The sequence below is a fragment of the Shewanella sp. 1CM18E genome (assembly GCF_023161665.1).
GTDB lineage: Bacteria > Pseudomonadota > Gammaproteobacteria > Enterobacterales > Shewanellaceae > Shewanella.
The window spans coordinates 1-57,671 of record NZ_JALNTW010000020.1 but is presented as its reverse complement, the minus strand read 5'-3'; the positions used below and the strand labels follow the sequence as shown (position 1 = coordinate 57,671).

Below are 57,671 nucleotides of genomic sequence, written 5' to 3'. Positions count from 1 at the left end.
GGTGTGACTCGTATTCAAAAAGAAAACAACATTTTACGGGAACAGCAGCAAAAGTTGGCTATGCAACGTGATAGCGTACCTGTTGTTAGCCAAGGTTCAATTGTTGGATTGATTGAAAGCTTAGCCCAGTCTTTAAATATCAAAGCTGAAACAGCCCAGTTAGGCCTAGTTGTATTCTTATCGATTCTATTAGACTTTTTTGCAGCCTTCTTTGTTGGTTTAATTGGTGAGGAAAATCGCTTTAGACAACGATTTAAAGCACAATCACAGCAGCTTGAGCCAATCACCCTTGATGCATATCGTCGTTTACATAGCGACGACTCAGACTTTATTCCACACTTTGAGCCAAAGCAATTGCCAGAAGCTGAGCCAAAGTCAATGTATGAGCAAGTAATTGATGTATTGGCTGAAAAGCGTGTTAACTGTACTAAACGTGCTGTTAGCCAATATTTAAATATTTCAACTGAAGAGGTTGATGAAATTTTTGCAAAAATGTTCGCCGCCGGTGTCGTGAGTAAAAAGCCAAACAACCACTATCAGTGGCATGGTGTGCAAGCGGAAATCAACGCGGAGGCAGAGCCTGCCTAAGTCGTTTACCACTTAATTAACGATACGAAAAAGGAAGCTAATGAATTTAGCTTCCTTTTTTTATGCTTCTTTGTCTTAAAAGTAAGCGCTACAACTAAATTGATATTTGAATAAATTCCCTAAAGCCCTTAGGATCTGGGCATCGTAAATATCAACAAGATCCCAGTTAATGCCAGCTAATCAGACAAAACATCAAGACCCGTTAACACTTTACTTTATTTATGACTCTCATTGCCCTTGGAGTTATGCCGCCACACCTGTTGTTGCTGAGCTGATTAACGCTTTTGACTTTTCAGATCTACATTTATTGCACTGTGCTCACTTTAATGGCTCAGATGCACCGAAACAGGCGCAAATAGAGCAGGTTAGTGCATTAAGCAATATAGAGTTTGGTGATAGTTATTTGGCACAGAGTAAGAAGAAAGCGTCTTCTGTTAAAGTTGCTAACTTCATGTCTTGGGTACAATCAAAACAAGCAGATAAAGAGTTTGAGTTGTTGCAAGCGATACAAAAGCAACACTTTGTTGACGCGAATCCTTTTGAGACTCGTGATAATTTCGACAAGCTCATTAATCAATACAAGCTTTCACCATCAAACAAAGTATTTAAAGATGCACTAAGCCATGAAGCCGAAAGTGTATTAGCAGGTATTGCTGAGATAGGTGAAGCAATTGGAACCAATGCATTCCCAGTATTAGTAATGACATCTGGCGATCAAGCAATCTTTATCGATCACTCGGAGCACCTAGCCGCTCCAGAGGGCGTTGTAGCTGCAGTACGTGAAGAACTCGCTGCGTTAGCATAACTCGGTAGCTCTTGTGCTAGAAGTGCTACTTGGTTAGGCTCTAGTAGTAAAAGCCCTTGTATTAAAATCGCTTTAAGCAAAGGCGTTTGTAGCGTAGGTGATGGGAATAACCTTGGGATTATTCAAGGTTATTCTGCTGTGAAATATTTTGATCGGTAAGACTGGTGATTATTGCTAGTTGTTATAGCAAAGCCTGACTAACGCAATGTAAAACATCACCAAACAAAACCACTTCAAAACTAATAGACTCTCTAGCATACAGTTACTCCTCAGTTACCATTAATCCCACTTTGTCATTGTTCAAGGCTAAGTAAAAATTTAGGCTAACAGCCTTTAGCCGAACGTATCGCAAACTAGTTTTGGGGTTAATCTTATACTGATTGGTATAACTCAATAGCGACTCTAAAATGCCAGTGTATAACCCTTATTAACTAGCCAAATATTCATGTCTTTTCAGACAGGTTTAGTATAGCAAATAAAGGTTAATCTGAGCTGAATTTAATTGATATCTAATCAAAAAATATTAAGAGTTTTTCTTCGCATAAACATGGATATAGCGACCTAAGGAAAGGAATGGTTCCTGACGACAAAGTTTTTGCTCCATTGCCACTATTTCATCAAAACTAAAATGTCCCATATCATGATTTTGCATATAGTCATGGAAAGTGCGCACGCCCGTTTTACCTAAGATCTCAAAACCGGCTTGCTGCAAGCATTGATAGACTAATTCAGGCTTAATGCCTTGCTGGGGTTGCAGTTTAAACCTTTTTCGATGCGGCATACCTTGCTCAATATGTTTAAGATTGCCACAAATAAGATTCTTAAATAGCAGGCCGTTATAGTTGTAAAACATAACTGAAATAATCCCGCCCGGTTTGACCTGCTCACATAAGGATGTCAATGCCGGAATAGGTTCTGCTAGCCACTCCATTACCGCATGAAACAAAACCAAGTCGACAGGCTGGTTTAGGTGATCTGAAACATACTGCACTGGACTATGAATAAATCGATATCGTTCAAGCAAGTTATTATCAGTAATATCCTCCTTGGCTAACGACAACATTTCGCTCGACAAATCACACAAGTTGACATTGTGGCCTAAAGCCGCAATTTTTTGTGAAAGCTGTGCCAAGCCACCACCAGCATCAAGCACACTAAAAGTAGGTTTAGCCTTTAACTCTCGCAGTGCTGGCTCTTGATGTGGCAGCTCTTGCTGACTGCCAACGGCGAGCTCTTGCAAAATAAGCTCAATATCTTGCCAAACGACAGTCTGCCTTATTTCACCTTTTGCAGTGCCGTAAATACTTGCTGCAAACTTATGTGCTAAATCGTCAAAATTTCTATCTTGTTTCACTGCAGTCTTCTTTGGTTATATATTGGCTATTGCTTTTCCCGGCTGTGCCTCACTTAGAAAGCCACCGGTTAAAGAGTACTAAAATATGCGGCCGCGGATTTTCTCACAGCAAGCTGTAAATTTAAATCACCTAGTGCGCAAATAACGACAACGGATTAGAACCAATTAACGATGAATCTATTTTTTACTTTGTTTGACAGTAAATCCAGGGGAGCTTATGCTGGCTCGCGTGAATTAGTATGCAATTAATTGAATGAAAGTTAAAAATATCTCGAGGTTATACTTTTCTGTAGTCATTTTGGGTGCATTTCTACTCAACGGTAGACTTGTTACGTTTTGGCGGCCAAGATTACTTTTACTCGCGCTCAAACGGCTCTAAGCAAAAAATTTGGTTATTGGGGTTAATATAAAAAACATCCTTTGAACCATACAATTGGCAACACTAGCGGGTCTAGCGTTGATCCATTAAAGCCAATACCTAAAAACTTACAAAAACTGCTACTAGCTACAGATAAACAATGATGCATAAAGGATTAACCACTCATGAGCGTAAACATTAATTTAGTCGTTGAAGTCAGCAAGCAGGTAAACGAGCAAGAGGTCGTTGCACTTTATAAAGCCAATGCGTGGTCATCAGCAGAGGTTCCTGAAAAACTGCTCGCAGCACTATTAAATTCAGACACATTGGTCACCGCAAGGGTGGATGGCAAGTTAGTCGGTTTAGGTAATGCGATTTCTGACGGGCATCTAGTGGTTTATTACCCACATCTGTTGATTCATCCAGATTTTCAGCGTCAAGGTATAGGCCGTCAAGTGATGGAATTAATGCAAGCTCATTACCATGGTTTTCACCAGCAGATGCTAACCGCCGATGGTGACTCTACGGCTTTTTATCAATCATTAGGATTTGAGCGAGCGGGGCAAACCGTACCTATGTGGGTTTACTCAGGCGATGAGCATTAGCCTAAGAGTATGAAGTAGCCAAATTCATCGTGTATAAATTGATAACTAGGCATTTTGCACAGCTTCTAGTGATAAGCGTCTAATGACACGCATCAAATAACAAATATCTAGTAACCAGCCAATAAAAAAAGGTCCATTAAGTGGTATCGACCATTTACGCAGATGCGCGGTTTAGTCAAACAACTCAATGGACCTTTAATGCTTATACAATCACTAACATCATCAGTGAAGCGGATATAAGCACAAAAGTTAACGCAATTAGCGGCGGAAAGTGACGTCTTCAGTCTCAGCTAAGTGAATTTGTGTTTGCGCTATTTGGGTTTGGGCTAACACTTTACCCTGGCGCACAGAGTAACGTACTGGTACTTGACGACGAACCGCATCGAAACCGTTTTCAGCTGGCAATACCAATAGGTTGCCAGGCTTGCCAAGTTCAATACCGTAGTTGTCTTGAATATTTAAAGTACGAGCAGACTTATTAGTGATTAGCTCTAAAGAGTTGTTGATTTGATCGTAACCCATGATTTGGCAAACATGTAAGCCCATGTGCAATACCTGCAGCATATTAGCTGTGCCAAGCGGATACCAAGGATCAAAAATGTCATCGTGACCAAAGCACACATTAATGTCAGCAGCTAGCATCTCTTTAACGCGAGTGATACCACGGCGCTTAGGGTAATCATCAAAACGACCTTGAAGATGGATATTCACTAGCGGATTTGCCACAAAGTTAATACCTGACATACCAAGCAAACGGAACAATCGCGAGGCGTAAGCACCATTGTATGAATGCATTGCTGTAGTGTGACTCGCCGTTACGCGCTCTCCCATATTGTATTTATGGGCGAGGGCAGCTACGGTTTCAACAAAGCGTGACTGCTCATCATCAATTTCATCACAATGTACGTCAATCAAACGGTCATACTTGCGCGCAAGCTCAAACACATAATGCAGCGACTCGACACCGTATTCGCGGGTAAATTCAAAGTGTGGGATGGCACCAATCACATCAGCGCCTAGTTGTACTGCTTCTTCAAGTAACTCTTTACCATTTGGGTAAGATAAAATACCTTCTTGTGGGAATGCCACAATCTGAATATCGACCCAATCTTTCATCTCTTCTTTAACTTCAAGCATGGCTTTTAGTGCAATAAGAGTTGGATCCGACACGTCAACATGAGTACGAACGTGTTGAATACCATTAGCTATTTGCCATTTAAGAGTTTGTTTTGCGCGAGCCTTAACATCTTCGATAGACAACATAGACTTACGCTCGGCCCAGCGCTCAATACCTTCGAATAAGGTGCCTGAAATATTCCAGCTCGGCTCGCCCGCGGTTTGCGTCGTGTCTAAGTGAACGTGTGGCTCACAAAATGGAGCAACCGCCATTCCGCCTTCACCGTCAATAACCTGGGTTGAAGCATCGTATTGCAGCGCTTCAATCATAGGACTAATCGCTTTGAACTTGCCGTCTTCAATCAACAATTGTTGCAGGCCTTCGTGACCTTTAAGCGTCACATTTTTAATCAACATACTTGCTGATGACATGGTGTTTTCCTTATGCATTGGTTGCATTGTTACAATCTGATTTAACTGGCTGTTGCCCAGTCACACGTTATAGTACTTCATCAATCAATAAGTAGCTGATTGCACCAGCTAATACCGCATTGATTGGTACTATGCCCGGTAATAAGTGACCTGCAAGCACGCCAATCATCACACCGCTAATTGCCGCCCAATTAACAGTTGAGAATTTAGCGCTAGTAAAGTCTTTATATTTTTCACGGTTACGCAAGTAATCCGCAATGATGATCCCGCCGATAGGAGGAATGGCGGCTGACAAAAAGGTCAACCAGCCAACGAAGTTATTATATAACCATAGTGCACATAAGGTGCCGATAATGCCGTTAAAAATAGACAGGTACTTACTTGGTAAGCCGGTAATATTTGAAAAACCAAGACCAGAGGCATAAAGCGCATTGTCGTTAGTGGTCCAAATATTAAGACCTAAGATGATAATCGCTGGGATTAATAAGCCCTGAGCAATCATTACTTCCGAGATATCCGCTTGGCCTGTTGCCGCTGCACCTGCTGCGCCAAAGACAAACATTAAAGAGTTGCCAATAAAGAAAGCGAACATAGTGACAAACACTGCGGTTTTAGGGTTCTTACCAAAGCGTACAAAGTCTGCGGTTAAAGTACCGGCTGAAATGAACGAGCCGACAACTAACACTAGCGCGGTATTAAAATCGATAGGGTTTTCTGGTTCAACCGCCATTAAGCCTTGCATGCCGCCCATAGTGTCAACGGCTTGAATAACAGAGAAACCACCAAAAAGCGCAATTGCAGGAACAGCAATGGCTGATAGGATCATAATGGCGCCAATGCCGAAGTAAACAGTGAAGGTCATGAGTAGACCAGAGATGATAATGAGGAGATTTGTATCGATGCCAGTAGCTTTTTGAACCGGAATAGCAAACATTGCCACGCCAACTCCAAACCAACCAACTTGAGTGCCACCAAGAAGTAGCGAGGGTAACCAAGAACCTTTTAAACCGAAAGAGTAACGAGCGAGGAGGTGAGTTGAAAGCCCTGTTTGAGCGCCAATATAACCGAGAAACGAAGTGTAAATACCGAGAATTAAATTACCAATGAGAACCGCAAGAACAAAATCATTAAAAGAGAGACCAGTACCGAGTGTGCCACCTGTCCACATACTCGCTGAAAAAAAGGTCAGTCCCAACATCACCATCGTTAGGGATAAAACACCTTTACGTGCCGAAATAGGCACCGGGCTTAAACTGTAATTATTATCGCTTGCCATTTATTGTCCTTGGATTAAATAAAGAAAATACACGGCTTACCTGACAACGCACAAACACCAGCAATACTGGGCTACAGCAGTTACTCGTCAGGCAAACGGCGCGTAGTTTAGTCATAAACAAAAACGAGTCAAGCTATTAAACATGCTAATTTACTAAATAAAGATGTACGTAAGTATCACGTAAATACTAAGCTGCATTTACGTTGCCATCATAGTGCAGTAACTGTTGATGGTAAGGCTAGTTTGTAAGTTGGAAAGCCGAAACAATCAAACTACGCCACAGATGTTGCAATAAGTATCAAGGCTCAAATTACTAGTTCTAATTTATGCTTCAGCCCCGTTAGCTCAAAATTCAAGCCATTTTTACCCGATAAAATGCAGCTTAAACACGCAGCGAGATACCATAAACAGCTTGCTTACGTTATATTGAAAACAACAGACATACCTTCAGATAATCTAAGACTACGCTATGCAACAAGATGCTTTAAAAGAACATATTCAGCTTTGGTTAAATAGGCCCATTGAGACTGGCGCAGTACGCGAGTTACTTAACGCATCGGTGGCCATGGCATCTGATATCGGCAATATAAGACCAGAAAATCAAGATCGGGTTGTCTGTGTACAAGTTCAAGTTTCAGCATCTAAGTCATTTATTATAGGTGTATTGTGTGACGGCATGGGCGGAATGGCGTCTGGTGCTAACTGCGCAAGCCTAAGTATCGCCACATTTTTAAGTAGCTGTATCAAAAACCAATTAATGCCTATTGACCAGCGGTTAATTACTGCTGTCGAAGACGCCAATAATGACGTTTACACTCTTTATAACGGTAATGGCGGCGCAACGTTATCAGCGTTTATTTTTGATAGCGATGGCCAGTTTGAAGCGATCAATGTGGGCGATAGCCGTATTTATGCCAATTTAGCCCATGGAATTAAACAGTATTCAAAGGATGATACTTTTGCAGGGCAAAATGCTGATGCTGCTGGCGTGCATTTAAGCAAAGGCTTATTGCAATTTGTGGGTGTTGGGCCTGACATAAAACCACAATTGGTTACGTTTCCTAAGATCCGCCAAATCAAACGCCTTATTTTAACCTCTGACGGTGCTCATTACATTGAAGACAGCACCTTTAAGCAAATTCTGAATCAACGAACATCAGCAGCCGAGCTGTGCAAAAGAATGATTGATGTCTCTAAATGGTGCGGTGGCTTTGATAATACCTCGATTCTAATCGCTAATGATGTATTAAAGATATTCGCCAATACTGAAGAAACAGCCATCCCGATAGGCACAGTTAAACTAACCGATGCATTTGGTGAAGCTGAATTAATACTCGCTATTGCAATTTAATCTCTAAACTCTTTTATTCGCAGTAGTATTTGTATTCAAAGTAGATGTAAAAAGCTTAAAATTCATAACTTAAAAAATATTGAGCAATATATTTTAAGTTATGATATCTTCTGCCGCCGCAAAAATACTGATTTCTCGCCTTCATATTTTCTTATTTTTGGTACATAAATTTCAGCTTCTAATACATTGCACTAATTCATCGATGTAAGGTTCAATGGCGACATGCTAAATTAAACTTACTAACAGGTTAACCGTATAGTCTAAAAATAAATCAATGTGGGGCTAGTGTAAAAGTAGTTTTGTTTTTGTAAAAACTATGAATATCTTGAAAGGGTAACATGAATAAAAAACTTGTAGTAATCGTAGCAGTAGCAAGCATCTCAATTACTTCTATAGCATCAGGTTCAATACTTGAAAGCGCAATAAAACCCGGTAAACAGTTGAGTCAAGAACCATCAAAAACTCCTGAGGCTGCCCAGACAAAAAATGTGTGCCTGCGATATTGGGCGGTAAATATAGATGGTAAAAAATGTGTAAGGGGGGAGGTAATAAGTAAATGAAAAACTTAATTATACTCACAATAATTTTCACGTCACTCTCGGGTTGCTCTGCATTTAATGAAGGTTGGAATCGTGGATTAATGCAGTCAGAAATGGAATCCTGCGATCTTTTACCTACCAATAAGCTAGTAGAAAAATGTAAGGTTGATATTTATACTAAGTATAATCCAGATTCTAGCTTAGAAAATCCAGTTGAAGAAGCAAAGCCTAAATTGATGACTAATGGGTTACTAAAATGGCCAGATGGAACGACTGAAAGAATATATTTCTCTCCTTCACACAGAGCTGTAACAATTTTTATTAATGAAGACACAGTAATCTTAACCATTAATGAATCAACAATTGGTGCGGACTGTTTGGAATATGTTGCAACTATAAACTCTAATAATCTATCACTTAAGTTTTGTTATGGTTCTGAAGTATTATTTTATAGCTCTAATGGGGTTAAAGCGTCCGGTGAATATATAACAGACTCAGGTTTTAACATTAGTCCCAAAAAAGCTAAAAGCTCAACTCAAAATAGAATTAGTGGAAAAGCTGAGGCTATGTACAACTCGACCCTTGCTTGGGATACAGGTGTTACAGAGCGAGCTTTTGTCTCACCATCGAACAGGACTATATCACATTATATTGAGGAATCAGGGCAAAACCTCGTATTTACCGTTGATGAAGCTACGATTGGCAATGACTGTCCTAGATATCACGCAAAAATCCTGAAAAACAATAACTTAGTTAATATCGAAGCTTTCGTTTGTTTTGGTTCCGAAGTATCTTCTTATGCAATAACCGCAGCAGGTGAACGTATCGCTTTATCAGCAGGAGTTATAATTAAGGATGATAAGTCTTCAGTTATACCTAAATCGACATCAGAGCTTGAACAAGAGAGAAATAAAATAGCCACGCAAAAGGCTAAAGTCCTTGCCGATAATGAGCTTGAAAAAGAGCATAAATATCGAAGAGTAGAAGCCGAAACAAAAGCTATCGAGGCACACGGAAGTAAAGAAAGTGAAAAAATTGATGCCGTTAACGATGCAATAAGAAGCGTCGGTAAAGGCTTTGAAAATCACGGAATAAAATAATATATATCGAATACAATGCAATATAGGCGCAGTTATTTATTATAAGCTGCGCCTTTTTTATAAAACACCATATTTAACATAATATACATTGTACGCATAACTATGGCACAGTATCTGAATCATCGATAAGTGGATATGCTGACTTGTTTTCTGAACAATTAACGCTTTATCGATTATTACCAAACTCGCCACTAGCTTGGTAAATATCCAGTCGCTGCGCTTCATTGAGTTAGTTGCTTATCAATCCTAACAAACACTTTAACCTTGTTGCTAAGTGTTTTGTTGCTCAACATTATATATGGTAACTGTCATTCAAATTGAGAATCTGAGTCACCGGAGTTTGGTTACGTACATCGATACAAAGCTTTCATTAACGCTATCGAAGTTTTATCTAGGTTTAAATATGCAATTCTGAGCTAAGCAAATATCCGTGGCGTATTCAGTTGCACGTAGAATTTTTGATGGTACGAATTTAAGTCTTCAAGCTGGTACCATCCTAAAATGATGCGACTTAATGGCGAACTCTGTTTTACAGGCAGACTTGACCTGATAACTCAAGTTCACAGTGATTAGTTAACTTAAGTCAAAACACCCAAAAACAACCACCAAACCCAATATTTAAACTGTCCGCTACGTGAAATCTGATGAGCTAAGCTCGGCAAACTTTAAAAGTAGCCACACAGCGCGCCATATCATTTCTTCAAAATCAGCTTGGAATCTTATTAACTTCGATTATTAGTCTTTTGTCGGTAGCTAAAGCTCGATAACTAGAATAGCTAGAGTTGTAATTTGTTGAATGCGTTATCAAGCCTTTAGGTCTTAGCTTGCTCTAATTGGTCATTCTAAGTGATCATACTAAGTGTTAGTCAAAGTGCTCTAGATGCGGAACACAGACTTAGTCGGACCGTTCCGATTGGCTCAATTTGCAGGAACAAACATAAACCCAACTAAGCCAATTCAGTATCAAGGTAAACTTGGCAATAGTTATCGACATAACTAGAGTCAAGATTAGCGTCGTTGCTGTTTCTATTGTGAGTAAGCCCGGCTTTAATTCAGGAGCTTACATTTTATATAGGAAAACGCCGACAATCTGGCGGTTCTGCCGCCATCCAATCTAACTTTAATAGACTTTATACCGCGTCTAAATGCAGTTCCAACTCAAAAAACACTACTAAAAATAGTTATAAAAACTGTGATTATCATGCATAAGCACATGAGCAAACAACATAGCTACGAAACAATAATGTCAAAGCATACGTGGTTGAAAAAGCCCTTTTTAGTCAAATGCCGATAATGTCACTTATCGGCATTAACTGGTATCCAAAAACCATAACCAGAGCAAAGACAAAATCAAGGTCAAAGCCGAAGCCAGTAGCAATCTATACAGCAACAAACTGAGTTTATATAGGTAGCTACTTACTTAGATTAAGGTATTGAGTTTAGAAAAAAGATTAAAACAGGATGGTTAATTTGGAAAAAGGTTAAGGATTCAGATTCTGAGGTGGAGTTGAAAACCATCTTAACTATTCCCATATAAACAGTCAGTTATGTACACCAACAAGGTATAATCTTTGTTTATTGCGAGCATATGTATCGAACATTATGAACGTTAACTATCTGCTCCATGCCCTAGGTTTCGGGGCTATCTGACCACCCTGCTCACCTTGTTTTCATTAGTTTGTATCGATAGTTCTTCTTACCTCTTAACTCATCAACTCCGTATACCTTGCTGTTCCCTACTCCATTTTAATCGCCATTTATAAACTTTAATCGAGTACAGATGCTCGGGACATAACAGTATAAGATAAAGACTTACCGTCTATTTTAAACATGTCTTTTATCTCACCACACTTCTCAAATCCGCTGCTTATATACAGTTTTTGCGCCGCGATATTATTTGAAAGCACCCAAAGATCAACAAACTCGATTACAGGTTGAGCAGCCACCCACTCTAGCATTTTGTTGATTAATTGCTTGCCGAGCCCTCGTTTTCGAACTGAACGATCAACGCCCATTCCCAGTAATACTCTATGGGTTGTATGGTTTTCTGCATGCGCTCTAATATCGATGTGCCCTACTATCTTTTTGTTTTCATCGAATGCTAGCCAAAGACGTCGCCAGCCTTGTTGGTACATTGCAGTGTTAATGCCTTCAGAAAAACGTGATTTCATTGCTTCATTCACAGATGATTCTGATTTAGACATAGGTTGAAAAAGGTGGGTATCGCCAACACCATTGTCTGACAAATGATCATTAAGGTAAGTAAAAAAATGTTCTAAATCACTTTGAGTTGCTTGTCTTATGTCCATATCACTCCTTTTGATTACGGCTTTCTAGCGCCCTTTTAAGACGCGGGGTTAGTCAGAATGTGTAATTTTATAGTGTCTTTGTACATTTTTAGTGATTTTGCCCCATTGAGATGATTTCACTCTCGCTTGATGATTATCAAAAGCAGTTTGATTTACATATTCCTCGTAAACATTAAACGTATTAGGATTAGATTCGTCAGGTGTCACACTAAAAGTTATACATCCAACCTCCTTTAAGGTGAGGCTTTTATGGGTACCAATTCGCGACTGACTATCTCAAGGTCTGAATCAGCTACGATGATAAAACCTTGCAATATAACCTTTGCCAATACTGAACTCCAAAACGTAAAAGGCTGAACAAAATGCCCTTGCCTGTAGCATAAACACGCTACCACAATCTGAACCTGATTTTGAACATAAACCTAAACAAGAATTACAAGTAATTATCGCTAACTAGCTTGAAAAGCACCGCTAAGCTGAATGTCATACTGCAGAAATAGTAAACAACTGTTTAGTCATAAGAAAAAGAGTTTCGGAAAATGAGTTCCGAAAAATTAGAATTCGGAAAAGCACCAGCCATTGTATAACCCCTAGAGCACACGCCAACCGATGGAATACGATTGGCGGCATATACAACACCCGCAGCGATTGCCACGATTGGAAGATAATTTTTAAGCATATTGTTTCCTCTAAAGGATGGTTAACGCTTCACAGCGTGCTTCATTTTAAGTAGACGACGCCTCACGGCGTGGTCTGATATAAGATATGAAGTCTTTTAGGAAGATGTACCCGTTAACGAGTTTTTAGTGCTTCTATATATTTATTACATTCCTCATTTACAAACTCTGGAACTAAATGATACTTATTAGGATCCAGTTGAGATATATTGTCATTCTCTATATGGAAAACTTCATTTATATATTTCTGAAGGTAATTATTATCTAGGTTCACACCATCCGTTAATATTCTAAATATTTGAAGCTTTTCATAATCGTTAGTAGCTAACTCATATAGTTCAATCATTAACTCATCAGATGTCACAATATTAACACACGCCTGATAATCAAAATCTATTATTATTGATGATATTCGTTTAATCCCCTCTTGCACATCCTCAGCAGACATTGGGGACAAATCTTTATATAACGGTTCATTTCGCCTGTGAGCAATATTTGAAATCAAATGATAGGCGGAAGTTTTATCATTAATAGCATCTAGCTTTCTTCGAAGATAAATAAGCTTAATTATTGGGCTCACGTCTCTTTGTATATTCTTATCACAAACCTCAATAAAAGTAAGTACATCAGACTTTTCGATTGACAACTCTTTTAAGTGACCTTCTTTACTATAAATATGATGTGCTTTATTTTTATCATCAAGCGGAATAATCTTGAAAAAGTCAATTATTGGGTCGAAATCATGAGTAAGCATAAGTACTGTGGCGTTTTTCAATGAGTTACTTTCCACAAACAACTTTCTCATAATTGCGTATTTCTTATTCTTATCAAAGGATGATATTGGGTCATCTAGTACAATTAAGTCAGGCTTTTGCGATAAGCACTGATACATAAACAAAAGCATTGCGAAAGCATTTTTTTCACCATAGCTTAAATGTTGCCTACCTTCGGGAATACCAATTTCTAAATCCTTATGCTTGAGCTTCATAGGGAAGTTTTCGTTTTCACTATCGAAAAACACCTGATATCTATAACCGGCTTTTTCAAGAAACTGATTTATTTCAGTTTTGTACCTATTCATTAACTTATTAATATAACTACGTTGCTTCCCAACATTTATCTGAAGGTTCATTACTTCTTGTTTTATATCTTTTAGAGCTTGATTTATCCCACTTGTTACACCAAGTGTTTTATCTGACTTCAAATGTGGAATTAGTTCAAGGTTTATTTCAAGTTCTGATATTTTATCTATAACCTTTATATTGTCAGTAAAGCTCATGTAATTTAATGAGTTCAAATCTGCCAACTTATCCAATAATAAATCAATTTGTTCCTTTACTTGCTTTAAAGTTAGTTCTTCTTCTTTAGAAATCCCAGTTTTATTTTGAACTATAGAAATAATTTGTTGCCGTGATTGTTCAGAGAAGTAATCACCTAAGACTTCAATCGTATCCAATATACCAACTAAATGTTCGAATAGCTTAGGCTCATATGTACTTGCAATTTTTTTTACGTCTTCCTTTTTATCGATAATTTCAGTCGCACAAAATGGACAACATTCATCAATATCTAAAAAGTCATTCCCTTTTGCCTGCCATGTTATCCATTGGGTGTTAGATTCGCTTGTAATGAAACTAGTATATTGTGATACATCATCAGGAATGTTATTTAATTTATTTCCCTCCGATAGTGACTTAAAGAATTTACTAGCTTTTGATATACCGCGCTTAGTAGGTTTTTTACCAAAGGTTTCGCTTAATTTCCTCAAATCACTAGTTACGGTCTTAAGTTCTTCATTTTGTTCAAACTCTGCTTTTATACCTTTAACAAAGTCTTCAATTTTATTCGGCTGCAATTCAAACTCATCATCCTTTATAAAGATCTAAAAACTATTTTGAATTATTTCGTCTTTTTTAAAAGTGAAGTTATTAATAAAGTCTTCATCAAAAATCATAATAGATTTAATTTCATCAAGTCCATCTACAGATGGCAATATCGCTTGTTCCTTACTATCAGCATGTTTAAAAGGCTTCAGATTAATCAATTGCTCAGGGGAGTTAACTTTATATTGAATTGCTTTTGCTATGGTACTTTTCCCTGTACCATTTATTCCGTATTTAACATTCAAGGCGTTTCGGCGGATACTAATTTCGCCACTGTCAATGCTGTTGCAATTCTCTATTGTTATATTTATCATTCTTAGCCTCACGTTAGGTGAAATCATACAACTTGAGTATGCATTGTTTTACCTTAAATCACTGATTAAGTTGAAAAATGTGAGACTTTAATCACAGTTAGTATTACATTAAATCCATTTGACTTTTAGTGCTTTAATTCCCCCCTCCTAACTTACCCCGTCACATTATCCCGTTCAACATAGTCCAACGGCTTGAGTCCTGTTACCTCTGACACATGCGCATCTAGCTCTTTCGCGACCATCTTTCACTTATATTTCTGGCTTCTTTTACTTTCTATTGTTCATTAGACGTTTGAGTCGCCCTGTTCTGAATAAGGTCGCATTAACTCTTAACTAATAGCCATGGCGGTTTTATCCGATTCCGCAGGGCGTTGCGTTAAGGCAAAAATGGGTAATAACCACGGGCGCGACCTTTACGGATCAGTAGCTTTCATCAATGTGGATCTTTACTGGGGTTGGTTACGTCTGCGGTTTCTTCTGCAACTACGGAGGCATTAAAGCTATCGAAAGCATAACGCGCCGACTTTACATGGGAGAGATCGTATATCGCATTGCTGATAGCCGGCTTTTAAGAGTAATTACACATACCCACGCTAGTACAGTGTGAAACTTAAGCTTTGCTAGAAGTGCTGTTCAAGCTTCTAAATCAGGGACGATTTTGTAGAGCCTATAGGGATATATTTACGGCGTCTTGCTAAAGCACGGAAGCAAAGCTGACCAATAGACAGCCAGACTTTAACCTGCATGAGCATCTTTTCATGGGAAGAAGCTTTATGACTATGTCACAGTGCTAATTTGTATTTATTGCTATGTTCAATTCAATGTTTGAATAAAAGCTATCAAACTCTCATTCAATCCCCTGCAATCTATCAAAAGACTTATTCTGTGCACTTTCATGCCGCTCGATTTGCGAGGTGTGTAAATATTGTGAGGTGGTATCGATACTTTCATGGCCTGCATCGGCTTGCACATGCGATAACGGTCTACCATTAATATTGATGTCATGGGTAATGCCTGTATGGCGAATATTATGAATACTTAGGCTGCGCATTTGCTCGGCATCACTCACAAAGCCGTCACGTTCGATACCATTAGCTGCATTTTCAATGATTTTGTCGACTTCTTCGCGAATTTGACGTATTCCCAGGTTAGCGTTAATCAAGCCTGCATCGCGCCCGCGCCCTGCGGCTTTTTGTCTGACGATTAACGGATGTTGCTCAGTTGCTGATGGGTAATCACTTAGCTTTAAGTAACGCCTGTAATCAACAAGTGCTGCTAACAATGCTTTAGAGATCGCCACACTTCTACTCTTACCGCCTTTACTTTTAGGGATATGGAATCGCCAAATACCGGTTTGGCTGTTGTGTTTAAATTGGCTCATCACCGGTGAATAGCCCGCCCTTGCCGACACTTCTGAAACGCGTAAGTAACATGAGTAAATAAGCTTAATTAAAAACAAGCTTCGCTGATGTAAATCGGGCTGCTCTTTGGCAAGCTTTTCAACGGTTGCCATAATGTAAGACCATTGCAACTCAGTGAACGCCAGTTGATTGTCATCGTCGCTATTTAATCGATACTTTCTGCTTGAAGAGAACCGACTTTTATTAAGCCACATTTGCGCTGGGTTTTTTTCGCAGTAATCTTCGCTCATCAAATAACTAAAGAAACTGGATAAGATCGCCACTTTGGTTTTAAGTGCACTGTCACTGAGAACATAAGGATTGGTCTTGCCATCGGTTTTACTGCCACGAAATGGTAGCCACACAGGATTAGGCGCCCTTTCACCGCTGTCTTTATCTTGCTTAAATTGCGCCACGTTAAAATAAGCGATCAGCGCTTGCGGCGGATGCTGGCAATAGTCCACGTATAAGCCGACTTCTTTGCGGCCGACTTGGCTGACGTTGAGCTGGGCGACATCAAAACACCAATGTAAAAACGTGGTTAATTCACTGCGATAAGCCTTGTAGTTATTTTCATTGTATTTCTGTTCGAACAACCAATCGGTTGCCAGCTCAAAAACCAAACCAGCTTCATCAAGCTTGGCTAGGCTCAATTGGGTGATGTGTTGATTGACGATTGGATTACCAAGCTGAATATAATCGATGGAATCAAAAAGCGGGATAACAGGTGGTAGTTGCATAAAACGGCGTCATATAAAATTAGCTATAAGCTCATTTTATACTGATTGGCGATAATCAGGAATTTTTAAAACAATATCAATAATGTGCTTTTACTTTACAGCAAAGTAAAAGCACTTTTTTACCCGTTAGATAAGTGACGCTTGTTTTATAGGCTTGTGTGACGAATTAAGCCCCTAGTGATAAAAGCCTTTAACTTATACGATTTTAGAGGTAAGAATATTCATTGATTCACTACACTGTGATTCCCTATTTAGGGATTCGCCACATAGTGACTTGCAGCTTTCCTGGCACTGCTTGTCACAATGAATTCGTTTTTCACAGCTCCAAAGGCAAAGCTGCCATACGGCTTGCTTGGTTTCTGAGTCTAAGCATTTAAAATCGGCTGCGCAGAGCACACCTTGTTGGATCAACTGGGCGATTTTGTCTTCAGGAAGACTAATATTTAACCGACGAGTTGGCGTTGCCATAATGTTATCTCCAAGGGCATTAAGGGCAAGAATTAAGTTCAATATACCTAAATGATAATGATTATCAACAACTCTTTTGCTGAATCGCTGCTGCCCTTTTAGGTTTTGTTGCTAACTGCTTATTTATTGGCGCCTTGGTTAGGCTTTAACCCGGATGATCGGCAAGGAAGTCAAAGGTCGTGAACACCTCCTCTCCACCACTTGTAAAACTCACTACAGTGCTCCAAACCATATAACCACTGCTGCATGAACCGTACACTAACTCACCTTGATAAACAGTTTTATCGGTTTGGGTTAAATTCACCGGGATAATGCCCATAAACATATCTCGGCCTTGTAGTTTTACTTTTAGATTTTCAACAGGCTTAGAAGTGTTAAGTGTTAGCGTCAATGGCTTTTCGCTTGGGGCTTGCCATGGGTTGACGCTTAACTGAATATCAACATCAGCAACAGTTTTGGCGCAAACGTCAGTTTTAAAACTACAAAGACTCGTATCTATAGGCTTTGGCGCTGTAAACTGCGGGTTATTAGGCTCGCAGCCTTGTAGAAACAACAGAGAAAAACCTGCTACTAAAAATCCTAATACTGCTGATTTGTGAGTAACTTGCACGATAATTAACCTTTATATCAATTGTTTTAACATTCTATGGATAACCTTGATCTAGATCAACTTATCACATCCCTTAAATCCTATCTTTTTTGATATAGCTCAAGTATCATGACGTTGCCTTGCTTTACTTCAATAAATGCAGGGTTACATATTGACAGAATACCCTTGTTTCCGATAGGAGGCTGAGGTTTATTTGTCATTTAATCGGGTAGAGTTTTTCTCTACAACAATAAGTATAAGTAATAAGCAGTGGAAGCAATATGATGAACCATTCCCAGCCTCAAGGCGCTGATTACAACTACACCGTCGTACGTCAATTCGCGTTAACCACAGTTTTGTGGGGAATTGTTGGTATGGCAGTAGGTGTACTAATCGCAGCTCAGTTAATCTGGCCGCAGCTAAACTTTGAAACCCCATGGTTAACGTATAGTCGTCTACGACCTCTACATACGAACGCCGTGATTTTCGCGTTTGGTACTTCAGCCCTTTTCGCCACATCCTATTATATCGTTCAACGCACCTGTCAAACTCGACTATTTGCACCTAAGTTAGCTGCATTTACGTTCTGGGGTTGGCAAGCCATCATTCTATCGGCAGCTATCAGCTTACCGCTTGGTATTACCAGTGGTAAAGAATACGCTGAACTAGAGTGGCCAATTGATATCGCAATTACCATTGTATGGGTCTCCTATGCTGTGGTGTTCTTCGGTACTATCGTCAAACGAACTACTTCCCACATCTACGTGGCAAACTGGTTCTTCGGTGCCTTTATTATTACCGTTGCTGTACTTCACATAGTTAACTCTATGGCTGTGCCGCTAACCATGACCAAGTCTTACTCACTTTATAGTGGTGCTGTAGATGCTATGGTTCAGTGGTGGTATGGTCACAACGCGGTAGGCTTCCTGCTTACAGCAGGCTTCCTTGGTATGATGTACTACTTTGTACCTAAGCAAGCTGGTCGCCCTGTTTATTCGTACCGTCTTTCTATTGTTCACTTCTGGGCACTAATTGCATTGTACATTTGGGCTGGTCCTCACCACCTTCATTACACTGCACTGCCAGACTGGACTCAGTCACTTGGTATGGTGATGTCACTGATCCTATTCGCTCCATCTTGGGGTGGTATGATTAACGGTATCATGACCCTATCTGGTGCATGGCATAAGCTTCGTACAGACCCAATCTTGCGCTTCTTAGTTGTTTCATTGTCTTTCTACGGTATGTCTACCTTTGAAGGCCCAATGATGGCAATCAAAACAGTTAACGCACTATCTCACTACACTGACTGGACTGTTGGACACGTTCACTCTGGTGCATTGGGCTGGGTTGCTATGGTGTCAATTGGTTCGCTATACCACTTGATCCCTGTTCTATTTGGCCACGGCCGTATGTACAGCACTAACCTGATTAACGTTCATTTCTGGTTGGCAACAATCGGTACTGTTCTTTATATCGTTTCAATGTGGATCTCTGGTGTAATGCAAGGTCTGATGTGGCGCGCAGTTAACTCTGACGGTACATTGACTTATAGCTTCGTAGAAAGCTTAGAAGCCTCTTACCCATTCTACTTTGTTCGTTTCCTAGGTGGTGTATTCTTCCTTACAGGTATGTTCTTAATGGCATACAACGTGATCCGTACTGTTAAGGCCCCTAAAGATTCTTTGCCAGCAATTGCTGAAGCAAAAGCAGCTTAAGGAGTAGATTCGATGAAATTTAATCACGAGATAGTTGAGAAAAACATCGGTCTATTAGGGATCTTTACTGTTATCGCAATCAGCTTTGGTAGCTTGGTTGAGATCACTCCCCTTTTATTCCAAGAAGACACAACTGAGCCGCTAGAAGGTCAAATCCCTTATACGGCGCTACAGATTGAAGGTCGCGATATTTACGTTCGTGAGGGTTGTTATAACTGTCACAGCCAAATGATCCGTCCTTTACGTGCTGAAACTGAACGTTACGGCCACTACTCTGTAGCGGGTGAATCAGTTTGGGATCACCCATTCCAGTGGGGTTCTAAGCGTACAGGTCCAGATTTGGCTCGTGTTGGTGGTCGTTATAGCGATAAATGGCATGAGGTTCACTTAATTGATCCGCGCGCTGTTGTACCGCAATCAAACATGCCTGCATATCCTTGGTTAGCTGATAACAAACTGACTGGTGATCTTACCGGTGAGAAGATGGATATCTTGCGTAAACTTCACCCAACTCACGACTTGTACACGGATGAAGAGATTGCTGGCGCTAAAGACGCAGTGAAAGATAAGACAGAGCTTGAAGCTTTGATTGCTTATCTACAATCACTTGGCCACGCGCTAAAATAAGGAGGCAAATATGGATTACGGCACATTACGTGGAGTGATAACCATAGTAGTAATGGTGACCTTCGTCGGTATATTTGCTTGGGCATATAGCTCGAGCCGAAAAAAGCAATTTGACGATGCAGCTAACTTGGTTTTCTCTGATGAGGAAATTAATACTGTATCGAACGGCTCAGGAGACAAAAAGTGATGAGTGACTTCTGGAGTTTATGGATTATCGTTCTTACGGTAATTGTAATCATTGGCTGTGTTGTTTTACTGCGTGCTTGTTCTAAGAACGACACTGGCATAGAAGAAGGCGAGTCAATGGGTCACACCTTTGACGGTATTGAAGAACTCAACAATCCACTGCCTAAGTGGTGGAGTTACATGTTCTACATTACCATCGTGTTCAGTGTGATTTATTTAGCACTTTACCCAGGTCTTGGTAGCTTTAAAGGCTTTTTAGGTTGGACAAGCTCAAACCAAAGCGTGCGTACGATTGAAGAATCGAAGCAAGCGGTTATTGATGCTCAAGCCGAAGGCCGCTGGGTTCAGTATGACCAAGAAGTAAAACATGCTGATGAAAAGTATGGCCCTATCTTTAAGGCTTATGCTGACACCCCACTTGAAGAGTTGGTTAAGAATGAAGAAGCGCTGAAAGTTGGCGGTCGTTTATTCTTACAAAACTGTGCAATGTGTCATGGTAGTGATGCTCGTGGTAGCAAAGGCTTCCCTAACCTAACTGACGATGCTTGGTTATATGGTGGTGAGCTAGCGACGATCAAAACCTCTATCATGGACGGTCGTCACGGTATGATGCCACCAAAAGGCGGTTTACCGATTGAAGACAGTGAGCTTGAAGGTCTAGCTGAGTATGTTGTTAAGCTATCTGGTCGTGAACACGATGCAGCGCTTGCAGCACAAGGCCAAGGTTCATTCATGAAAGGCTGTTTCGCTTGTCATGGTATGGACGGCACTGGTAACAAGTTTATGGGTGCACCTAACTTAACTGATAATGCTTGGGTTTACGGCGGTAGTCGTGGCGCAATTATCCAGTCTGTTAAGAATGGCCGTACAGGTGTAATGCCAGCTTGGAAAGATGTATTAGGTGAAGAAAAAGTTCACGTAATTACAGCTTACGTTTACAGCTTGTCTAACAAGTAATCACACCAGGTTAACACCGAGTGTAATATCAAGGCCTCGTCACAAACGAGGCCTTTTTTTTAAGTGATAACTCACACTTTTATGGGTAAAATGACGTTTCTTTTTTCCCAGAGTTTAACAACTATTCTAATAAGTAAAGGTGGTAAATAATGTCTACTCCACAACCCTGGTATAAGCAGTTTTGGCCTTGGTTTCTTATCATATTGCCGTTATGTGCCGTTGTTGCCAGTATCAACTTATTAATCGTTGCTATTGATAATCAAGATCCATTAGTGACTGAAGATTATTACAAAGAAGGTAAAGGAATTAATATTGACCTTCGTAAGATCAAGCAAGCAAAGCAACTAGGCATGAACTACCTACTTGAGTTTGACGACAAGTATGTTGAGATCTCACAGCATGGCGGCGACACTTACCTTGCTGCATTAAGTATTAGCTTTTTCCACCCAACACTAGCTGAACGTGATTTCTCTCAAATCGTCACGGCCGATGCAAATGGGGTTTATCGAATCGATTTAGCGCAGCCTATTTCAGGTCCTTGGGAAGTCAGAATTGAAGGTTATGATCAAACCTGGCGCATTCAGCAGCGCGTTGCATTAAAAGATGATCAAGAGTACTGGTTAAACTAAACCGCTTTCGCCCTAACCCGTTGCTATCGCAGCGGGTTTCAATCTTATAAAAAGAATCACATTTCATGAGTCAAGCAAACTGCTTTCATTGTAATGAACCTGTTTTAACAGGACAGCAATTTACCACCCGCATTAATGATGTTGAGCAGTTAATGTGTTGTCCAGGCTGCCAAGCTGTTTCGCAGGCAATTATCGATGCCGGACTAACCAACTATTATAAGTTCCGCACAGAACCTGGCAGCAAGCAAACTGCATTGGTCCCTGAGGAATTGTCTAACTTTAGCGCTTATGATCTCCCTGAAGTACAACAAGACTTTATTCAACAGCGCGACTCCTTAAGTGAAGTGTCACTGACAGTCGACGGTATTACCTGCGCTGCTTGTGCATGGTTGATTGAACATAAAATCAATAAACTTGAAGGTGTCGCCAAAATTCAAGTTAATTCTACAACCCAACGCGCGTTGATTGCTTGGGACAGCGAAACCATTAAGTTAAGTGAAATTCTTAACCAAATTAGCCAAATTGGTTATCAAGCGGCACCTTTTCAGGTAGATGAGCAAGAAACCAAAAGTAAGAAAGACAGCCGTAAATTCTTATTAAGACTCGGCCTTGCGGGCTTTGCCACCATGCAGGTGATGATGTTTGCCCTCGCCCTCTATTCTGGTTATTTCAACGATCTTGATACTGAGTACCGCGACTATTTCCGCTGGGTCAGCATGCTGTTTGCCGCACCAGTCGTATTCTATTCAGCTCAGCCGTTTTATTTTAGTGCAGTTCGCTCAATGCTAATGGGCAGACTCAATATGGACGTTTCTGTCAGTATCGCGATTTGCGGCGCTTATATCGCAAGTTGTATCGAAACAATTAATGGCACAGGTGAAGTCTATTTTGAATCTGTGTCCATGTTTACTTTCTTCTTGTTGTTAGGCCGTTTCTTTGAGCAAAACGCACGTCAAAAGGCATCTGTCAGTTCGAGTAATCTACATAAATTAGTACCGTTAACTGCTCAGTTAAAAACAACCGATGGTTTTGAAGAAGTGCCAGCAAAGCGTTTAGCGATTGGCGATGTAATCTTAGTTAAACCAGGTGAAGTCATCGCAGCCGATGGTGTGGTGGTTGAAGGCACGACTGCAGTTAATGAGGCTATGTTGACCGGTGAGCAAATGCCGCTTACTAAAGAGCTTGATGCTGAAGTTTTTGCTGGCACCATTAATATTGAGCAGCCCATACTGGTTAAGGTAACAGCCCTTGGACAAGATCAACTGGTTTCCGAGATCATTCGTCTGCAAGAAATAGCGTCTAACAATAAACCCAAAATTGCGTTATACGCCGATCGGTTTTCGAACTACTTTACAGCAGCAATTTTACTTATCGCAACACTCACTTATCTATTTTGGTATTTTTACTCACCTGAAGATGCGTTTTGGATCACCTTGTCTGTGCTTGTTGCAACCTGCCCTTGTGCCCTTGCTTTAGCAACGCCGACAGCGGTTACCTGCGGCACCGCGATTATGACTCGACTTGGTATTATCACCCGCCGCTCTGGTGTGTTTGAGCGCCTACCAAAAATTCAACATGTGGTTTTTGACAAAACCGGCACGCTAACATTAGGTTCACTGTCCATTGCCGAGGTCGAGCTTAGCGGCGAGCTTTCAAAGAAAGAAGCACTAACTTATATCGCCGCACTAGAGGCAGGCTCTTTACACCCGATAGCTAAAGCGTTTACGCCATTTTTTGATAAAAGCGATAACGTTAGCGACAGACAAAGCATTGTCGGCAATGGCCTATCAGGTTATGTGAATGGCCGCTTTTGCAAAGTGGGTAGCCAACAGTTTGTAAATGGCAGTAGTGACGTAGAAGATAGCACTACCATTTGGTTAAGCTGTGACGGCGTGCTCCAAGCTAAAGTCAGTTTAAATGATGAAGTGCGACCAGAAACAGAGCTTGCTGTTAAGCAACTAAAACAGATTGGTTGTAAGCTTAGTATCGCTAGTGGCGATAATTCGACAGAAGTTGTTGCTTTAGGCAAACGTCTTGGGATCAGTGATACCCATCAAGGCCTATCGCCTCAAGGTAAACTAGAACTGATAGACCAGTTCCAGCAGCATGGCCAAGTTGCTATGTTCGGCGATGGCATCAATGACGCGCCAGTTCTTGCCGGTGCCAACCTTTCTATTGCTATGGGTAGCGGCGCAGCTATATCAAAAAATAGTGCTGACATTATTCTATTAGGCGATAATCTGTCTCGTTTTGCTGATGCGGTTAACGTTGCTAAGCTCACCGGGCGCATTATCAAACAAAACTTATTCTGGGCGCTAGGGTATAATCTATTTATTATTCCTTTGGCGGTAACAGGTCACGTAGCGCCATATATTGCGGCAATTGGCATGTCTGCAAGTTCATTGATCGTTGTCAGCAATAGTCTTCGACTTCTTAAGGTTCGTTTATGAGCATTATCTATGTACTAATCCCAATCGCGATGATTTTTGTGTTGGTCGCTGTGGGCATTTTCTTCTGGGCGGTAAAATCAGATCAGTTTGATGATCTTGAAAAGCAAAGTGTTTCTATTTTGTTTGAAGATGATAAAGCCGGTAGCGATATAGCCGGGGCTAAAAACTCAGCATCAAACGCGGCCCAAACAAAAGATAACAACAATAATCCATCAAGCCCGAGTAACGATTAGTGGATGATTACAGTTTAATTGGTGCACTAATCGTTGGCTTGATGGGCGCTGGCCATTGTATTGGTATGTGCGGCGGTTTAGTTGGGGCGCTGTCAGCAAACCTGCCAAAGCAGCAAACCGGCAATGCGTTAGTCAATCAACTGGGCTACTTACTGAGTTATAACAGCGGCCGTATATTAAGTTATACAGCAGCCGGCGCCTTAGTCGGTGCAAGCACCAGTGCATTAGGTTTGATGTTTAATGCTGATATTTATCTGCTTGTGCTGCGCGTTTTTGCCGGCGTAATGATGATAATCACCGGGCTTTATATTGCACAAATCTGGGCCGGCGTTGTACAGATAGAACGCGCAGGCAAATGGCTTTGGCGCTTTATATCGCCAATCGCAAATCGTTTTATACCGATAAAAAATCGCAGCCATGCTTTTATCGCTGGCGGTTTATGGGGCTGGTTACCCTGTGGGCTGGTTTATAGCATGTTAACCTGGTCTGTTGCGGCTGGAAATGCTACAGATGGCGCGCTTATTATGTTGGCCTTTGGTGTAGGTACTTTACCAGCACTACTAAGTGCTGGTATTGCAGCGAGCAGCTTTAGCCGTTTAGTGCAGAAAAAAGCAGTACGAATGATAAGCGGTCTTGCTCTTATCGCATTTGGCATACAAACCTTGTACGTTGCTATCGGCCAGCTTAGCTAGCTCCAAATATCAAATTAGTTTACCATAGTAGATGAACAGTCAAAATTGAGAGAGACAATGTCAGCAGATAACAACAAGAATCGTCGCCAAATGGCTTCAGGATGCGCGATTCATTGTCATGATTGCAGTATGGGTACACTTTGTATTCCGTTTACGCTGAACTCTAATGAATTAGATCAGCTTGACGAGATCATTGAGCGTAAAAAACCCGTTCAAAAAGGCGAGCCTATTTTCAAATCTGGCGACCCACTTAAGTCTTTGTTTGCTATTCGTTCTGGCACAATCAAAAGCTATACCATTACCGAACAAGGCGATGAACAAATCACAGGTTTTCATTTAGCTGGTGATGTTATCGGTTTTGACGGCATTCATTCACAGTTTCACCAAAGCTTTGCACAAGCGCTTGAAACCTCAATGGTATGCGAAATTCCTTACACTACGTTAGATGAGCTTACAGGTAAAATGCCTAAGCTTAGACAACAAATAATGCGTTTAATGAGTAACGAGATCCAAAGTGATCAAGAGATGATTTTATTACTCAGTAAAAAGAATGCAGAAGAAAGACTTGCCGCATTTATTAGCAATCTCGCTAAGCGATTCGGTAGCCGCGGTTTTTCACCAAGAGAGTTTAGACTGACTATGACTCGTGGTGATATCGGTAATTATCTAGGCCTTACAGTTGAAACCATTAGTCGTTTACTCGGCCGCTTTCAAAAAGCTGAACTAATTGAAGTTAAAGGTAAATATATCACCATTTTAGATATTGACGCCTTAAGCGAACTATCTGGTAACAGCAATATCGCAAGATAGAAATTATTCGGCCAACCGCTTGATCTAAAACAATACAAATTCATCTTATTGGTGCAAGATGAAACTAGACGATATTAGATAAGGACCCGTTATGATGGATTATCAAAAACTCCTTGTGGTTGTCGATCCTACGACAGAAAAACAAGCGGCTCTTGCTAGAGCCGTTGAATTGGCGACTGAAAGCCAAGCCCAAATCACGGTCTTTCTATCCATTTTTGATTTCTCATATGAAATGACGTCAATTCTGTCTGGTCAAGAGCGTGAAGCCATGCGCGAAGGCGTGGTTAATCAACGTAAAGCTTGGCTTGCAGACATTGTAAAACCCTATACCAAAGACGGTGTAGTCATAAATCTTGAGGTTATTTGGCATAACCGCCCTTTCGAAAGCATCATTAAGTTTGCCATAGACAATGAGTTTGACCTTATTGTTAAAAGCACCCATGAACACGACAAACTTAAATCAGTGATCTTTACGCCAACCGATTGGCATCTTATGCGCAAAGCTCCTATCCCAGTGTTGTTAGTTAAAGAGCACGACTGGCCTGTAGCAGGTAAAATTGTTTGTGCCGTCAATGTTAGTGCTGAAGATGACGCAAACGAATCCCTCAATGGCAAAATCGTTGCACATGCGCTTAAACTTGCCAAACAATTCGATGCTCAAGTTCACCTCGTTAATGGCTATCCTGGTACTCCGGTTAATTTAGCTATCGAACTACCAGATTTCGACGCACACACTTATAGTGAAACCATTCGCTTACAGCATGAAGAAAGGATTAACTACCTTGCTAATGCTTATGGCATTGCCGTTGAAAATTGCCATGTGAAAGAAGGTTTACCTGAAGATGTCATTCCCGATCTCGCCGCTAAGCTCGATGCTGAATTAGTGATTTTAGGTACGATTGGTCGCACAGGCCTTTCAGCAGCATTAATCGGCAATACAGCTGAACATGTAATTGATAGCATTAACTGCGACCTACTTGCGATAAAGCCAGATGGCTATAAATCGCCATTAGAAGAGCTATAACCACTTTCTAGGCTTTACCAAAGCCCATTAAGCTGGAATAATACGCGCCCTGAACTATTGTGTACTAGGCGCGTTTTTTTATGTCCGAAGAATTAACTCCAAAACAAGTAACCCGCATGTCAAAACTACAGAAGCGTTTACGCGCTGAAGTGGGTCGTGCAATTGGTGATTACAACATGATTGAAAATGGCGATCGTGTTATGTGCTGTCTGTCAGGCGGTAAAGATAGTTACGCCATGCTTGATATTCTGTTGAATCTTCAGAAACGTGCACCAATCCAATTTGAAATTGTTGCGGTTAACCTAGATCAAAAGCAACCTGGTTTTCCTGAAGACATTTTGCCTGCATACTTAGACACACTAGGCGTTGCATACCATATTCTTGAAAAAGATACTTACTCTATCGTTAAAGAGAAGATCCCTGAAGGCAAAACGACTTGTTCATTATGCTCACGTCTACGTCGTGGTACGCTTTATGGTTTCGCACAAAAAATTGGCGCCACTAAAATTGCATTAGGCCACCATAGAGACGACATTATCGAAACCATGTTCCTCAACATGTTTTTCGCTGGCAAAATGAAAGCAATGCCTCCTAAGCTATTGTCTGATGATGGCGCAAACATGGTGATCCGTCCATTAGCTTATTGCCGCGAAAAAGATATTGCTGAATACGCAGGTTTAAAAGGCTTCCCTATTATTCCGTGTAACTTATGTGGTTCTCAAGAAAACCTAAAACGTGCTGCAGTTAAAGATATGCTTGTGCAGTGGGATAGGCAGCACCCAGGTCGTATTGAAACCATCTTTACCGCAATGCAGAATACCTCACCGTCACAAGGTGTTGACCGCGAGCAATTTGACTTCTTAGCATTGCAACGCGATCCTGATGCGCCTATGCGTGGTGATGTAGCAGAATCAGACTTGCCTGCTTTTGATTTTGTCGATGTAGCCAACAATGGCCACATTAACTTAGATGCGGCTTCACGCATTGATGTAGTCAGCACTTATACGCCAGACTAAGCGCTACTTTTAATTGAGTATGTGTTTCATATTTTAGCGTTTGAAATCTAACAGATACCTGTTTAATTGCACTAACTCAAATAATAAAAAAGCCCTGCAAAGCTATATGCCTTACAGGGCTTTTTGTTAACTCACGATTAGAACTGAAAAATTACTTTGCAGTCCAAGGGCTAATAACCTTAGGAGGTACCGATGTTTTTAAGCGTGATAAACCGTTTAACTCACTGGTTGTTAGGCGGTAGGTACCCGTAACTGGGATCGCTTTATCATCGATATATACAGTTGCATCGCCATCAAACTCGAGATTTAACCCTGCTATGTCAGCAGCAAAATAACGCATTGGAAAACCTTGCATACGGTCAAGTAAGGCATTCATTTCAGCAGCGACCTGCTGTAGCTCACTTTGGCTATATTCCTGCTTAGTATTTTTAGCTCGAACCTGCATAGCAATAGCGCAGGTATCAGCACTCCCTTGCACATCTAGGTTAATGAGCGCGCGATCAGATTTAAGCTGGCTGTCGTAAGGTAAGAATAGACGCTGATCTTTGGTGATCGTTAACGGAAATGAATCCTTTTCCGTTGTAATAGTGCCACTGTTGACATGGCAGCCATTGGCTTTTGAAACCGAAAAGGCAAGTTCAACCAGTTGATAGTTTCCTTTATTCACTTGTTTCAGGCGCTGATAAAAACCTTGATACTCAAGAGATATAGGCGCAGCTTGGCTTGCACTAGCAAAGCCTAATAAAATACAGCTAAACAGCAGTTGTTTTTTCATTGTTATCCACTAAAAATCGTTGGTTTTGGCGTAGCATTTCAAGTAGCTCATCAATGTAAGCTTCTTGACGCTCAGAGTAATTAATTAGTCCGTATACGAGATCTTGTGCTCGTGGCGTTTTGTTTTGTGCACGTAAATCAGCTCGAATTGAACGTAATAACGAGTAAGCAGCATTTGAATTTAAGTTGCGCATATATGAAGCTACTGAGTCTTCAACAGTCTTAAATAAGGCGACTTCGTGAGATAACCCTTGAGTTCGGGATTGCGGTACTAAACCACAACCTTTTCTAAAGCACCATTGGCCAAAAAAGTTAAGTCCTTCTCGTGCAAATCGTGACGTGCCCCAACCCGTTTCATTTGCTGCCTGGATAAGCACCATTTCTTCAGGAATAACATCAACCCGAACAAGCAATGTATCTATGTTAGCCAAGGTTAAACTTCTTAATGTGTATTGATACTTCTCTGAGATCTGCTGTAAACGGAACTCATCTGCATCGGTCAATTCTTTTGCGTTAACAATTTGATTGCGAATGTTGATTAGAAAGTCGCGTTCGTCCTGAATAACCGCATTTTGGTGTCTAATTGATGGTCTTAAAAAATCAAAAAAAGCGGCCTTTTTTTCGCTAACGACTTTAATTGCAGCAAAGTCAGGAACAACATTAGCCACGGCAGTATTTTTTACTGCTTTACCTAACTGTTGCACCTTTTCGTCTTCTGACGGAATAAAAACTATTTTGATCCAAAGGAATAGCACAATGACTAGCCCTATTGCGATGGTAAATAGACCAATTTTGCCTGTTTTCACTCATTCTCCTTTATCGAATTGAATGCAATACGTGATTTAAAGCTTTTTGCCATTATATGCTAGCTAGCCTTGATAATACATCGCGAAAATATTTGCGAATTTATGTATAATTCGTTTTTAACTCATTATTTTGGGTATTCAGGAAGGAGACCCCCTGCAATGAAATCAAATAGGCTGAATCAATACAATCATGTGGTAGCCATAGGTGGCGGACATGGTCTTGGCCGAGTTCTCTCAGCATTATCATTTTTAGGCCCAAAGCTTACAGGGATAGTAACGACTACAGATAACGGTGGCTCTACTGGTCGTCTTCGTGCGGAAAAAGATTGTATCGCATGGGGAGACCTACGTAACTGCTTAACTCAGTTAGCAAGACGACCATCGATTGGCTCGCTGCTATTTGAATACCGCTTTAACGGTGAAAGTGAATTAACCGGCCATAACCTTGGCAATTTAATGTTAATGGCGCTCGACGAGCTATGCGTTCGTCCTTTAGATGCAGTTAACTTGGTAAGAACCTTTTTAAATATTGATACGCGCCTTATCCCTATGTCTGAGGAGCCAACCCATCTTGTAGCAATGCAAGCCTGTGGTAAAAGCGTATTTGGCGAGACCAACGTTGATAAAATGCAGGATACACCTATTGCGCTTTCGCTCGATCCTCAAGTCGAAGCCACTAATGAAGCCTGCGAAGCGATAAAATCAGCAGAGCTCATTATATTGGGGCCTGGTAGCTTCTTAACGAGTGTCATGCCGCCACTACTATTACCTAGAATAGCTAATGCATTGGCGCAGTCTAACGCCGAAGTCATTTTAATCGACAACTTAACAAAAGAACCCTCTCCTATCGCAGATTGCAGTTTGGCGCAAAAAATCAGTTGGTGCCATCAAGTGCTTGGTCTCAAGATAATTGACCAAATTTTGTGTCATGGTGAGCACTCTTACCAAGATGGAAATGTCAGCTACTATCCGTTAAGAAGCAGCCATCATATAGGCTTACACGACCGACAAGCACTCGCTGACGCTTTATCTTATATGGTTAGTCAGAATGCTTGCTTAGCCGACGCGAATATTGAATCAGCTTAACTTACGCTGAAGCAACAATCGTTGAGGTTACAAATGACAAAAAAGGACCCTTAGGTCCTTTTTGAGTTTAGCGAGTAACTTACAGCACTTTGGCAATTGCTGCGCAAATCACTGGCATATTAGTCTTAGTCATACCTGCAACACTGATACGACCTGAGCCAACAATATAAACAGCAAACTCATCACGTAGACGGTTTACTTGCTCTTTGCTTAAGCCTGAAAAACTAAACATACCGTTTTGATTAGAAATAAAATCAAAGTTCTGGGTAACACCAGCAGCTTTTAGTGACTCAACAAACAGTGTACGCATTTCAGCAATACGCTCACGCATCTCTTGCAGCTCGTCATGCCATAATTGTTTAAGCGCCGCATCTTCTAGGATGGTGCTAACAATTAACGCACCGTGCGCTGGTGGGTTTGAATATGACGCGCGAATAGTGCTCTTAATTTGACTAAATGCGTTAACCGTTTCTTGGCTAGTTGAGCCAACTACCGTTACTGCTCCAATACGCTCATTATACAAACCGAAGTTTTTCGAGAATGAGTTTGCAACTATTAGCTCTGGTACTGTATTGGCAACAATTCGTAAGCCTTGTGCATCTTCTTCAACGCCAGCACCAAAACCTTGGTATGCAAAATCAAATAGTGGCACTAAGCCCTTAGCTAAACAAAGTTCAGCTATTTGTTGCCATTGCTGGTTATTTAAGTCGATACCTGTTGGGTTATGACAACAACCATGTAGCAGCACCAAATCACCTTGTTGCGCCGTTTCTAAATCGCTAACCATAGCATCGAAATCAAGAGAATGAGTTTCGGCCTTATAATAGGTGTATTCAGCGATTTCTAAGCCTGCGGTGCTAAAAATATTGTTATGGTTTGCCCAAGTTGGATTACTGATCCAGATCTTTTTAGAATCAGTGTGACGGACTAAAAATTCAGCTGCAACGCGTAAAGAACCTGTACCGCCCGGTGCTTGAGCAGTTAATGCACGGCTATCTGTAACAACACTATGCTCAGCACCAAACAATAAACTCTGAACAGCACGGTTGTAAGCTTCAACACCTTCCATGCCTAAGTAACTTTTGCTTTTTTCAGTCGCTAATAATTTTTCTTCAGCAAACTTAACTGATTTTAGGATAGGCGTCTGGCCGGATTCATCTTTATAAATACCAACACCTAAGTTCACTTTTTCTTCGCGAACGTCAGCTTTAAATGCATCTGTTAAGCCTAAAATTGGATCGGCTGGGGCCAGTTCAACCTGGGAAAATATCATGACGGCTTTCCTAAATATTAGAAGTGTAGGGTTTTCGCGTGTAGTTATAACATTGAAGCCTTTTCGGAGAAAGAGGCATTTAAGACTAATAGTAATAAATGCGGCTTAGGCAAAGGTTCCTTAATATATCCCCTACTTAACTGGCTATTTATCAATAATATCGAGCAATATCGACAAATGTGTAAATTCATCAAAGTGAATAAATTTTAAGTAAAAACACAGCTAGTTTGAAATTAAACTTAAACGTTATCAATATTATAAATAAACAATAAAAAAGCCTTCAACATTCGTTGAAGGCTTTTAATATTTCGTTGGGATCGCTAAAAATCGATTAACCGATTTTTTCTAAGCCGCCCATGTAACCGCGTAGTGCTTCAGGAACAGTGATTGAACCATCAGCATTTTGGTAGTTTTCAAGTACCGCAACGAGAGTACGACCTACTGCAAGGCCAGAACCGTTTAGCGTGTGTAGTAAGCTCGGCTTCTTATCGGCTTTGCCTTTGTAACGAGCTTGCATACGGCGGGCTTGGAAATCTTGCATGTTGCTGCAAGAAGAGATCTCACGGTAAGTATTTTGGGCTGGTAACCATACTTCGATATCGTATGTTTTAGCTGAGCCGAAGCCCATATCACCAGTACATAGCACAACAGTACGGTATGGTAGACCAAGTTTTTGCAATACAGTTTCAGCGTGAACAGTTAGCTCTTCTAATGCTTGCATTGAATCTTCAGGCTTAACTAGCTGAACCATTTCAACTTTGTCGAACTGGTGTTGACGAATTAAACCACGAGTATCACGGCCATAAGAACCCGCTTCGCTACGGAAACATGGAGTATGAGCGGCAAACTTAATTGGCAAGTCTTCTTCTTCGATGATTGCATCACGCACTAAGTTAGTTAGCGGCACTTCAGCTGTAGGGATTAGGCTTAGGCCTTGCCCTTCCTCAGTCGCTGGCTTAGTGTGGAAAAGATCTTCACCGAACTTCGGTAACTGACCAGTACCTAACAAGCTGTCTTCGTTCACCAGTAATGGCACATAAGCTTCTGTATAACCGTGTTCAGTTGTGTGCAGGTCAAGCATAAACTGAGCTAGTGCACGGTGCATACGAGCGATTTGACCTTTCATCACGATAAAACGTGAACCAGTGATTTTAACTGCGTTTTTAAAATCTAAACCTGATACGTTTTCACCTAGCTCAACGTGGTCTTTAACTTCAAAGTCGAATTCTTTTGGAGTACCCCAGCGACGAACTTCAACGTTCTCAGTTTCGTCAGCACCAATTGGCGCAGATTCGTCTGGCAGATTTGGCACACTCATAGCGATTGAGTTTAACTCTTCAAGTAACGATGCAAGTTCAACTTTCTTAGCATCAAGTTCTTCGCCTAGCGTACCGACCTTTGCCATAATTGGCGCAACATCTTCACCTTTAGCTTTAGCTTGACCAATCGATTTAGAAATAGCGTTACGCGATGCTTGTAACTCTTCAGTCGCAACTTGTAGCGACTTGCGCTTTTCTTCAAGCTTGCTTAGACGTTCAACATCTAAAATAAATCCGCGGGTAGCTAAACGCTCGGCGGTAACTTCTAATTCATTACGTAAATATTTTGGATCTAGCATATTTTATTATCTTAATAGTTAAAAACGAGAAAACACTAATTGTTGTCCGAGATACACGACGAATATACACACGCCAACATTAACAACAACATTCAATATGGCTTTTACCAAATAACCTTCTTGCATCAGCAATAAAGTTTCATTGGAAAAAGTTGAAAACGTAGTGAGAGCACCTAGCATACCCACACCAATAAACGCCTTAATCTCTGGGCTAAGTTCGCTTACTTGGCCAAGGGCAAAAATCACCCCCATTAGAAACGAACCTAAGATATTGACCATCAGTGTACCAAAAGGAAATCCACTACCAAATACCTGAAGCATCAATAATGAGATAAGATAACGAAAAACTGCACCAATTGATCCGCCTAAGGCGACAAAAAGAACATTATTCATATCTTTTGACCTCACTTTGTTCATCTAAATGCTTTAGTTGCGCCAACTTATCTTTAATACGCTTTTCAAATCCACGTTCGGTTGGATAGTAAAAACGCTGTTCACCTAGCGCAGCTGGCAAGTATTTTTCACCGCTGGCGTATGCATTAGGCTCGTCGTGGGCATAACGATAACCTTGTCCATAGCCAATTTCTTTCATCAGTTTAGTTGGCGCATTACGCAGGTGCTCGGGTACTGGTTCATGCCCTGTTTCTCGAGCAAGCTGCCGAGCCTGAGCAAATGCGGTATAAACCGCGTTACTTTTTGGTGCACTTGCTAAATATAGCACTGCTTGTGCAATCGCTCGCTCGCCTTCTGATGGCCCGACTCGGTGAAAACACTCCCAAGCATTAACGGCAACTGTCATCGCCATAGGATCTGCGTTACCAATATCTTCCGATGCGATAGCCAGTAAACGCCTGCCGATATATAAAGGGTCGCAACCGCCTTCTAACATACGGCAATACCAATAAAGCGCTGCATCAGGCGCTGAACCACGAATGGATTTATGTACTGCGGAAATTAAGTCGTAATACTGATCGCCGTTTTTATCAAAACCCGCAAGCTGTTGCCCAGCGACTTCAATAATCATTTGCTCGGTGAATGCTTCACCATCTTTGAGCATATCGCTCATCAACTCGACTAAATTAAGTGCTTTTCGAGCATCACCGTCACAGGTTTGTGCAAGCTTAATTGCCACATCGGGTGGCATTAATAACTTGCGTTTACCTAAGCCGCGCTCTTCATCTTCAAGCGCTTGCTGCACTATTTGGGTGATCTCTTGTGGCTCGAGCTGCTTGATTAAATAAACTCGAGCTCGAGACAGCAGTGCGTTATTGATTTCAAATGACGGGTTTTCAGTGGTCGCTCCGATAAAAATAACCGTGCCATCTTCAATAAATGGCAAGAAGGCATCTTGCTGGCTTTTATTGAATCTATGCACTTCATCAACGAATAGCAGTGTACGTTGCCCCCGAGATTGGGCGACACTTTTAGCGTGCTCAATAGCGCTACGGATCTCTTTAACGCCCGAGGTTACCGCTGAAATCCGCTCTACATGTGCATTAGCATAATGCGCGACGAGCTCTGCAAGTGTCGTTTTACCTGTACCTGGCGGCCCCCAAAACATCATAGAGTGAGCACGACCTGCCTCTAGGGCTTGGCGCAATGGCTTGCCCTCACCTAAGAGGTGCGCCTGACCAATATATTGCTCTAACTTTTCAGGCCGCATACGCGCGGCCAATGGTCTAAAATCCGGTGCAAAATCGAAGCTAAAACTAGACACTTTGAACTCTTAATTAGTTAATTTTAAGCGTTGATCGTCAATATCAACGTCATCTGGAACAATAAACTTAAATAGATCTTTATCTTGCTCGGCAATCACATGCTGATCCGTCAGTGTAAAGTCACTGATATTGCCTTGCTGATCGGTTAAGACCATTTGGGTCAGTTCAGTACCATTGAAGCAGACTTGTACTTCAGACACGCCGCTATCTGTGTCCTTAGGGCTAATATCAAAACAATTATTGCTTTGAGTAACATTATATTGTGACCAAGTTGAATCATCAGAATGAACTAGCAATGCGATAGGAGATGCATTAATTGCTTGATTTATGTCCATCACAGATACTTCTTCTGCAAAAGGGTTATAAACCCAAACATCAGTACCGTCGGCGACAATAAGTGATTCATCTGGCGCGGTTAAATGCCAGTAGAATTGATTTGGTTGTGAAAGCGCAAATACTCCCTCACCTGTTTGAATCACTTTGTCATTAATGTCAGTTACTTTTTGGTTGAAGTTAGCTTTTAAACTGCTAATTTCGGCCAACTTAAGTTTTAAATCGTCCGACGCAGATGCAAATGCTGAAGTTTGGCAAAACATAGGCAGGCTTAGCATTGCAATAGTTAGTATTTTTTTCATTTTAGTCTCCGAGTTAACCCCTTTTTGGGGTTAACACTGAAATAATTCTTTGGTGATATTCTCAATGTAACTATACGTAATCTTTTGGTGGTGGTGGCGCAAGTACTTCACGATTACCATTATGACCTTGGGCACTTACCACGCCTTGAAGTTCCATCTGCTCAATAATACGTGCAGCACGGTTATAACCAATCTTAAATTTACGTTGTACACTTGAAATCGAGCCGCGACGAGTTTGGGTTACAAATGCCACAGCTTCATCATATAAAGCATCAACGTCTTCTTCAGACTCACTTGCTTCACCCGGCAGCAAGACTTGCTCTCCTTCCGCAGAGCCTTGTAAAATTTCATCTATATACTGTGGCTTGCCACGAGCATGCCAATCGGCAACTACTTTATGAACTTCATGATCATCGATAAATGCACCATGTACTCGGTTAGGTACGCTTGTGCCTGGAGGTAGATAAAGCATGTCACCCATACCGAGTAACGTTTCAGCACCTTGCTGATCCAAAATGGTTCTTGAGTCTATGCGAGAAGAAACTTGGAACGCCATACGAGTTGGAATGTTTGCTTTAATCAAACCAGTGATAACATCAACCGATGGTCTTTGTGTTGCCAAAATCAAATGGATACCTGCAGCACGTGCTTTCTGGGCAATACGTGCAATGAGCTCTTCTACTTTTTTACCGACAATCATCATCATGTCAGCAAATTCGTCAACGACAACAACAATTGAAGGCAGTTTATCAAGCTCTGGTGCTTCTGCGTCCATACTGTCAGAGGCTTTCCAAAGTGGGTCGACAATTGGTTGTCCAGCAGCTTTTGCTTCTTTAATTTTTGCGTTGTAACCTTTTAAGTTACGCACGCCAAGCGCAGACATCAATTTATAGCGACGCTCCATCTCCCCAACGCACCATCTTAATGCGTTAGACGCTTCTTTCATGTCGGTTACTACCTCACATAATAAGTGCGGGATCCCTTCATAAACGGATAATTCAAGCATCTTAGGGTCAATCATAATAAAGCGCACGTCATCAGGGCCTGACTTATAAAGCAGGCTGGTGATCATTACGTTTACACCTACTGATTTACCAGAACCTGTTGTACCCGCTACCAGTAAGTGTGGCATTTTACCAAGGTCAACAATAACGGGTTTGCCGCCGATATCTGCGCCTAGCACCATACTTAAATGTGATGGATCGTCCCTAAACTCAGCGCAATCGAGCACATCACGCATGAATACGGTTTCACGGAACTTATTAGGTAACTCGAGACCCACATATGCTTTACCAGGGATAACTTCAACAACACGTACGTTTTCAGCTAACAGGGAGCGCGCCAAATCTTTTGAAAGGTTGGTAATTTTCGACGCTTTAATACCCGGTGCTAATTCTAGCTCGAAGCGTGTTACAACTGGGCCTGGATATACTCCAACTACGTTAGCAGTAATGTTAAAGTCAGCCAGCTTTACTTCTACCAGTTTACCGATTTGTTCGAGTTCTTCTTCGCTAATTGGATTTTTCTTACGATCAGGTATATCAAGTAATGAAATACAAGGTAACGGTGTTAATGGCGCACGTTGTTGCTCTTCCTCTTGACCAGGAAGTACAACAATACCATCAACAATCTTTACTTTATCATTTGCATTAGCGCTAGACGCTGCCGGGGCAGAATGACTTGTAGCTGCAGGTATGCTGGCCGAGCCAACTGAAGTTGTGTTATCAAAATCGATAATTTCTACATCAGATTGATGCTCTGCAGTGTGGGCAACCCATGGCGCAGGGACTTCCGCTTCTTGCTCACTCTCAATAGGCAAAATACTATTAACTATCTTAGGCTCAACTCTTGCCTCGCCTGTTGACGCTAACTTAGGTTCAACTCGATTAACACTTGTTTGCTTAGCTTTGGTTTCAACAATAGAAGCGCGCTGTTTGTCATCATGGTCTTCTTCATCGTCATATTCATCATCGTCAGCCTCTTCATGCTGGGCATTGCGACGTTCTTTAAATCGTTCTACAACTGATAAAAAACCACGAGTATCTTCAGTGTCACCGATATCTGGTTTAAAGCGACTAGGTAAATTCTTAATTGCTTTAAATAGCCATATAGTTGCATAGCCTGTCATATCAATAACAGTCAACCAACTAATGCCAGTTAATAATGTAAAACCTGCACCGACAAAACACAGTAAAAGTAGTGTGGTACCTAGTTTATTAAAGTACGGTAGCATCGCCTCAGCTATGACATCACCAGCGACTCCGCCTGCAGAAAATCCATAAATGCCATTAGCATTCATACTTCCTAGTGCAGCAAGGCTTAGTACGATTAATAAAAAACCAATTAATCGAAGTCCAACTGAAAAGTAGTCTATTTCCAGCAACTTATGCGTTCGCTTAAATAACAACCAGCCTGTTAGGGCGATAATAATGGGAATGATATAGGCACAATAACCAAAGAAATAAAACAGCACATCAGCAAGCCATGCCCCTACTGCGCCGGTTAGGTTTTGAATTTCACCGTCAAAATGCGACTGACTCCAACCTGGATCAGATGAGTGAAAACTGCTTAATGCGATTAAGACGTAGGTTGCTAACATGCAACAAATAATAAGACTACCTTCCAGTAATCGTTGAATACCAGATAGGGTTTTAACGCTATTTCCCTTGGACAATGGAAAACCTACACTAAAAAATGTTAATTAGGGACAAGATACCAGAATTTAAGACTTTTTGCAGCGTTTGCTACTTTCACTTATGGTTGCATAACTATTCACTAGGGGATTTTGCAACACTTTGTATCATTCATCGTTTTCGATAAAAAAAGGGCCTGAAAGGCCCCTTTTACCAGCAAAGACTAATATTTACAGTTCAGTAACTGTATTAATCGCAACACGATTAGTTTGCTTAACTTCTTCCATTACAACATAAGTACGAGTGTCTGAAACCGCTGGCAATTTAAGTAGTGTTTCACCTAAAAGACGGCGATATGCAGACATATCTGATACTCGTGTTTTAAGTAAGTAGTCGAAATCACCAGATACCAGGTGACATTCTTGAATATCATCTAGTAATTGAACTGCTTTGTTAAACTTATCAAACACTTCAGCAGTATCACGATTCAAAGTGATCTCAACGAATACCAATAAAGATGCGCCCAAGTAATGTGGGTTAACTAAAGCTGTATATCCTTTGATATACCCCTGTTTTTCAAGTCTTTTTACTCGTTCCAGACAAGGGGTTGGACTTAATCCTACACGTTTAGATAACTCTACGTTCGAAATTCGGCCATCAATTTGTAATTCATTAAGTATATTTCTATCTATACGATCTAAGTCTTTTATAGGACTCTTTTTATTATTAACCATATTTATAACCCTGGTTGTCGTTAACAACGATATTATTAACTGCTTAAGCAAAAACTTCAGCAGCATAAACTACGGAATGAATACTATACTAGATTTCCCTGAAACATTCACGTTCAGGCAATATAAAATAACAATTACACCCATATTAAATGGGTTTTTATGCGAAATTGAGGCTCGAAGATGATTATAGGTGTTCCAAAAGAAATCAAAAATCACGAATATCGTGTAGGTATGGTTCCATCAAGCGTTCGCGAACTAACTTCACGTGGTCATGAGGTTTTTATTGAAACAAATGCTGGTTCAGGAATTGGTTTTGATGATCAAGACTATATTGCTGTAGGCGCAAAAATTCTCGACACAGCTGCAGAAGTATTTGCTCAATCAGAAATGATTGTAAAAGTAAAAGAGCCACAAGCTATTGAGCGTGCAATGCTACGCCAAGATCAACTTCTCTTTACTTACCTTCACCTTGCACCAGACCTTCCTCAAACTGAAGATCTTGTTAAAAGCGGTTCAGTTTGTATCGCTTATGAAACTGTTACTGACGATCGCGGTACCCTACCACTACTTGCGCCAATGTCAGAAGTAGCTGGCCGTATGTCTATCCAAGCGGGTGCTATGGCACTAGAGAAGTCTATGGGTGGCCGCGGTATGTTGTTAGGCGGCGTGCCTGGTGTTGAGCCAGCTAAAGTCGTTATTATTGGTGGCGGCATGGTTGGTACTAACGCTGCACAAATGGCCGTTGGACTGGGCGCAGATGTTGTTATTCTTGATCGCAGTATCGATGCATTACGTCGTCTTAACGCTCAGTTCGACAATAAAGTAAAAGCTATCTATTCAACTGCAGATGCCATTGAAAAACATGTACTTGAAGCAGATCTTGTTATTGGTGGTGTATTAGTTCCAGGTGCTGCGGCGCCAAAACTTGTGACTAAAGAACACATCAAGCGTATGAAGCCGGGTTCTGCAATTGTGGATGTTGCAATTGACCAAGGCGGTTGTATTGAGACCTCACATGCGACAACACACCAAGATCCAACTTATATTGTTGATGACGTAGTACATTATTGTGTAGCAAACATGCCAGGTGCTGTTGCACGTACATCTACATTTGCACTAAACAATGCAACACTGCCTTATATCATTAAGTTAGCGCAACTTGGTTATAGAGAAGCGCTACTACAAGACAAGCACTTGCTAAACGGCCTAAATGTTATGCACGGTAAAATCACTTGTGCAGAAGTTGCTGAAGCTTTAGATATGGAATTTGTTGATCCAACTATTTTGCTAAAATAAGCAACTATTTATCGTTAAAACAACGCTCAGACTAAGATAGCAACTCACAAATCAGAGTTGTTGTCTTAGTGTTGTTATCTAAAAGCTTTTAACGATTAAAATACTTACAATGTACACGGGAGCCGATGGCTCCCTTTTTATGTAATGCTTTAATACCAATCAGAATAAGAATTTGATCATCTCAGAACGATTTTTGGCAAACTAATTCAAGGCGAATAGCTGCAATAATGGTTATTCCCTTATAAAGCTAATCAACGCAGAAGTAGGCAGCCAAAAACGCTCCAAAATGGCGAGTTTTAGCGATTCTGATGCTGTGGCTCTTAATAAACAAAGAGGGAGCTTGAACCTAGTTCAACTATGCTCTTCACTCGTTGCGAGCTGCATGGATGCTGCGAATGTCATTACAGCAGGAGCACTTAATGACCTTGCCTCAAAACCGCTAAACTCTCGCTGAGTAACTAAATGTTTATACTGATTGGTATAAGTCACTTTTAAAGGTATGCTTTAGAAAAATAGCCCTAATCAAAAAGTCGATTAGGTTACTAACTCGCTAATGCAAAACTATACCCTTTGCCTCTTACGGTGTTGATCAAGCTTTTTGGTAGTTGTTTTTCAGATAGCTTACGCCGCGTATTACTAATGTGCATATCTAAATTACGGTCAAATTGGCCCAATTCTTTTTGTAGTACACGTCGCTGAAGTTCTTGCTTGGTTATCACTTGGCCTTTTCTTTCAAAAAGATACTTAAACAATTTAAATTCTGTTTGAGTAAAAGAAACGGGTCTTTCAGAGATTGAAATAACAAAACGACTATCGTCAAACAGAATGTCTTGTACAGGCTCCGTTAATTCAGACTGTGCCCTAACAACAGCGATTCTTCTTAATAGCGCATGGATGCGAACCGTAAGCTCACGATAGCTAAAAGGCTTACTTAAAAAGTCATCTGCACCGAGTTCATAGACTTTTATTCGCTCTTCTTCTGCATCTAAGGCGGAAATTACAATTACCGGCGTTTTATCAACTCGAAGCTTAAGCAGCTCAATTCCACTCAGCTCAGGCATGTTGAGATCTAACAAAATTAGATCCTGAGTGGTTGATTTGAGTTTATCTAGTGCTTCTACACCGTTATTTGCAACAGTGACAATAAAGCCTTCCCTTTCCAAAACCGGCGTTAGCGCGCTTTGAAATACAAGATCATCATCTACCAATAATACGTGTTTCATCTTTTAAACTTAATGCGAATTGTTATCATTTAGATTACAATAAAAGAATCGCTTTGACTAGTCTGTTTAACTTAACAAGCACCATATTTTGTTATTTTTTTCTACCAAATAGAAAAGACCAGCAGCAAAAGCTACTGGCCTTCCAATTTTATGATTGAATATAAAGTATAAAAAATTCGAATTACTTGTTAAGCATCAGCTCACGAATATATTTTACTGGTGCACTGCCGTAACTTAAAAACTCTTCGTGGAACGCTTTTAGATCAAAATCATCTCCCTTAAGCGCTTTATACTCTTCTCTGAAGTCGTAGATCTCACGATAACCAGAGTAATAGCTGGTTAGCTGCACCTGACTCAATGTCGCTCGACGCCACTTACCTTCTGCTTCTGCTTGTTGCTGGAACGCTTCGTTCATCATCAAATCTAATGCTTGTTCTTCAGTCATTCCCTTAACTTGAATGCTGTAATCTAAAATTGTGTTACAAATGACTCGTAAGTTCCATTTGTAATACATCAACCACATTTCAGGTTCGAAGTCGCCATAGCCTTCTTCTAGCATCATACGCTCGGTATAAACAGCCCAACCTTCTACCATCGCGCCATTACCAAATAAGCTTTTAATCAAGCTTGGCGATTCATTTGAATAAACGAGTTGAGTGTAGTGCCCAGGAATCGCTTCATGGATATTAAGCACCTGCAAAATCCAATGGTTATATTCACGTAGGTAGCTTTCTGCAGACTCATCGCTCATACCATCAAGTGGTGTGACATTATAATAAGTGTTGCCTGATTTTTCGTACGGTCCAGGCGCACTAATTGATGCCCCAGCATAACCGCGCATATAAGCAGGCGTTTCACGCACAACAAGTGGCTTATTTGGATCTAAAGTGACGAGATCTTTAGCCTTAACAAACTCAACTAATTCTGGGATCTGCGCGCGAACCTCATCCACAAAGTCCTCTCGCTTAACATGCTTTGCTGATAATTTGTCGATCAGTTGTTTAATAGCAACATTATCATCGGCAGGAATTGGCGTATCAAAATACTTGCTCCAAATCTTATGAGTGATCTTTGCCATTTCAGCTTGAACACGATTTTTATCAGCAACGGCTTTCTCATAGAGTGTTTTACCCGTCATACCAGCCTGAATATCATAAGCAAATTTTTGCTCATAAAGTTCTTCACCAATGCGGAAACTTTTAGCGCCATTTTTAGCTAAATCAACTTCTAATGCCTTTAACCAATCAATGTGCTCATTAATTGCCATTGAAACTTTATTGAATCTCGTGGCAAATAATGCCTTTTCTTCATTGGTTAAATCAGAGGTAATTGCTTTATCAAGTAACTCACTCGAAAAAACTGAGAAAGCACCTTGGTTTTGCATAATCGCTAACTGCGTGTGCTCTAAAGTTGGCTTAACTATATTTTCTCGTGCGGCGGCATAATATGCGGGTACGTTCTCCATACGCGCTAAGACTGAACGTAAGCGTTCATCTAACGGTGCAAAATCTTCATTGATGATTTGCGCAAAACCACCAGAAACGTTATAGCTTGATGGGTTCCACTGCCATGATTTAAATGTTTCTAGATCCCATTTCATTTCCGCCAATAGGTTCTCGATAAGTCGATAGTCCGTTAACATCGCAGGACTCATCATACTTGGGTCAAACTTACTCAATGCACTTTGCTGAGCATCAATAAAAGCCAGACTTGCTGCACGAGTGGCAGCATTAGGAACTTTTAAAACACCATCATATTTATGAAAGCCGCTATACAGTGCCCATGTCGGTGACTCAATCCAAAGTGAATCGATAAAGCTTTGGCTAAATTGCTCAAATGCGAGTTTTTGATCTGAAATTTCGACAGCAGCAACATCAGTCGTTGATTGGGTCTGACAGGCAGTTAAGCCAACTAGAGATAAGGCGATAGCCAACGGCAATACGGCTTTTTTCATGGTGATTCCCTTAATTTGAGAGTTCGTGGTCTTTGCCACTTTTTATAATCGCCCCAAGTAAATCATGTTCTGTTTAATTTTTCAGTAATTAAACCAAATTAGACAACCTTTGTTACATAACTCAAACCTTTAACAAGCTGCTTTTTGCCATTATATTTGTATCTAAAAGTTAGCATTATTTAGGCTGACAAAGGCTCTAGCTAATTCAGGAGCAGCCAACTCTCATTTATGAGTCGGCTTATAAAAAAACCGGGATTTGGGCTCAGTGAAGTTATATTGCTAGAGCCTATTAGGCGTTGGTTTTACTAAAACGACTTTTTGGCAGAAAATTGCTCTAACGATGGTATCGCTAGAGCAATGCTTACCTATTTTCATGATTAGCGATTTATGTTCAGCTCTACCCAATTTAACACGTCTTTAAATCGATAATTTTCGAGCTGGGCAAAACCACGTACTTGGCGCATTTTCAATTTGGTAAAAATGGGCGTAGTAAGTCCGCATAAAAAGCGACTTAACAGAATTGGAGTAGCTTTACTGCCCAGTTTTGTCATAGCATCGCCGCAAGTGCTGGTAAAATCTAACTCAGTTAAAGGCGATAATGGCGCGGGCGCTGGCAGATGGGCACTTTGCCCAGCACATACGCTGCAATGACCGCAAGGCTCAGTTAAAAATGGATCGGCGAAATACTGTGCTAACTGTAAACTCAAACATGATTCACTATCAAAAAAATCGACCAATTGGTTGATACGATTGATCTCGCTTTGCTCTTTCATACTAAAGCGTTCAAATAAACGTGTTGCGATAGAATCATTAATATTGCCACTGTATACATCGTAAACTTGGGTTAATTGTTTACTTTCAAGCTCAATAAGTTGTTTTTGATGTAAATAGTCTAGCGCTTTAATTGCGCGGTCCCGGCTATTAGGCAAAGTTTGCTCTAATGATGTGAAATTTGCGCTGTACCAAATTTTGGCTTTATCAGAGCTATCTAGCAGCGCATTAATAAACTCTTGCCTTTGCGGGTCGAATTTTGCCAACAGCTCAGCCAACGGGCACAACAATTTAAAACGATAGTCAGCAAAATAACTGTATTTAGGCTTAATCACCCTCAGCATCTCTAAATAAACCAATAACGTTTTTAAACTCAGCTGGCGTATATTCGACGCATTTGATAATGGCGTTAACAGTACCTCCCATTGCCCACCATCAACTGCAGCTTGTTTAATCTCTTGCAATACAAATTCAATACCACTGGCTTCGGGGGTATCGCCATAGACAAAATTTTCTAACACACTTAAATTATCGCGATTAGCTAGCACCAAACAGTCTGAGCTAAATCCATCTCGACCTGCACGGCCAATTTCTTGAGCATAGTTTTCAATCGACTTAGGTAGGTCGAAATGCGCCACAAAGCGAATATCACTTTTATCTATACCCATGCCAAAAGCGATTGTCGCGACAATAATCGGGACCTCACCGGCCATAAACTGATTTTGAATCTGTTTTCTTTTGTCGCTATCCATACCGGCATGGTATGCAGTAGCATTGAGCCCTGCCCCAGCCAAGGCCTTAGCTACCGTCTCTGCGGTTTGCTGCAAAGTGACATAAACAATGCCACTTTTGCCATTATGGTTTGCCAACCAATCTTTTAAATAAGCCATTTTATCTACAGAGCGAATGCCGACAGCTTGCAGGTTTAAATTTGAGCGATAAAAACCGGTAAGCGTTACGCACTCTTTTTGTATGGAAAACTTACTTCCCATATCTTTAATAACTTGAGGCGTAGCTGTTGCAGTTAACAACAGTACCTGTGGAATATTTAACTGCTTTTGATATGCCGGTAATTTTAAGTAATCAGGGCGAAAGTTATGGCCCCACTCAGAAATACAGTGGGCTTCATCGATAACCAATAATGAAATAGGAACTGATGCAATAAAACGTCTGAAGCGCTCATTATTAAGGCGCTCTACTGAAATCATCAAAATTTTAATTGTGCCGTCTGTGACACCTTGAATGACAGCGCTACTTTGTTCGTTAGTTTGGGTCGAATCAATAGAGGCAGCAGCAATCCCTTTACTGTTTAAAAATTGTAATTGGTCATCCATCAATGCCAATAAAGGTGACACCACTAAAGTTAAGTGTGGTAAGGATAAAGCTGGAAGCTGATAACAAAGAGACTTACCTGAACCAGTAGGGAAAATTGCGGCAGCACTGTTACCGTTTAATACATTTTCAACCACCTCACCCTGTCCAGGGCGAAACTGATTAAAACCAAAATACTGCGCAAGTAACGCGTGAGCGTTTTCCATATATAACCCTGTTTTTATATTAAAAAGCCAGCTTAATAACTGGCTAAAATGACGGGAAAGCGTAATCGCTGTGTTTGTTTGAGAACCGAGCCATATCAAATTCAACATTACGCAGCTTTAAGCCTTTATTAATTTACCCTAGTGCAGTTAGTTCGCGCTGTCTTGCTGCTGACTTTGCGCTTTAACGGGGTATTTTTTTTCAAGTCTAAAGTAAGCTTTAACCGGATTGTGATCTGAACTTGCAGTAATAATCGACTCGGCATTAACCAGTTCTAAACCCCGATAAAAAATATGATCTAAATTATGACCAAAAAATGTCGTACGCGAATCATTTTCCGGTATTGCCTCAACTAAACCTGCAGCCTTTACTATTTCATCAATTGCCGCGCTACGCTGATCACTCCAAGTGTTCATATCTCCAGCAAACACTATTGGTCCCTGGTGGTCTTTCATTGCCTGTTTTACCACGCTTAACTGCGCCAAATATTCATCAATACCAAAGGTAAAGTTGATGCTATGAATATTAACCACTAACAGCTGGCTTGCATCACTAAGTAAGTAATATGATACCAGCATAGACTTGGGGAAGTTAATGTAAGGCTCAGCCTTTCTAAATACACAACTACTGAGGGCTTTATCACGCGTTAGATTCATCACACCTATGGGTTCATCAGCAAAATTAAATGCTCGCGCCAGCAACATATAAAGTTCTTGTGTTTCTACAAAAGATTGGAGTTCATCAGATAGTTGCGCCTCTTGTAGAAGCAATAAATCTGTACGTTCAACAAGTTGTTTTAATGTTTGATCCCAACCATCACTTTGCTGCTTATATAGGTTCCAGGTGGTGACGTCTAAATTGCCGTGTCTATCCAGAGGTGCATTGCTCGTTTGTGTGATACATTGAGTCACCTGGCTTTGGCCTTGCTCATTCGTAAGCAATACATCTTCAGCTGGGATCACCGCAGCGTCATAAATGTAGAAAACCACCGCGACGATTGCGATAAGAGATAGAAAAATAAGTTTGCGAATAATTTTTGCCATAGTGGGCTAATTCAACTCTGTACTTAGATTTAAAGTAATCTTTTCATTATAATAGCTCATTAGTTTAGTCACATAATCTTTCTACATAAATTTTAGGTTACTTAGCTCCAACTTAACCTTGTTAGCAACGCGCCTGAGGAAAATACTATCAAGCACAATATGTATGAGTTTTACCAGCTACTAACCATAGCAGGGGTATTTCTGTATTGGCTGGTGATTGCCGGGATCAGCATTCGCGTCGTAGCTAAAAGGCGTTCTATTGGCGTTTCCCTTGCTTGGCTAATGATTATTTATATCGTGCCTTTGGGTGGTGCTTTTGCTTATTTATTATTTGGCGAACTCAATTTAGGTAAAAAAAGAGCCTTACGTGCAGAGCTAATGTTTAAGCCTTATGGTGAATGGTTTAAAAAACTCTATGAATATCGTCAATACCGACCTCATGTCGCCAGCCTTTATGGCCAATCTATTAGTGCGATCTGTGAAAAACAAGTCGGCATTCCCGCCTTAGCAGATAACAACCTCTCCCTATGCAGCGAAACCTATGAAATATTAGATCAGCTTATTGCCGATATTGAACAAGCAAAGCAAACCATTTTATTAGAGTTTTACATTTGGCATCCTGGTGGACGCGCCGACGATGTGGCCAATGCGCTAATCGAGAGTGCTGCAAGAGGTGTTGAAGTTCGTTTGTTACTCGATGCTGCTGGCAGCCGACACTTTTTTAAAAGCAAATGGCCAAAATTAATGAAAAGCCACGGCATACAAGTGATAAGTGCACTTGAAGTATCGCCTTTTCGAATGTTCTTTAGACGCTTAGATCTGCGCTTACACCGTAAAATTGTGGTGATTGACAACTTAATTGGCTACACAGGTTCAATGAATCTTGTTGACCCTAAATACTTCAACCAAGATGCCGGCGTTGGCCAATGGATTGATGTCATGGTGCGGATCACCGGCCCATCTGTGCCGGTATTAAACAGTATCCATGCTTGGGACTGGGAAGTAGAAACCAACGAACGTTTTTTACCTGAGCAACCTAAATGCCTTACACACGAAGACAGTGAAATTACCGATTTAGTTCAGGTGATCCCATCTGGACCAGGCATGCGTGAAGAGGTGATTCATCGAGTATTGCTGCAAAGTATCTATCAAGCGCAAAAAAGTATCGTGATCACTACGCCCTACTTCGTGCCAAGCGACAATCTGCATATGGCACTTGTTATTGCCGCGCAGCGAAATGTGCAAGTCGATATCATCATTCCTGATAAAAACGACTCTATTATGGTTGAATGGGCTAGCCGCGCTTTTTTTAGTGAATTACTTGAAGCTGGGGTTAATATTCATCGCTTTAAAGGTGGGCTATTACATACCAAGAGTGTAGTAATAGACAGTAACCACTGTTTGATTGGTACCGTTAATTGGGATATGCGCAGCTTGTGGCTTAATTTTGAAGTAACCCTCGCGGTCGATAATCTCGAATTCACCGAAAAGCTAGAGCGTGTTCAGCAAGGCTATTTAGCTGATGCAGACTTGGTTTCACAAATTGAATGGGAAAAGCGCTCGATTGCTAGCCGCACAGCAGAGCGAATCTTTTATCTCTTTAGCCCTTTGTTATAGCTTTCACACAGCATTAATCTGTTTTTAAAAGCAGTTAACAATCAAAATAATCTGCAACTGCACACCAGGTTGTTATCGCAATATGCGTTATTTGGAATGATATGAATAAAGTTTTTATTATTGGCCTACCCCGTACCGGCACAACCAGTATCAGTGTCGCTATGTTAGATTACGGCTTTAAAGTAGCGCATACAGCTTACACTAAACATGCTTTTACATTAGCTGATATAGTTTCAGACTCACCTTGCTTTTGCGATTACAAAGAGCTTGATAGTTTATTTCCAGGCTCCAAATTTGTATACCTAGAGCGTGATTTATCGCTCTGGGTACCTTCTATGCAAATGCTAGTGAACAAGATGAAAGCAGAACTCGACCTAACAACAGGTACCTTTAATCCAATTTTAAAACGTACTTTTAATCAAACCTTTGAACTTGCCACAACTGCTATCCCTGATGATGCTGAGCACCTTAAAGCCTGCTATTTACATCATCAAAGCGAAGTTTTAGATTACTTTAATGGTCGCGATGATTTACTTCGCATCGACATTAGCGAAAGCAGTAGCCTTAGCAGACTGCTGCAATTTCTAGAGGTAGAGTTCGACGGAACGCCTATTTTTCCGCACCTTAATATTGGCAGGAAGGTGGCATGCTGGAAGGAGCATAAGCATCCAAATAAAGTCAACGCCAATAGCGCAGGACCTGAGCATCGCAAGTTCTTTGAGTACGCCAATAAGCGTAAGTAAGATCAAAGTATACCTAACCATAGAACTACGCATGGAACTTACATCTTGAGCTTACATCTTGAGCTTACATATAGAGCTTACATATAGAGCTTACATATAGAACTTTGCATCAAAATATTTGATAGGCCTTAATTTAACTAATATAAAGACTTTTAACAGGATAGCCGCTAATAATTCCCGACAGAGTCTTTTTAGCAAGAATTATATTGATAGCTCTCTAATGAGCTATCAGTCACTCGGGTATCGGCTGAAGTTTACAGCACGTAATGGCTAAGCATAAAACTTAAACATTAGAGCCAAAGATAAGAGCTAAGTATTAGAGCTTAAAGAGCTAACCTTAGCAGTAGGAATAGATAAATTCAGGCTCATTGGTCATACAAGGCTGCAAATAGCAAAAATCCCGTTATCTTTCGATAACGGGATTTTTATTGTATGGCGGTGAGCGAGAGATTCGAACTCTCGTTAGGGGTTAACCTAAACACACTTTCCAGGCGTGCGCCTTCAGCCACTCAGCCAGCTCACCGATGCAATATCTTTTACGTGTTTAGCACCACGGTCGCTAAATCTTAATATCTGACAAACAGTTATTTGCTTAGCAACGGAGCGCTACTTTACTGAAATCGCCTAATTGCGTCAAGACAAATAAGCTTATTCACAAACGTTTGCATAATTGCTAATCAATAATACCAATCAATGTAATGGGTTGCTGTAATTATCTCCGCATTAGGTGCATTTAGGACACAAAAAAGCCCGTTAAAACGGGCTATTTTATTCAATAACTATTGAAGCTTAAGCGTTACCTTTTACTTTCATGTTCAAGGTCGCTGCAAAGTCTAACATTCTGTCTAGTGGCTTTAGTGCATCTAAACGTAATGTGTCATCAACGAAGATCTCATGCTGACTTGGATCTTTATTTTCCAAGGCACTTTCAATTGCTTTAAGGCCATTCATTGCCATCCACGGGCAATGTGCACAGCTCTTACAAGTTGCTCCGTTACCGCCTGTCGGCGCCGCAATTAAGTTCTTATCAGGTGCAGCTTGCTGCATCTTATAGAAGATCCCTTTGTCGGTTGCAACGATAAACGTGTCGTTATCCATCGTTTGGGCTGCTTTAATAAGCTGACTTGTCGAACCAACAGCATCGGCAAGTTCCACAACGCTTGCTGGAGACTCTGGATGCACCAATACCGCTGCATTTGGATGAATCTTTTTAAGTTCACGCAGTGCTTTAGCTTGAAACTCATCGTGAACAATACACTCGCCCTGCCACATCAACATATCGGCACCAGTTTGCTTGGCAATATAGCTGCCTAAGTGACGATCAGGCCCCCAGATAATCTTTTTATCCTGGCTATCTAAGTGCTCAACAATTTCTAACGCGATACTTGATGTAACAACCCAATCAGCGCGCGCTTTTACAGCTGCAGAGGTATTGGCATAGACAACAACGGTATGGTCTGGATGAGCATCACAAAATTCGCTGAATGTATCAATCGGGCAACCGAGATCAAGCGAGCATGTTGCTTCTAATGTCGGCATTAGAATTGTTTTATCAGGGCTTAAGATTTTAGAGGTTTCCCCCATAAACTTAACGCCAGCAACAATCAAGGTTTTTGCTGGGTGATCACGGCCAAAACGCGCCATTTCTAACGAATCAGATACACAACCGCCCGTCTCTTCAGCTAAAGCTTGAATTTCAGGATCTGTATAATAATGGGCAACGAGTACCGCATCTTTATCTTTTAAAAGCTGCTTAATTTTGGCTTTCGATTCAGCTTTTGCTTCATCAGATAAAGGAATAGGTTTGGCCGGGAAAGGATAATCAATATTTTCGATAATTGGGGCAAACGCGCTCATAGTACAACCAAAGGGCAATAACAGATTAGCGGAATTATACGGAATAGTTCACAATTTTAAAACTCTTATAGCGATATTGAGCATAAAAAAAGGCGCTCAAATAAGCGCCTTTTAACCTGTTGAAATACTTTAGTATAACGAACTATACTACTGTGCTTATTGCATCGCTAATAGCATTTCTTGTGGTTGCTCTAGATAAAGTTTCCATAAATTGCAGAAACGAGCAATCGTACCGCCATCTATAACTCGGTGATCGCCAGACCAACTCACTTGCATGATCTTGCGCGCTTCGACTTCGCCTTTATCATTAAACCTTGGTAACACCTGCAGCTTACCTAAAGCCACAATTGCAACCTCTGGCTTATTAATTATTGGCGTAGCGACTGTGCCGCCAAGCGCACCAATGTTTGAAATAGAGATGCTGCCACCTTTAAGATCTGCTGGAGATACACGACCGCTGCGAGCAGCGTTAGTTAAACGAGTGATTTCAACAGCAACTTCCAAAATGGTTTTGTCTTGTACGTTTTTAACGTTAGGCACCAGTAAACCCACTTTTGAGTCAACGGCCATACCGATATTATGGCTCGCTAAGAACGTTTGCTCAGTGCAGTCTGCATTCACCTGGCTGTTCATATCCGGAAATTGCGCTAACGCCAGAGACATTGACTTCATAAAGAACGGCATCATAGTGAGCTTTAGCTCATCTGTTGAGTACTTCTTCTTCATGCTTTCGCGTAGTGCAACCAATTCTGTTAAATCAAATTCTTCACAGTAAGTAAAGTGAGGAATAGTTGAAACAGATTCAGTCATCATCTTCGCCATTACTGCGCGAACGCCTTTAATAGGCTCAACTCTATCTGCACTATTGCTGCTTGCTACTGCTGTGTTGTTAGCGACAGAAGCATTATTAGCAGAACTAGTATTTACAGCATTGCTAGTAAGCTGAGCACTTTGAGCTTTAGGCGCAGTTGTTTGACCTGATTGGTGACGCTCAATATCTTCTTTATACACGCGTCCGTTCTTACCACTGCCAGTAACTGTTGCAATATCAAGATCTAAACTACGTGCTAAGCGTCGTACAGCTGGGCTAGCTAACGCCTTACCCTGTGCAACAGGTTCAGCGTTTTGTACTGGTAGCTCTTGAGCACTATCAGCTGTGGCATTACTTTGTGTACTAGTAATGACTGGCGCTTCATTTGACACTTCAATGGCAAATAACGGCGCGTGTACCTTTGCAAGTTGGCCTTTACGGTAATGTAACTTAGTAATTTTACCGTTTTTAATCGCCGGGATTTGTACGAGTGCTTTGTCAGTCATTACATCGGCAATAGGTTGATCTTCAACTACAGAATCACCTTCTTCGACTAACCATTCAACGAGTTCACACTCAACTATCCCTTCACCGATATCCGGCAATAGGAACTCTTCAATAATGACACCTGTGGCAGCATTATTCTGTACGCTTACAGCATCTTCTTGTTCAACGGCTACATTCGCTGCTTGTGTTTCAGGGGTGCTTTCACCCTCTTCCGCGACATCAACGGAATACAAAGGTGCATGCACTTTTGCGATCTCACCTTTGCCGTAAAACAGCTTAGTGATCACCCCAGCATTTGGCGCAGGGATCTGCACTAATGCTTTATCTGTCATTACATCGGCAATAGGCTGATCTTCAACCACACTATCACCTTCTTCAACTAACCATTCAACCAGCTCACATTCAACGACGCCTTCGCCGATATCCGGTAGGATAAAATCTTTAATCATGGCCGGCTCCTAAAAATTGACCGAAGCTAAGATCGCTTCATACGTCTTTAATGCGTCTGGCATATATTCTTTTTCATGGATCAACGGATACGGTGTATCCAGTCCACATACACGCGCAATTGGCGACTCAAGATATAAGAAACATTCTTCTTGAATTGTTGCTGCAATTTCGCCAGCAAAACCACCGGTTAATGGCGCTTCATGGTTGATAAGTAAGCGGCCAGTCTTTTTAACTGATTCAGCTACCGTGTCAACATCCCAAGGTGATAGCGTTCTTAGGTCGATAATTTCGCATGAAATACCTTTTTTCGCTGCTTTTTCAGCAGCATGCTCAAGGATTTCCATCTGCGCGCCCCAACCCAATAAGGTAATATCACTACCTTCTTGAACCACTTCAGCCTTACCCAATTCAATAACGTGATCGCCTTCAGGCACTTCACCAACAGAGGCACGATAAAGACGTTTTGGCTCAAAAAATATCACTGGGTTTTTATCGCGGATGGACGCAATAAGTAGTCCTTTAGCTTGCTCTGGGTTACGTGGCACAACCACTTTTAATCCCGGAGTCTGCGTAAAGTAGGCCTCTGGCGATTGTGAATGATAATGACCGCCTGCAATACCACCGCCATAAGGTGTTCTAAATACCAAACCGCCAACATCAAATTCGTTACCGCTGCGGTATCTAAACTTGGCGCTTTCATTGACGATTTGATCGATTGCAGGAAAAATATAATCGGCGAATTGAATTTCAGCCACCGCTGTCATGCCATTTGAGGCTAAACCATTGGCAAAACCCGCAATACCTTGTTCAGTAAGAGGCGTATTGAAACAACGATCACGACCAAACTTCTCTTGCAGACCTGATGTAGCTCTAAATACCCCACCAAAATGTCCGACATCTTCGCCAAACACCGTCATTGTTTGATCCGCTTCCATTTCCGAGCTTAGGGCTTCGTTAATGGCTTGCAACATATTCATTTGAGCCACGGCTTATACTCTCCCTGCGCTTTTTGGATAGGATTCTGGATATTTCTTAATATGTTTTTTAAGTTCAGCTAACTGCTTTTGTAAAATAGGTGTCGGCTTATCGTAGACATCAGTAATGATTTCATCGATATGCGGCGTCGGCACTTTTTCAGCGACTTTTAGCTCAGCTAACACTTCTTCACGATATTTAACGTAAAGCTCGCTGTCAGTTTGCTCGTCCATCCAGCCTTTGTTTACCATCCACAACTTAAAACGTTTAACCGGATCATGTTGCTGCCATTTAGCCTCTTCCTCTTTAGAGCGGTACCCTGAAGGATCGTCCGATGAAGAATGTGCGCCAAGGCGGTATGTCATTGCTTCAATTAACACTGGCGCATTATGCTCAAGTGCATAAGCACGCGCTTGCTGAGTTGCAGCAAGTACTGCCAGCATATCGTTACCATCGACACGAATAGTGTGCATGCCATAACCCACACCGCGGCTTGCAATACCGTTGCCTTTAAACTGCTCATCAGTTGGCGTTGAAATGGCGTAACCATTGTTACGGCAGAAGAAAATAACTGGTGTGTTCAGCACTGCGGCCATATTTAAGCCGGCGTGGAAATCACCTTCAGATGCAGCCCCCTCTCCAAAATAACAGATAGCGATATTGCGCTTACCTTGACGTTTTAGACTATATGCAACGCCCGTTGCTTGGGGAATTTGAGTGGCTAGCGGTGATGAAATTGTTTGATAATTTAATGCTTGGCTGCCGTAATGAATTGGCATTTGACGGCCTTTACCAAAATCTTTCTCATTACTGAACATCTGATTCATAAACTGCTCAGTGGTGAAACCACGATAACGTAGCGCTGCATGCTCACGGTATTGAGCCAAAATAACATCGCCATCATCTAACGCGGCAGTACTACCAATAATAGAGGCCTCTTCACCGGTACAGGTCATGTAAAAACTAATACGACCTTGACGCTGCGCACCCAACATACGCTCGTCTAGTACGCGAGTAAACACGCAGGTATCATGAATTTTTTTGGCTAAGGTCTCGTCGATAACAGGTAAAACCGCATTTTCATAGGCGGTGCCGTCTGCTTGTAACACTTTTAAAATTGGGATCGCTAATGAGTCTTTATCAAGAAAGCTCACGCGATGGACTGTTTCAGCATTCGTTGTTGCGTTGCTCATAATGTGCTCTTGTTATTGATGGCGTCGCTTTATGACTTGCAGCAACGCCTTTCTATTTTGATACGCGGGAAGAACATTACGTTAACGTAAACTAACTCTCAATACTTCCCATCATTCAAACGACAACTTAGCAGCTCATTGCATGTATATATTGGTTTACATGCACAGTTATTCATTCAGCAGCTAATCGATATTGCTATCGTCCGCAGCCTTTAACATAAGTACAGTGCGTTGCCCTACGGGCACTTTGGCATTGGGGAACACAATGGCTTCAAACTCATGTTCAATCTTTACCTCTTGTCCGCCCTCTTTAGCTAAAATATACCCTTGTGGAAAGGCTGTGAAATTTTCGACATCGTTAGCGAAAGTAAATTCAAAATCATCGAAACGTTTATTCACCGAACGGCATACTTGGTAAAGGTTAAGACGTTTTAAATCGAATTTCGGCAGTTGCAGATCTTTGCCGCTAAGCAGCAAAGTCAGCATCTCTTTCATTGCGATAAAGCGAGTCATATCGTTTTGCCCCATAGGGAAAACTTTACCGAGTTCAATGGTAAATGCGTCGGCTTGATAATTTTGAGAAGAAAAGTAACTAAAGGTAGTAGTTGGTTCGTGGTGAAATAAGATGGTGTTTACACCGCAAGACTCGAGAAACATGATCTGTTGGCGGCTATATTTACGCTCCCCACGGTAGGGATAAATGGCAAATTTCTCATGTTTCGAGCCTCGAATAGCAGTATGTAAATCATAATGAATTCGTTGACGCTCTCCCTCTTGCGACATAAAGAACTTATCAACATATTGCTCTAAATTCTTAGCCCTTAAACGCTCAGCGTTAACTAATCCTTCTCCTGCTGAGTGCGCTCCATTAAATAATCGATTCAGGTTTTCTTCAATAAAGCGGGTGCCATTGTGAATTGCGGCAGGGTTACCAATTAAAAACAGCACTCGCTCGGTTAAGGCGATTTCTTCACTGAGTAACTGAGTCATTAACTCATTGCACAGCTCAATGGGGGCGGTTTCATTACCGTGAACCGCACAAGAAAGGACAATATCCTTCGTGTGCTCCACATTGAGTGGTTCAAATACTATTACACCGGTATCCCAAACCTGAACATGAATTTGATTATCAAGTGTAAACTCAAAGGGCTCTGCAATGTGTTGAGGGTGTGCCAGAGTCAGCGCTAAAAAGTCCTTAGACTGTTTCAATTCGTGAAACACAAACTACTCCTTATTATTGGTTTGTCAGCTTAACGTCACGCAAGATCCAGTAAAAACTAGCTATCTCGTTGGTGACAGTCACTAATTCTGCGTGGAATAGTAGCATAATTGCGCACCAATTCTGCTAAGGATTTACCAAGCTTTGTATAACAATTACTCAGGTAAACCAATTTATGCTTGCATTGTTCGTCAAAATAAAACAAGATTAAGCCGTCTAGCCATCCAAACGGCTGAATATAGTTAGCAGATAGCAACAATTCGTTAGCAGTTAACTATGTAGTTTTGGTTTTAAGGAGAACAGCAATGGCATTAGCAACATTTGGCGCAGGGTGTTTTTGGGGAGTTGAGTATTTTTTCCGTAAAGTTAACGGTGTAAATGATTGCACTTGTGGCTATATGGGAGGAAAAGATCAATTTACCCGCTACCAAGATGTCAAACAAGGCATCACCGGACATGCTGAAGTTGTGCAGGTCGAGTTCGATCCCGCCGTTGTATCCTTTGACGATTTATTAGCTATTTTTTGGCAAAATCATAATCCCACCACCTTAAATCAGCAAGGTGGCGATATTGGTAGTCAGTATCGCAGTACTATCTTTTTTCACGATAAAACTCAAAAGCAGCAAGCGGAAACGTCAAAGCTTGAGCTAATTAAAAGCCAAAAATGGGGAAGCCGAGCAATAGTTACTGAAATCGTTCCCTGCCAACAATTTCATCAAGCAGAAGACTATCATCAAGATTATTTGGCTAAAAATAACCTACCAAGCTGCCATATTAGCTACTAAGCATAACGCGACCAGTAAAAGATCCACCTTCTGAAGAAGGTGGCTTTGCTAGCCCTTATGAAGCGGACTCCCTAAAAGGGAGCTTTCCTAGCGTGCGTTAACAAGACGCCGTAAATATATCCCTATAGGCTCTACTAAATCATCCCTGATTTAGAAGCTTGTACCGCA

At 41.1% G+C, this 57,671-nt stretch carries 50 protein-coding genes and 1 tRNA gene (1 of these 51 running past the window's edge); 22 read left to right on the top strand and 29 right to left on the bottom strand.

The features are described from left to right. Both MSG37_RS19180 and MSG37_RS19175 read left to right on the top strand, forming a co-directional pair. Positions 1 to 588, top strand: the 3' portion of a protein-coding gene (locus tag MSG37_RS19180; RefSeq protein WP_248472274.1) for a Preprotein translocase subunit SecY. 465 nt of this gene lie to the left of the window's left edge; 588 of the gene's 1,053 nt are visible here — the last part of the coding sequence; the start codon falls outside the window, past its left edge; its stop codon occupies positions 586 to 588. 169 nt (positions 589 to 757) lie between these two features. After that, positions 758 to 1,393, top strand: a complete 636-nt coding sequence (locus tag MSG37_RS19175) for a protein-disulfide isomerase (protein WP_248472273.1) — start codon at positions 758 to 760, stop codon at positions 1,391 to 1,393. A 523-nt stretch (positions 1,394 to 1,916) separates the two neighbouring features. Here MSG37_RS19175 and cmoM read toward each other — a convergent pair. Beyond that, positions 1,917 to 2,747 carry a tRNA uridine 5-oxyacetic acid(34) methyltransferase CmoM gene (gene cmoM, locus MSG37_RS19170; RefSeq protein WP_248472272.1) on the bottom strand — a complete coding sequence of 277 codons (831 nt, stop codon included), beginning with the start codon at positions 2,745 to 2,747 and terminating at the stop codon, positions 1,917 to 1,919. Between the two features lie 543 nt (positions 2,748 to 3,290). On the opposite strand from cmoM, the gene MSG37_RS19165 reads away from it, so the two are divergent. Next, entirely contained in the window at positions 3,291 to 3,710 is a 420-nt protein-coding gene (locus tag MSG37_RS19165) for a GNAT family N-acetyltransferase (RefSeq protein ID WP_248472271.1), read from the top strand. Between the two features lie 258 nt (positions 3,711 to 3,968). Here MSG37_RS19165 and MSG37_RS19160 read toward each other — a convergent pair whose 3' ends face one another. Both MSG37_RS19160 and codB read right to left on the bottom strand, forming a co-directional pair. After that, on the bottom strand, positions 3,969 to 5,258 hold the full coding sequence (locus tag MSG37_RS19160) for a cytosine deaminase (RefSeq protein ID WP_248472270.1): 1,290 nt from the start codon (positions 5,256 to 5,258) through the stop codon (positions 3,969 to 3,971). Positions 5,259 to 5,325: 67 nt separating this feature from the next. Further along, positions 5,326 to 6,534 carry a cytosine permease gene (gene codB / locus MSG37_RS19155; protein ID WP_248472269.1) on the bottom strand — a complete coding sequence of 403 codons (1,209 nt, stop codon included), beginning with the start codon at positions 6,532 to 6,534 and terminating at the stop codon, positions 5,326 to 5,328. A gap of 469 nt (positions 6,535 to 7,003) precedes the next feature. Between codB and MSG37_RS19150 the strand changes: the two genes are divergently transcribed. From MSG37_RS19150 to MSG37_RS19140, 3 genes are all read left to right on the top strand, one after another. Next, positions 7,004 to 7,885, top strand: a complete 882-nt coding sequence (locus MSG37_RS19150) for a serine/threonine protein phosphatase (protein ID WP_248472268.1) — start codon at positions 7,004 to 7,006, stop codon at positions 7,883 to 7,885. Positions 7,886 to 8,223: 338 nt separating this feature from the next. Next, positions 8,224 to 8,445: a hypothetical protein gene (locus tag MSG37_RS19145; RefSeq protein ID WP_248472267.1), complete on the top strand. Its 222-nt coding sequence runs from the start codon at positions 8,224 to 8,226 to the stop codon at positions 8,443 to 8,445. Continuing rightward, a complete protein-coding gene (locus MSG37_RS19140) occupies positions 8,442 to 9,524 on the top strand; it encodes a hypothetical protein (RefSeq protein WP_248472266.1) in 1,083 nt (360 codons plus the stop codon). Before MSG37_RS19145 ends, MSG37_RS19140 begins: the two co-directional genes overlap by 4 nt. A 1,766-nt stretch (positions 9,525 to 11,290) precedes the next feature. Here MSG37_RS19140 and MSG37_RS19135 read toward each other — a convergent pair. The 7 genes from MSG37_RS19135 to MSG37_RS19105 form a co-directional block, all read right to left on the bottom strand. After that, on the bottom strand, positions 11,291 to 11,833 hold the full coding sequence (locus tag MSG37_RS19135) for a GNAT family N-acetyltransferase (RefSeq protein WP_248472265.1): 543 nt from the start codon (positions 11,831 to 11,833) through the stop codon (positions 11,291 to 11,293). 48 nt (positions 11,834 to 11,881) lie between these two features. Continuing rightward, positions 11,882 to 12,040 carry a hypothetical protein gene (locus MSG37_RS21395; RefSeq protein ID WP_348984465.1) on the bottom strand — a complete coding sequence of 53 codons (159 nt, stop codon included), beginning with the start codon at positions 12,038 to 12,040 and terminating at the stop codon, positions 11,882 to 11,884. 585 nt (positions 12,041 to 12,625) lie between these two features. Next, positions 12,626 to 14,365 carry an AAA family ATPase gene (locus MSG37_RS19125; RefSeq protein ID WP_248472264.1) on the bottom strand — a complete coding sequence of 580 codons (1,740 nt, stop codon included), beginning with the start codon at positions 14,363 to 14,365 and terminating at the stop codon, positions 12,626 to 12,628. Positions 14,366 to 14,392: 27 nt separating this feature from the next. After that, positions 14,393 to 14,707 (bottom strand): hypothetical protein, encoded by a 315-nt coding sequence (locus MSG37_RS19120; protein WP_248472263.1) that lies wholly within the window; start codon positions 14,705 to 14,707, stop codon positions 14,393 to 14,395. Positions 14,708 to 15,554: 847 nt separating this feature from the next. Next, entirely contained in the window at positions 15,555 to 16,847 is a 1,293-nt protein-coding gene (locus MSG37_RS19115) for a site-specific integrase (RefSeq protein ID WP_248472262.1), read from the bottom strand. 195 nt (positions 16,848 to 17,042) lie between these two features. After that, on the bottom strand, positions 17,043 to 17,315 hold the full coding sequence (locus MSG37_RS19110) for a hypothetical protein (protein WP_248472261.1): 273 nt from the start codon (positions 17,313 to 17,315) through the stop codon (positions 17,043 to 17,045). Between the two features lie 145 nt (positions 17,316 to 17,460). After that, a complete protein-coding gene (locus tag MSG37_RS19105) occupies positions 17,461 to 17,925 on the bottom strand; it encodes a hypothetical protein (RefSeq protein WP_248472260.1) in 465 nt (154 codons plus the stop codon). A gap of 260 nt (positions 17,926 to 18,185) precedes the next feature. Between MSG37_RS19105 and ccoN the strand changes: the two genes are divergently transcribed. From ccoN to ttcA, 11 genes are all read left to right on the top strand, one after another. After that, positions 18,186 to 19,622: a cytochrome-c oxidase, cbb3-type subunit I gene (ccoN, locus tag MSG37_RS19100; protein WP_248472259.1), complete on the top strand. Its 1,437-nt coding sequence runs from the start codon at positions 18,186 to 18,188 to the stop codon at positions 19,620 to 19,622. Between the two features lie 12 nt (positions 19,623 to 19,634). After that, the gene (ccoO, locus tag MSG37_RS19095) at positions 19,635 to 20,249 is read left to right on the top strand and encodes a cytochrome-c oxidase, cbb3-type subunit II (protein ID WP_248472258.1); all 615 of its coding nucleotides are present in this window, start codon (positions 19,635 to 19,637) and stop codon (positions 20,247 to 20,249) included. A 10-nt stretch (positions 20,250 to 20,259) separates the two neighbouring features. Beyond that, positions 20,260 to 20,436 carry a cbb3-type cytochrome c oxidase subunit 3 gene (locus tag MSG37_RS19090; RefSeq protein ID WP_248472257.1) on the top strand — a complete coding sequence of 59 codons (177 nt, stop codon included), beginning with the start codon at positions 20,260 to 20,262 and terminating at the stop codon, positions 20,434 to 20,436. Then, on the top strand, positions 20,436 to 21,392 hold the full coding sequence (gene ccoP / locus MSG37_RS19085; RefSeq protein WP_248472256.1) for a cytochrome-c oxidase, cbb3-type subunit III: 957 nt from the start codon (positions 20,436 to 20,438) through the stop codon (positions 21,390 to 21,392). The genes MSG37_RS19090 and ccoP overlap by 1 nt, the downstream gene beginning before the upstream one ends. A gap of 149 nt (positions 21,393 to 21,541) precedes the next feature. Continuing rightward, positions 21,542 to 22,021 (top strand): FixH family protein, encoded by a 480-nt coding sequence (locus MSG37_RS19080; RefSeq protein ID WP_248472255.1) that lies wholly within the window; start codon positions 21,542 to 21,544, stop codon positions 22,019 to 22,021. Between the two features lie 65 nt (positions 22,022 to 22,086). Beyond that, positions 22,087 to 24,471, top strand: a complete 2,385-nt coding sequence (locus MSG37_RS19075; RefSeq protein WP_248472254.1) for a heavy metal translocating P-type ATPase metal-binding domain-containing protein — start codon at positions 22,087 to 22,089, stop codon at positions 24,469 to 24,471. Next, positions 24,468 to 24,704 carry a cbb3-type cytochrome oxidase assembly protein CcoS gene (gene ccoS, locus MSG37_RS19070; RefSeq protein ID WP_248472253.1) on the top strand — a complete coding sequence of 79 codons (237 nt, stop codon included), beginning with the start codon at positions 24,468 to 24,470 and terminating at the stop codon, positions 24,702 to 24,704. Before MSG37_RS19075 ends, ccoS begins: the two co-directional genes overlap by 4 nt. Further along, positions 24,704 to 25,396, top strand: a complete 693-nt coding sequence (locus tag MSG37_RS19065) for a sulfite exporter TauE/SafE family protein (RefSeq protein WP_248472252.1) — start codon at positions 24,704 to 24,706, stop codon at positions 25,394 to 25,396. Before ccoS ends, MSG37_RS19065 begins: the two co-directional genes overlap by 1 nt. Positions 25,397 to 25,453: 57 nt before the next feature. Next, positions 25,454 to 26,206, top strand: a complete 753-nt coding sequence (etrA, locus tag MSG37_RS19060) for an electron transport transcriptional regulator EtrA (protein WP_028768953.1) — start codon at positions 25,454 to 25,456, stop codon at positions 26,204 to 26,206. Positions 26,207 to 26,297: 91 nt separating this feature from the next. Further along, positions 26,298 to 27,230, top strand: coding sequence for a universal stress protein UspE (gene uspE, locus MSG37_RS19055; protein ID WP_248472251.1), 933 nt, complete (start codon positions 26,298 to 26,300; stop codon positions 27,228 to 27,230). An 80-nt stretch (positions 27,231 to 27,310) separates the two neighbouring features. Next, complete coding sequence (gene ttcA, locus MSG37_RS19050; protein WP_248472250.1) at positions 27,311 to 28,246, top strand: tRNA 2-thiocytidine(32) synthetase TtcA; 936 nt, start codon at positions 27,311 to 27,313, stop codon at positions 28,244 to 28,246. A 151-nt stretch (positions 28,247 to 28,397) separates the two neighbouring features. On the opposite strand, the gene MSG37_RS19045 is transcribed toward ttcA, so the two are convergent. Continuing rightward, positions 28,398 to 29,021, bottom strand: a complete 624-nt coding sequence (locus MSG37_RS19045; protein ID WP_248472249.1) for a DUF2987 domain-containing protein — start codon at positions 29,019 to 29,021, stop codon at positions 28,398 to 28,400. Next, positions 28,999 to 29,826, bottom strand: a complete 828-nt coding sequence (locus MSG37_RS19040) for a glucosaminidase domain-containing protein (protein ID WP_248472248.1) — start codon at positions 29,824 to 29,826, stop codon at positions 28,999 to 29,001. Before MSG37_RS19040 ends, MSG37_RS19045 begins: the two co-directional genes overlap by 23 nt. A gap of 159 nt (positions 29,827 to 29,985) precedes the next feature. Between MSG37_RS19040 and yvcK the strand changes: the two genes are divergently transcribed. Continuing rightward, positions 29,986 to 30,912 (top strand): uridine diphosphate-N-acetylglucosamine-binding protein YvcK, encoded by a 927-nt coding sequence (gene yvcK, locus MSG37_RS19035; RefSeq protein ID WP_248472247.1) that lies wholly within the window; start codon positions 29,986 to 29,988, stop codon positions 30,910 to 30,912. Positions 30,913 to 30,991: 79 nt separating this feature from the next. Here yvcK and MSG37_RS19030 read toward each other — a convergent pair whose 3' ends face one another. From MSG37_RS19030 to lrp, 7 genes are all read right to left on the bottom strand, one after another. Beyond that, complete coding sequence (locus MSG37_RS19030) at positions 30,992 to 32,185, bottom strand: amino acid aminotransferase (RefSeq protein WP_248472246.1); 1,194 nt, start codon at positions 32,183 to 32,185, stop codon at positions 30,992 to 30,994. Between the two features lie 331 nt (positions 32,186 to 32,516). Then, positions 32,517 to 33,803: a serine--tRNA ligase gene (gene serS / locus MSG37_RS19025; protein ID WP_248472245.1), complete on the bottom strand. Its 1,287-nt coding sequence runs from the start codon at positions 33,801 to 33,803 to the stop codon at positions 32,517 to 32,519. Positions 33,804 to 33,821: 18 nt separating this feature from the next. Further along, positions 33,822 to 34,196, bottom strand: a complete 375-nt coding sequence (gene crcB, locus MSG37_RS19020) for a fluoride efflux transporter CrcB (protein ID WP_248472244.1) — start codon at positions 34,194 to 34,196, stop codon at positions 33,822 to 33,824. Beyond that, positions 34,189 to 35,520, bottom strand: a complete 1,332-nt coding sequence (locus MSG37_RS19015) for a replication-associated recombination protein A (RefSeq protein ID WP_248472243.1) — start codon at positions 35,518 to 35,520, stop codon at positions 34,189 to 34,191. The genes crcB and MSG37_RS19015 overlap by 8 nt, the downstream gene beginning before the upstream one ends. Positions 35,521 to 35,529: 9 nt before the next feature. Then, on the bottom strand, positions 35,530 to 36,156 hold the full coding sequence (gene lolA, locus MSG37_RS19010; protein ID WP_248472242.1) for an outer membrane lipoprotein chaperone LolA: 627 nt from the start codon (positions 36,154 to 36,156) through the stop codon (positions 35,530 to 35,532). Between the two features lie 70 nt (positions 36,157 to 36,226). Beyond that, on the bottom strand, positions 36,227 to 38,830 hold the full coding sequence (locus tag MSG37_RS19005) for a DNA translocase FtsK 4TM domain-containing protein (protein ID WP_248472241.1): 2,604 nt from the start codon (positions 38,828 to 38,830) through the stop codon (positions 36,227 to 36,229). A 189-nt stretch (positions 38,831 to 39,019) separates the two neighbouring features. Then, positions 39,020 to 39,523 carry a leucine-responsive transcriptional regulator Lrp gene (gene lrp, locus MSG37_RS19000; protein WP_028768941.1) on the bottom strand — a complete coding sequence of 168 codons (504 nt, stop codon included), beginning with the start codon at positions 39,521 to 39,523 and terminating at the stop codon, positions 39,020 to 39,022. A gap of 180 nt (positions 39,524 to 39,703) precedes the next feature. Between lrp and ald the strand changes: the two genes are divergently transcribed. Further along, the gene (gene ald / locus MSG37_RS18995; RefSeq protein ID WP_248472240.1) at positions 39,704 to 40,819 is read left to right on the top strand and encodes an alanine dehydrogenase; all 1,116 of its coding nucleotides are present in this window, start codon (positions 39,704 to 39,706) and stop codon (positions 40,817 to 40,819) included. Between the two features lie 542 nt (positions 40,820 to 41,361). Here ald and MSG37_RS18990 read toward each other — a convergent pair. From MSG37_RS18990 to MSG37_RS18975, 4 genes are all read right to left on the bottom strand, one after another. Then, positions 41,362 to 42,042, bottom strand: coding sequence for a response regulator transcription factor (locus MSG37_RS18990; protein ID WP_248472239.1), 681 nt, complete (start codon positions 42,040 to 42,042; stop codon positions 41,362 to 41,364). 181 nt (positions 42,043 to 42,223) lie between these two features. Next, positions 42,224 to 43,996 (bottom strand): DUF885 domain-containing protein, encoded by a 1,773-nt coding sequence (locus MSG37_RS18985; RefSeq protein ID WP_248472238.1) that lies wholly within the window; start codon positions 43,994 to 43,996, stop codon positions 42,224 to 42,226. 377 nt (positions 43,997 to 44,373) lie between these two features. Next, positions 44,374 to 46,305 carry an ATP-dependent DNA helicase RecQ gene (locus MSG37_RS18980; protein WP_248472237.1) on the bottom strand — a complete coding sequence of 644 codons (1,932 nt, stop codon included), beginning with the start codon at positions 46,303 to 46,305 and terminating at the stop codon, positions 44,374 to 44,376. Between the two features lie 147 nt (positions 46,306 to 46,452). Next, the gene (locus tag MSG37_RS18975; protein WP_248472236.1) at positions 46,453 to 47,346 is read right to left on the bottom strand and encodes an endonuclease/exonuclease/phosphatase family protein; all 894 of its coding nucleotides are present in this window, start codon (positions 47,344 to 47,346) and stop codon (positions 46,453 to 46,455) included. Positions 47,347 to 47,505: 159 nt separating this feature from the next. On the opposite strand from MSG37_RS18975, the gene cls reads away from it, so the two are divergent. Then, positions 47,506 to 48,963, top strand: coding sequence for a cardiolipin synthase (gene cls, locus MSG37_RS18970; protein ID WP_248472235.1), 1,458 nt, complete (start codon positions 47,506 to 47,508; stop codon positions 48,961 to 48,963). A 101-nt stretch (positions 48,964 to 49,064) separates the two neighbouring features. Continuing rightward, positions 49,065 to 49,706: a sulfotransferase gene (locus tag MSG37_RS18965; RefSeq protein WP_248472234.1), complete on the top strand. Its 642-nt coding sequence runs from the start codon at positions 49,065 to 49,067 to the stop codon at positions 49,704 to 49,706. 433 nt (positions 49,707 to 50,139) lie between these two features. Here the strand turns inward: MSG37_RS18965 and MSG37_RS18960 are convergent. The 6 genes from MSG37_RS18960 to astE all read right to left on the bottom strand — a co-directional run bounded on the left by MSG37_RS18960 (position 50,140) and on the right by astE (position 56,720). Beyond that, positions 50,140 to 50,229: transfer RNA gene (locus MSG37_RS18960), tRNA-Ser, on the bottom strand. A 266-nt stretch (positions 50,230 to 50,495) separates the two neighbouring features. After that, positions 50,496 to 51,563, bottom strand: coding sequence for a quinolinate synthase NadA (gene nadA / locus MSG37_RS18955; RefSeq protein WP_248472233.1), 1,068 nt, complete (start codon positions 51,561 to 51,563; stop codon positions 50,496 to 50,498). Positions 51,564 to 51,719: 156 nt separating this feature from the next. Beyond that, positions 51,720 to 53,330, bottom strand: a complete 1,611-nt coding sequence (locus MSG37_RS18950) for a dihydrolipoyllysine-residue acetyltransferase (RefSeq protein WP_248472232.1) — start codon at positions 53,328 to 53,330, stop codon at positions 51,720 to 51,722. Positions 53,331 to 53,339: 9 nt separating this feature from the next. Further along, entirely contained in the window at positions 53,340 to 54,317 is a 978-nt protein-coding gene (locus tag MSG37_RS18945) for a transketolase C-terminal domain-containing protein (RefSeq protein WP_248472231.1), read from the bottom strand. 3 nt (positions 54,318 to 54,320) lie between these two features. Next, entirely contained in the window at positions 54,321 to 55,499 is a 1,179-nt protein-coding gene (locus MSG37_RS18940; protein ID WP_248472230.1) for a thiamine pyrophosphate-dependent dehydrogenase E1 component subunit alpha, read from the bottom strand. 183 nt (positions 55,500 to 55,682) lie between these two features. Continuing rightward, positions 55,683 to 56,720: a succinylglutamate desuccinylase gene (astE, locus tag MSG37_RS18935; RefSeq protein WP_248472229.1), complete on the bottom strand. Its 1,038-nt coding sequence runs from the start codon at positions 56,718 to 56,720 to the stop codon at positions 55,683 to 55,685. A 303-nt stretch (positions 56,721 to 57,023) separates the two neighbouring features. On the opposite strand from astE, the gene msrA reads away from it, so the two are divergent. Next, entirely contained in the window at positions 57,024 to 57,503 is a 480-nt protein-coding gene (gene msrA, locus MSG37_RS18930; protein WP_248472228.1) for a peptide-methionine (S)-S-oxide reductase MsrA, read from the top strand. Positions 57,504 to 57,671: the final 168 nt, after the last annotated feature.

Excerpts from the sequence above, each read along its gene's own strand:
- MSG37_RS18965 (WP_248472234.1), top strand. The coding sequence starts at position 49,065 with ATGAATAAAGTTTTTATTATTGGCCTACCCCGTACCGGCACAACCAGT.
- MSG37_RS19160 (WP_248472270.1), bottom strand. The coding sequence starts at position 5,258 with ATGTCATCAGCAAGTATGTTGATTAAAAATGTGACGCTTAAAGGTCAC.
- lolA (WP_248472242.1), bottom strand. The coding sequence starts at position 36,156 with ATGAAAAAAATACTAACTATTGCAATGCTAAGCCTGCCTATGTTTTGC.
- MSG37_RS19110 (WP_248472261.1), bottom strand. The coding sequence starts at position 17,315 with ATGGCAACGCCAACTCGTCGGTTAAATATTAGTCTTCCTGAAGACAAA.
- MSG37_RS19115 (WP_248472262.1), bottom strand. The coding sequence starts at position 16,847 with ATGCAACTACCACCTGTTATCCCGCTTTTTGATTCCATCGATTATATT.
- yvcK (WP_248472247.1), top strand. The coding sequence starts at position 29,986 with ATGAAATCAAATAGGCTGAATCAATACAATCATGTGGTAGCCATAGGT.
- codB (WP_248472269.1), bottom strand. The coding sequence starts at position 6,534 with ATGGCAAGCGATAATAATTACAGTTTAAGCCCGGTGCCTATTTCGGCA.
- cls (WP_248472235.1), top strand. The coding sequence starts at position 47,506 with ATGTATGAGTTTTACCAGCTACTAACCATAGCAGGGGTATTTCTGTAT.
- MSG37_RS19045 (WP_248472249.1), bottom strand. The coding sequence starts at position 29,021 with ATGAAAAAACAACTGCTGTTTAGCTGTATTTTATTAGGCTTTGCTAGT.
- MSG37_RS19120 (WP_248472263.1), bottom strand. The coding sequence starts at position 14,707 with ATGATAAATATAACAATAGAGAATTGCAACAGCATTGACAGTGGCGAA.
- MSG37_RS19145 (WP_248472267.1), top strand. The coding sequence starts at position 8,224 with ATGAATAAAAAACTTGTAGTAATCGTAGCAGTAGCAAGCATCTCAATT.
- crcB (WP_248472244.1), bottom strand. The coding sequence starts at position 34,196 with ATGAATAATGTTCTTTTTGTCGCCTTAGGCGGATCAATTGGTGCAGTT.
- ccoO (WP_248472258.1), top strand. The coding sequence starts at position 19,635 with ATGAAATTTAATCACGAGATAGTTGAGAAAAACATCGGTCTATTAGGG.
- ald (WP_248472240.1), top strand. The coding sequence starts at position 39,704 with ATGATTATAGGTGTTCCAAAAGAAATCAAAAATCACGAATATCGTGTA.
- MSG37_RS18940 (WP_248472230.1), bottom strand. The coding sequence starts at position 55,499 with ATGAGCAACGCAACAACGAATGCTGAAACAGTCCATCGCGTGAGCTTT.
- ccoS (WP_248472253.1), top strand. The coding sequence starts at position 24,468 with ATGAGCATTATCTATGTACTAATCCCAATCGCGATGATTTTTGTGTTG.
- MSG37_RS18975 (WP_248472236.1), bottom strand. The coding sequence starts at position 47,346 with ATGGCAAAAATTATTCGCAAACTTATTTTTCTATCTCTTATCGCAATC.
- MSG37_RS19135 (WP_248472265.1), bottom strand. The coding sequence starts at position 11,833 with ATGGACATAAGACAAGCAACTCAAAGTGATTTAGAACATTTTTTTACT.
- lrp (WP_028768941.1), bottom strand. The coding sequence starts at position 39,523 with ATGGTTAATAATAAAAAGAGTCCTATAAAAGACTTAGATCGTATAGAT.
- MSG37_RS19150 (WP_248472268.1), top strand. The coding sequence starts at position 7,004 with ATGCAACAAGATGCTTTAAAAGAACATATTCAGCTTTGGTTAAATAGG.
- MSG37_RS19075 (WP_248472254.1), top strand. The coding sequence starts at position 22,087 with ATGAGTCAAGCAAACTGCTTTCATTGTAATGAACCTGTTTTAACAGGA.
- MSG37_RS18980 (WP_248472237.1), bottom strand. The coding sequence starts at position 46,305 with ATGGAAAACGCTCACGCGTTACTTGCGCAGTATTTTGGTTTTAATCAG.
- MSG37_RS18985 (WP_248472238.1), bottom strand. The coding sequence starts at position 43,996 with ATGAAAAAAGCCGTATTGCCGTTGGCTATCGCCTTATCTCTAGTTGGC.
- msrA (WP_248472228.1), top strand. The coding sequence starts at position 57,024 with ATGGCATTAGCAACATTTGGCGCAGGGTGTTTTTGGGGAGTTGAGTAT.
- ttcA (WP_248472250.1), top strand. The coding sequence starts at position 27,311 with ATGTCCGAAGAATTAACTCCAAAACAAGTAACCCGCATGTCAAAACTA.
- MSG37_RS19080 (WP_248472255.1), top strand. The coding sequence starts at position 21,542 with ATGTCTACTCCACAACCCTGGTATAAGCAGTTTTGGCCTTGGTTTCTT.
- nadA (WP_248472233.1), bottom strand. The coding sequence starts at position 51,563 with ATGAGCGCGTTTGCCCCAATTATCGAAAATATTGATTATCCTTTCCCG.
- MSG37_RS19175 (WP_248472273.1), top strand. The coding sequence starts at position 758 with ATGCCAGCTAATCAGACAAAACATCAAGACCCGTTAACACTTTACTTT.
- MSG37_RS19090 (WP_248472257.1), top strand. The coding sequence starts at position 20,260 with ATGGATTACGGCACATTACGTGGAGTGATAACCATAGTAGTAATGGTG.
- MSG37_RS19030 (WP_248472246.1), bottom strand. The coding sequence starts at position 32,185 with ATGATATTTTCCCAGGTTGAACTGGCCCCAGCCGATCCAATTTTAGGC.
- serS (WP_248472245.1), bottom strand. The coding sequence starts at position 33,803 with ATGCTAGATCCAAAATATTTACGTAATGAATTAGAAGTTACCGCCGAG.
- etrA (WP_028768953.1), top strand. The coding sequence starts at position 25,454 with ATGTCAGCAGATAACAACAAGAATCGTCGCCAAATGGCTTCAGGATGC.
- ccoP (WP_248472256.1), top strand. The coding sequence starts at position 20,436 with ATGAGTGACTTCTGGAGTTTATGGATTATCGTTCTTACGGTAATTGTA.
- uspE (WP_248472251.1), top strand. The coding sequence starts at position 26,298 with ATGATGGATTATCAAAAACTCCTTGTGGTTGTCGATCCTACGACAGAA.
- MSG37_RS18990 (WP_248472239.1), bottom strand. The coding sequence starts at position 42,042 with ATGAAACACGTATTATTGGTAGATGATGATCTTGTATTTCAAAGCGCG.
- ccoN (WP_248472259.1), top strand. The coding sequence starts at position 18,186 with ATGATGAACCATTCCCAGCCTCAAGGCGCTGATTACAACTACACCGTC.
- MSG37_RS19140 (WP_248472266.1), top strand. The coding sequence starts at position 8,442 with ATGAAAAACTTAATTATACTCACAATAATTTTCACGTCACTCTCGGGT.
- MSG37_RS19165 (WP_248472271.1), top strand. The coding sequence starts at position 3,291 with ATGAGCGTAAACATTAATTTAGTCGTTGAAGTCAGCAAGCAGGTAAAC.
- MSG37_RS18950 (WP_248472232.1), bottom strand. The coding sequence starts at position 53,330 with ATGATTAAAGATTTTATCCTACCGGATATCGGCGAAGGCGTCGTTGAA.